Source organism: Tepidimonas sp. (genome assembly GCF_046292505.1).
Classification (GTDB): Bacteria; Pseudomonadota; Gammaproteobacteria; order Burkholderiales; family Burkholderiaceae_C; genus Tepidimonas.
The window spans coordinates 54,002-107,854 of sequence record NZ_JBKBQX010000003.1; the positions used below are offsets into that span (position 1 = coordinate 54,002).

Genomic DNA, 53,853 nt, shown 5'->3' on the forward strand with positions numbered 1-53,853 from the left:
CGTCCGGCATCAGGTCGATGTAGTGCACCGCCTCGTCCTTGGTGGCCCACTTCTGGTCGCCCACCTCGATGCGACGCAGGTACTTGACCCAGCTCACGCCCTGCACGCCCGGGACCACCAGGCGCAGCGGATAGCCGTTTTCCGGCCGCAGCATCTCGCCGTTCATGCCCCAGGCAACGATCACGTCGTCCAACGCACGCTCCAAGTCGATGGTGCGGGTCATGGACGACCCGTCGGCGCCTTCGGCCAGCACGTACTTGGCCTTCTTGCGGTCGATGCCGCACATGTCCAGCAGGGTGGACAGCAGCACGCCGGTGAACTCCGAGCAGCTGATCATGCCGTGGGTGTACTGCACGGTCGGCACGGCCACGTTGCCCCACTCCATGGCGGTGTTGGCGCCGCACTCGATGAAGTGGATGCGCGAAACACTCGGCAGGCGCATCAGGTCGTCCATCGTGAAGACGCGCGGACGCTTGACGAGGCCATGCACCATCAGCCGGTGCTGGGACGGATCGATGTCCCACCAGCCCTGGTGGTGGCGTTCGAAGTGCAGACCGCTGGGCGTGATGATGCCGAACAGCCCCTGCAGCGGGCAGAAGCTGACCGAGGCTTGCGAGACCCGGGTCAGGCCCGGGCTTTCACGGCGCTGCAGGTTGCTCTCCCACTTGCTGGGCATACCGTAGCCACGCGCGGCGACGGGTTGTCCCAGGCCGGTCGTGTGCTCGGGCAGCTTGAGGATGGCGTCCTCGCCGTCGCCGGCGGCCAGGGCTTTGCCACCGACCACCGCAGAAGCGGCGCCGGCCCCCATGGCCAAGGCCTTGCCCATGAAGCTGCGTCGGGCCTTGCGGGCTTTCTCAAGCAGCTCCGAGCTCAGATGGTTCTCGGGCGCGGGCAGGACCCGGCCGATGACTTCGCGGAGGTTCTCAGACACTGGTTTCTTCCTTTGACTCAACGGGGAACACCGACGTCGGCCGACCGATCCCGCACCCCTGCCCCCGCCCCGGGTGCGCCTGGCCGGCCACCACCTGTTGGGTGATGAGTCGGCACAGGTCCAGGTGCGACGACGGGGCCACCCGGTAAAACACCCGGGAGCCCTCGCGCCGGCGCACCAGCAAGCCCGCCTGATGCAGACGCGCCAGATGGCGCGAGACGTTTGCCTGCGCCATTCCGGTGACCTGCATGATGTCGTTGACGCAGCGCTCTGACTGGCACACGGCATGCAGGATGCGCAACCGGGCGGGCTCACCCAACACGCTGAAGTGTCGCGCCACCGACTCGAAGTCCGGCGACGAGGCATGCAACGGCGGGTCAGACAGAGATCGGCTCACGCCAAAACTATATGATTGATTGCGAATATCTTTATTAGTGTAAACCCTGAAGCCAACGGAAAACTGACAGGGGCACGAAAAGCCCGCCCCGCGCGGCGGCGAGGGCGGATACGCCGGCAGGGATCAGCCGCTCAAGCTGCCGTGAGCCAAGCGCAGTATGCGGTCGCAGCGCGAGGCCAGCTCCGGATCGTGGGTCACCAGGACGAACGCCGTCCCCTGCGAACGGGCCAAGTCCAGCATCAGCTCGAAAACGCTGCCGGCGGTCTCACGGTCCAGGTTGCCCGTGGGCTCGTCCGCCAGCACACAGGCCGGCTGCGTGACGAGGGCACGGGCGATCGCCACGCGCTGGCGCTCCCCCCCGGACAACTCGGCGGGGCGGTGCAGCAGCCGCTCGCCCAGACCCACCCGCCGCAGCCAATCGGCGGCCTGATTGGCCGCCACTGGCCGCCGCTCGCGCCGAATCCACAGCGGCATGGCGACGTTGTCCTGCGCAGTGAACTCCGGCAGCAGGTGGTGAAATTGATAGACGAAACCCAGATGCCGGTTGCGGGCGATCCCCTGGCGGGCCGGGGGCAGGCGGTGCAAGTCCTCGCCCATCAGCCGCACCTCGCCCGCGGTCGGCGCCTCCAGCGCACCCAGCAGGTGCAGCAAGGTGCTCTTGCCCGAGCCGGACGCCCCGACGATGGCCACCGTTTCGCCAGCGCGCACGGTCAAATCCACGCCGCGCAGGACGGTCACATCCAGCCGCCCCTCGCGAAAGCGCTTGACCAGTCCGCGCGCTTGCAGCACCACGTCGGCCGAATCATTCATAGCGCAGCGCCTCCGCAGGGTTGAGCCGGCTGGCCCGCCAACTGGGGTAGAGCGTCGCCACGAAGGCCAATACCAGCGAGATGAGCGCGATCGGCACGATGTCCCCGGCCTGCGGATCGCTGGGCATGCGGTTGATCAGGTAAATGTCCTGGGGCAAAAAGTGCACACCCAGCAGCCGCTCGAGCGCCGGCACCAGCGTATCGATGTGCAACGCCACCCCCAGGCCCAGCGCCAGCCCCAGCGCCGTCCCCACCACGCCAACGGCCGCCCCCTGTACGACGAAGATCGCCATGACGCTGCGCGGGCTGGCCCCCAGCGTGCGCAGAATGGCGATGTCGGCGCGCTTGTCGGTCACGGTCATGACCAGCGTGGACACCAGGTTGAACGCCGCCACCGCGACGATGAGCGTGAGGATGATGAACATCATGCGTTTTTCCACCTGCACCGCGGCAAACCAGGTGCGATTGGCGCGCGTCCAGTCGCGCACCAGACCCCCCGGGCCCAGCGCCGGCTCGAGCCGCGCCGCCAGCTCGATGGCGACCTCGCGCGCGGCATGCAGGTCATCCAGCCGCACGCGGATGCCAGTCGGCCCCGCCAGCCGGAACAGCCGCTGCGCGTCTTCCAGGTGCACCAGCGCCAGCGTCGCGTCGTACTCGTAGTGGCCGGAATCGAACAGCCCCACCACGGTCATCTGGCGCATGCGGGGCACGACCCCTGCGGGCGTGAGTTGGCCGCTGGGCACCACCAGCGTCACCGGGTCCCCCGTCGTCACCCCCAGCGAACGCGCCAGCGCCGCCCCGAGCACGATGCCGAAGCGCCCGGGCTGCAAGGCTCCGAAAGCCTGCGCCGCCAAATCCGCCCCCAGGGCGGTGACGGCCGGCTCCTGCGCGGGGTCGATGCCGCGGATGACCGCCCCTTTCATATCCTGCCCGCGTGCGAGCAGGCCCTGCTCGGCGATGAAGGGCGCCACCGCGCGCACGCGCGGATGCTCGCGCACCCGCGCCATCGTGCCCGCTGGGTCGGCCAAGGCGTCACCGGAGACGGCGAGCACCTCGATGTGCGACAGCACGCCCAGCATGCGATCGCGCACCTCTTTCTGAAACCCGTTCATCACCGACAGCACGATGATGAGCGCCGCAACCCCGAGCGCGATCCCCACCATGGAGACCGCGCTGATGAAGGAAATGAAGCCGTTGCGGCGGGTGGCCCGGCCGGCGCGCGTGTAGCGCCAGCCGATCACGAATTCGTAGGGCAAAGACATGGGTGTGTCGAAAGGCTGCCCCGATTGTGCCGCAGGGATTGCGCAACAATCGCGCCATGCCCGAGGCCCACCACCTGATCATTGCCTACGCTGCCCCGCCGCCCACCGACGCCGCGGCGGAGCCGGGCACCCTCCCCTTCCCGCCTCTTCCCCCATTGCCTGCCCTTCAGCGCTGGCTGGCACGCGCCACCCCGCACGACCAGCACGACGGCAGCCCCTGGAGCCTGACGCCGCCCCACGAACACGCCTTGGCACGCGCCTTGGGGTGGACGGTGACCGATGGACAACTGCCGTGGGCCGCCTGGCATGCGGGAGTGGTGGATGTGGGCTGCGCCTGGCTGTGGCCATGTGCCTGGCAGGCCGGCATCGACCAGATCACCATCGTGCCCCCGCACGCGCTCGATCTGCGCGCGGAGGAATCCGCGGCGCTGCGCGACGCCTTTGCGCCCTACGCGGCCGGCGACGGCATCGAGTTGCATGGCGACGACCCGCTGCGCTGGCTGGCGCGTGGGGCGCTGTTCGAGGGCTGGGTGGGCGCCAGTCTGGACCGCGTGGCGCACCGACGCGCCGACGGCTGGTGGCGGGATGCGGGTCACCACCCCGCCGCCCGCACGCTGCTGCGCCTGCTGAACGAGGCCCAGATGCTCTTCCACGACCACCCCGTCAACGCGGCCCGCGCCGCGCGCGGTGCGCTGCCGGTCAACGGCCTGTGGATTGCGGGCGCCGGCCGCTGGGACGGTCACGGCCCTACCGCGGCGCAAGCCGGCGTGCGGCTGGTGGACGACCTGGCGGCGCCGGCCACCCAGGGCGACGGCGCGGCCTGGGCCGCCGCCTGGGCGCGGCTGGACGAGACGCTGCTGACCCCCTGGCTGGCCGCTGCCGACGCGGACGGCCAGCCGCGCTGGCTGACCCTGTGCGGCGAGCGCGGCTGGCGCTCGTGGCGGCTGGACCCCGGGGCCGCCCCACCGCCCCCGCCCCGGCGGCAGTGGCGCGATCTGTGGCACCGGCTGCGGGGGCAACCTCGCCCCGCCACGTCGCCCGCTTTGGACTGGTGGAGCGGCCTGTGAACATCACCCCGCGCGACGTGCCCCCGCGGGCCGCCTGGACGCTGGAACAGGCGGGTGTGCACCCACTGCTGGCGCGGTTGTTTGCCGCGCGCGGCGTCCAGCAAGCGGACGAGCTGGACGACGCTCTGACCCACCTGCCCCCGCCCGAGCGCCTGCGCGGCGCACGCGAGGCGGCCGAACTGCTGGCCGATGCGCTGCAGCGCGGCCACACCGCCTGCATCGTGGCCGACTACGACTGCGACGGTGCCACGGCTTGCGCGACGGCGTGGCGCGGCCTGCGGCTGCTCGGGGCACCGTTGGGCTGGGACCGGGTGCGCTACCTGGTACCCGACCGGGTGCGCGACGGCTACGGCCTGACCCCTGCGCTGGCCGATCGTGTGCACGCCTTGGGTGCCGATGTGCTGATCACCGTGGACAACGGGATCGCCGGCCTGGAAGGGGTGGAGCGGGCCCGGGCACTGGGCCTGCAGGTGCTGATCACCGACCACCATCTGCCGCTGGTTCAAGGGGGCGAAGTCCGCTTGCCGCGGGACTGCATCATCGTCAATCCCAACCAGCCCGGGTGCGACTTCCCCGCCAAGGCGATGGCCGGGGTGGGCGTGATGTTTTACGTGCTGCTGGCGTTGCGCGCCGAGCTGCGGCGCCGCGGCGTCTTCGACGGCGCGAGTCAGCCTCGCCTGGACAGCCTGCTGCCGCTGGTGGCCCTGGGCACGGTGGCCGACGTGGTGCGGCTGGACGCGCACAACCGGCGTTTGGTGGCCCAGGGGCTGCGGCGCATCCGCGCGGGGGCCATGCCGGCGGGCATGGCGGCGTTACTCGCCATGGCCAAACGGCCGGCCGCACGCGCATCGACCTTCGACCTCGGGTTCGCCTTGGGGCCTCGGCTCAATGCCGCAGGGCGCCTCAGCGACATGGGGCTGGGCATCGAGTGCTTGATCACCGACGATCCGGCACGCGCGCAGGAACTGGCCCATCTGCTCGACGACATCAACCGCCAGCGGCGGGCCGTGGAATCGGCCATGCGCGAGCAGGCCCTGCTGGCCGTGGCCGATCGCCACGGCGACAGCATGGACCCCGACACGGCGCCCCCGGCGCTGACCGTATTCGACCCCACGTTTCACGAGGGGGTGGTGGGCATCGTCGCCTCGCGGCTCAAGGATCGGCTGCACCGGCCCGTGTTCGTGTTCGCCCCGGCGCGGCTGGACGATGGCGCGCCGTGCCTGAAGGGCTCGGGGCGCTCGATCGCCGGCTTTCACCTGCGCGATGCGCTGGACGCCATCGCCAAGCGCCACCCGGGGCTGCTGCTGCGCTTCGGCGGCCACGCGATGGCGGCTGGCTGCACGATCGGACCCGACGCCTGGCCGACGTTCGACGCCGCGCTGCAGGCGGTGGCCGCCGCGTGGCTCGACGAGGCCACGCTGCAGCGGCGGCTGCCGACCGACGGGGCGCTGGAGCCGCAGCGGCTGCACCCGGACACCGCCGAGCTGATCGACGCCCAGGTCTGGGGCCAGGGCTTTGCCGCGCCGGTGTTCAGCGACGAGGTCGAGGTGCTGGGCCAGCGGCTGGTCGGCGAGCGGCATCTGGCGCTGCGCCTGCGCGTGCAGGGTCAGCCACTGGAGGGCATCTGGTTCGGCCACACCGAGGCACTGCCGGCGCGCGTGACGCTGGCGTGGCGGCTCGACGCCGACGACTGGCAGGGCCAGCGGCGCTTGCGCCTGATCGTCGAGGGCGCGCAGACGTGACGCCGCCGCGGGCGGTGTGGGATGGCATCCCCGTCCTGCACCTGGACGACGCGCTGATCGTGGTGGACAAGCCCGCCGGCCTGCTTGCCGTGCCGGGCCGCGGCGCCGACAAGGCCGACTGCGTCGCCGCGCGCGTGCAGCGCCACGTGCCAGACGCGCGGATCGTGCACCGGCTGGACATGGACACTTCCGGCCTGATGGTGCTGGCGCGCGGCGCGGCGGCGCAGCGGGCGCTGTCGATCGCCTTTGCCGAGCGCCGCGTGCACAAGACCTACGTGGCCATCGTGGCCGGCGTGCCGCTGCCGCCCGAGGCCCCCGACGGCTGTGGCGACGTGCGCCTGCCGCTGATCGTCGATTGGCCGCGTCGCCCGCGCAGCAAGGTCGATTTCCGCCACGGCAAACCGAGCCACACGCGCTGGCGCCCCTTGGCACTGGAACGCTGGGGGCCGCTGTGGGCCACGCGGCTGGAGCTGCAGCCGCTCACCGGCCGTTCCCACCAGCTGCGCGTGCATCTGGCGGCGCTCGGCCACCCGATCCTGGGTGACCCGCTCTACGCCGAAGGCGCCGCTCGGAAGGCCGCCCCACGCCTGCTGCTGCACGCGGCGGAGCTGGCGCTCACGCATCCGGTCAACGGTCAGCCGTGCCGCTGGGTCTGCCCGGCGACGTTCTCGGCCACCTCCGGGTAAAGCAGCGCCAGCGCATCGCGCAGCACCGCCGCGACCCCGACAGCCAAACGCTGCACATGCTGGAAACCTGTCTTCTGGCGCGCGACGAACCGATCGAGTTCGTCGTCCTGGCCAGTCCGGCCATGGCGGTGCGCGCCCAGCATGGCGTGATGGCTCCGCAACGCACCTTGCGGGAAGCGCAGCCGCTGCAATCGACGCGGCAAGGCCAGCTGGCAGCTTCCCATGCCACGTGACCGGTGTTCGGCCAGCAAGGACGGTGGCAGCGCAACCCTTGCGACGCTGACCGACACGCGGCGCGCGCTGCTCGACCCCGCTCTTCACCCGCAGATTGGCTACGACCTCGACACCTGGGACGGTTACCCTGCCGCGTGCCAACGCCCGCTGGCCATCGCCACGCAACTGCGCCGGCTCCTCCAAGGAGCTGGCCGGCGACACCCAGAAGACCTGGGCCAGCCGCCTGACGCTGTGCGCTGGCGCGGGTGGTCATGGAACCGTCAAGGACGTACGGCACCATGCTAGCGGTCTCCGGCGCCATAGCCATGATCAACGCTTGGTGTGGGTCGAGCTCTTTGCCAAAGCGAAGGAAAGAGATGTTCAAGAAGAAGCTCACGGTAAGCCAGCGAGGGCTTGCTTTCTGCCGCGCGCTGCGCGGTGCAGCCGCCGTTGCTTTGATCACTGCCTTGGCAGGCTGCTTGGGCTCCTCGGATGGAGCCCCGCTTGAATTGACCATCCTGCACGTCAACGATCATCATTCACGGCTGGATGCGGAAACCCTCACCCTACGGCTGAAGAATGCAGCCGGCACGCGCGAGGCCGTCACCGTCGATCTGGGCGGCTTTGCGCGCGTGGCTGGCGCCATCGAAGCGCTGCGCAGCAGCCAACCCCATGTGTTGACGCTGCACGCGGGCGATGCCATCACCGGCGACCTTTATTACACGCTGACCGAAGGCCGCGCCGATGCGACCTTGATGAACACTGTCTGCTTTGATGCGCTGACCTTGGGCAATCACGAATTCGACAACGGCGATGCCGGCGCCGCCAAGTTCATCGACGAACTGGCCAAGGGAAGCTGCCGCCCTGCGGTGCTGTCGGCCAACCTGAAGCCGCGCAGCGGCAGCCCGTTGACCGGGAAAGTGCGCGCCAGCACCATCGTGCAGCGCGGCGGGCAGCCGATCGGCATCGTCGGCCTGACGGTGGCAGCCAAGACACGCGACAGCTCGCGCCCGGACGCTGGCACCACGTTCGAAGACGAGGCCAGCGCCGCCCAGCGTGAGATCGACGCGCTGCGCGCGCAGGGCGTCAACAAAATCGTCCTGCTAACCCACCTTGGCTACCAGGCCGACCAGCAGCTGGCTGCACGCCTGAGCGGAGTCGATGTCATCGTCGGCGGTGACTCGCACACGCTGATTGGTCCAGCCAGCCTGGCGGACGTCGGCTTGACCCCTAGTGGCCCCTACCCCACCGGGGCGCGCAACAAGGACGGCGAGCCGGTCTGCATCGTGCAAGCGTGGCAGTACGCCTACGCAGTCGGTGAGCTGCGCATCCGCTTCGACAGCTCGGGCGTGGTAAACGAGTGCGCCGGCCAGCCGCACATTCTCGTCAGCGACAACGTGCGCCGCACGTCCCCCGCGCTTGGCGAGGTCGACCGCGCCGCGATGGTGTCCGACTTGCGTGCCCAGCCGGGCCTGCGTGTGCAGGCGCCGCTGGCGAAAGCCGAGCAGGTATTGGCACCATTGGCCGCCGAAAAGATGGCCTTCGGTCAGACCAAGGCCGGCACCGCCACCGAGGAACTTTGCCTGCGCCGCGTACCCGGTACCAAGCGGGACGTGACGCGTTCGGCGCTGGGCGATGTCTGCAACAAGAGCGAGCGCGTTAACGCCCACGGTGGCGACGCCCAGCAGCTGGTCGCGCAGGCGTTTCTGGAACAGGGTCAGCGCTTTGGCGGAGCTGACATCGCGTTGCAGAATGCCGGCGGCGTGCGCGTCGACATCGCGCCGGGCGACATCACGGTAGGACGGATCTACACGCTGCTGCCATTCAAGAATACGTTGGTGCGGTTGCGCATGACCGGCTCGCAGGTCAAGGCTGCGTTGGAGGATGGGATCGGCTTCGTGCTGGCCGCTGCCGGCAACACCGGAGCTTACCCCTACGCCGCAGGTTTGCGCTTTGAAGTGGATCTCAACCAACCCGCCGGTCAGCGCGTGAGCAACCTCCAATGGCGCAACCCTGCCGGCAACTGGGTGCCGCTGGACCTCAACGCCACCTACCGCGTGATCACCAACGACTTCATGGCCGGCGGCGGCGACGGCTACGCGACGCTCAAGGCCATCACCGGTGCCAACCGCGAGGACACGTTCCTCGACTACGCCGACTCGTTCTTGCAATATGTCCGGGGCCGAGATAGCGTTGCGCGCCTGCCGCTGGAGCTTTACAGCACGCAACGCTTCTCCGACACGCCTTGAGTTCCGTCGTTGCCACGCCGCGCCCCTGGTGGGCTGCCGCCTTAGGGGGTGCGGTTCTGTTTGTCGCATGGCATGCCATGGCGTGGCCTTGGCTCGGGGCGACGCTGCATGTCGATGAAGCGCAGTATTGGACGTGGTCTCGTGACTTGGAGTGGGGTTATTACTCCAAGCCACCGGCGATCGCAGCCCTGATCGCGGCCTCGACGACGCTGTTTGGTGACGGCGAATGGGGTGTGAAGGCGCTGACGCTGGCGCTGACGGCGCTGACCGCGCTGTCGTTGGGCGGATGGGTGGCGGCGATGAGTCGCGAGGCACGCCGCGGAGCGCTGGCAGCGCTGCTGGCGTTGGCCTCTCCGCTGTTGTTGCTGCTCGGCTTCGCCGCCACCACCGACGTGCCGCTGCTGCTGATGTGGACGTGGGCGGCCTGGGCGCTGTGGCAGGCGCTGCAACGGCCGGCGTCGGCTTGGCGATGGGGTCTGCTGGGCTTGGCAGCAGGTCTGGGCATGCTGTCCAAGTACACGATGCTGGCGTTCGGTCCCGGTGCGCTGCTGGCCGTGGCACTGGTCCGGCCGATGCGCGCGCGCTGGCCGCAGGTGTTACGTGGCGGTCTGTTGGCCGCCGGTATCGCCGCGTTGATCGTGGCCCCTCACATCGCTTGGAACGTGCAGGCGGGCTGGCCAACTTGGCGTCACACCGCCGACATCACGCTGCAGCGCAGCGACGAGGCAGCCACGCTCGGCCTGCTCGCGTTTGCGCTGGGGCAGTTGTTGCTGCTCGGGCCGATGGCGCTGGCGCTGCTGACGTGGCAATCGAGCCGAACGCCCCTCACTGAGCGGACGCCGGACGGGGATGATGGGCGGCGACGGGCTGCTCGCTTTGCGCTGGCCTTGTCCACACCGCTGCTGCTGCTCGGACTGATGCAGGCCGCCCGTGGCGGCGCCAACGTGAATTGGGCAGCCCCGGCGCTGCTCGGCGGGTTGGCGTGGCTGGCGCTGCGCGCGCCGCTGCGTGCGAGGCCGGTGGCGGTGTTGCTCGGCGCGCAGGTGCTGCTGGTCGCGGGTCTGGTGCACGCGCCGGGGGCAGCCGCCGCCGCTGGACAGCCGTGGCCGCGCGCGCTGGACCTTTGGGCGCGCATGCGCGGCTGGGACGCGGTATGGGCGAACCTCGGGCAGCAGCTGCCACCGGATCCCGCAGTGGTCATCGGCAGCTCGCGTGCGGTGCTGGCGCATGGCCAATACCACTGGCGTGACCGGAAGGTGCAGTGGCTGGCTTGGGATCCCGCGCGGCAAGCTCGCCACCATTTCGCGTGGCGGCTCGGCATTGACGACCAAGGGCTGGCGAGACACCTGCGTGCCAACGGCAACCGACCGGTTTGGCTGATCACCGACAGCCCGGACGCGGTACGGCCACTGGTCGCCAATGGAATGGCACAGGACAAACCGGCGGCCGTGGCCCACTGGGTGGACGCCGGCGGGCGCCGCCTCACACTCTGGGCTTGGCGGCTGCGGACCCCCTTGGGGGATGAACCGTGAAACGGCTGCGGCGGAACATAGGGGTATGGGTGTGGCTCGGTCTGGCCCTTGCGCTGGGGCTGGTGCAGCTGAGTGGCCTGGATCTGGCGCTGTCCAAGCTGGGCTACGACCCGGCGCGCCGCGTCTTCATCGGACACGACCTCGCCTGGGCACAGGCGTTGTACCGTGGTGTGCCGCCCACCGGCTGGCTGATGCTGCTTGCGGCCTTGCTGGTGTTGGCGCTGCCGCCTTGGCGCCGACGGCCGCAGTGGCGGCGGGCAGCACTGAGCGTGTGGCTGGTGGCGCTGGTGGCCAACGGCCTTGTGATCGACTTGTTGTTCAAGGAACACTGGGGTCGGCCGCGCCCGCGATCGGTGGAGGCGTTCGGCGGCCCACACCCTTACCACGCCGTGTGGCAACCCGCGCAGACCTGTGCGAGCAACTGCAGCCTGCCGAGTGGTCACGCCGCAGCGGGCTTCACGCTAATGGCGATCGGCGCGCTGGCCAGGCGCCGGCGCTGGCATCGCATGCTGGTGATCGGCATGGCGGCGGGACTCGGGATCGGGGCCGCGCGCGCGCTGCAGGGCGCGCACTTTCCAACCGACATCCTGGCCTCGGGCTTGGTGGTGCTGGGGACATGCTTGCTGCTACGTCGCGGCTGGGTGTGGACGCGGCGGCAGCGCTTGCAGCGACACGCCGCCCATCAGGCGGCCGGGTCGGCGAGCGCAACCGTCCTCGGATCGAGCAGCGCCAGCGCATCGCGCAGCACCGGCAGCGCCTGCTCGGCCGCGCGGCGACCAGCGGCGATGGCCGGCGCGGCGCGGTGAAAGTCCATCGCCGCCACGTCCGCCAAGGCCGGGCGGATGACGACGTCGGCCGGCTCACCGGCCAGGCGGCTTTGCGTGATGCGCCACTGCACGATGGCCATGCTGGTGGTCAGCACGTCCAGCAGCGACGGCAGGGCGGCCTCGCTCGCGGCTTCCGCGGCCTGCGCCGACCCGTCGGCATCCTCCGACGCCCCGCCGCGCAGGCGCTTGAGCACCCCCTCCAGCAGCCCACGGCGCGGCCCGCGCGCGCGGCTGGCCACGCGCTGGCGCCGGCGCATCAGGTCCCAGTTCAGGTCCACCGCGATGACGAACTCCGCCCCCATCGCCCGCGCCAGTGACACCGGTACCGGGTTGACCAGCCCGCCGTCCACCAGCAGCCGCCCGTCCTGCCGCGCCGGGGTGAAAACGCCCGGGATGGCGATCGAGGCGCGCACCGCGTCGATCACCAGCCCCTGGCGCAGCCAGACCTCGCGCCCGGTGGCCAGGTCGGTGGCCACGCAGCCGAACGGCTTGGGCAACGCCTCGATGCCGCCGTCGGCGAAGCGGCTGCGGAAAAACGTCTCCAGCTTGTCACCTTCGATCAGCCCGCCGCCGAAGCGCAGGTCGATCAGGCCGACCACCTGCCGCCAGTCCAGCGAGCGCACCCACGGCTCGAGCCGATCCAGCTCGCCCGCGGCGTAGGCCGCCCCGACCAGCGCGCCGATCGAGGTGCCGCAGACGATGTCGGGCTCCAGCCCCGCCTCCTGCAGCACGCGCAGCACGCCGATGTGCGCCCAGCCGCGCGCGGCGCCGCTGCCCAGCGCCAGGCCGATGCGGGGGCGGGTGGGGATCGCGCTCATCGGGCCGGCCAGGGCGGCGTCACAGCAGCGGCACGCCGGTCTTGCTCTGGATGAACTCGCGCGTCACGCCGGGGGCCAGCTCCACGAGCTTGAGCCCCTCGGGCGTGACGTCCATCACGCCGAGATCGGTGATGATGCGGTCCACCACGCCCTTGCCGGTCAGCGGCAGCGTGCACTCAGGGATGATCTTCAGGTCCTCGGTGCCGTCCTTCTTGCGCGCGACGTGTTCCATCAGCACGATCACGCGCGGCACGCCGGCCACCAGGTCCATCGCGCCGCCCATGCCCTTGACCATCTTGCCGGGGATCATCCAGTTGGCCAAGTCGCCCTTGTGCGTGACCTGCATCGCGCCCAGGATCGACAGGTTGATCTTGCCGCCGCGGATCATGGCGAACGACTGGTCCGAACCGAAGATGGACGAGCCCTTGATGGTGGTGACGGTCTGCTTGCCGGCGTTGATCAGGTCGGGGTCCACCTCGTCCTCATAGGGGAAGGGGCCGATGCCCAGCATGCCGTTTTCGCTTTGCAGCCAGACCTCGATGTGGTCGGGCACGTGGTTGGCCACCAGCGTCGGGATGCCGATGCCCAGGTTGACGTAGAAGCCGTCCTGCAGTTCCTGGGCCGCGCGCGCGGCCATTTGGTCTTGGGTCCAAGGCATGATCGGGCTCCTCAAACTTTGCGGTCGCGGGTGGTGCGCTTCTCGATGCGCTTTTCGGGCGAGGGGTTGTGCACGATGCGGTGCACATAGATGCCGGGCAGGTGCACATCGTCCGGGTCGATGGCCCCGGTGGGCACGATGCGCTCGACCTCGACGATGCACAGCTTGCCCGCGGTCGCGGCGGCCGGGTTGAAGTTGCGCGCCGTGCGGCGAAAGCGCAGGTTGCCCGACAGGTCGGCGACGTCGGCCTTGACCAGCGCCACATCCGGAAACAGGGCATGCTCCAGGATGTAGGTCTCGCCGTTGAACTCGCGGTGTTCCTTGCCCTCGGCCACGATGGTGCCCACGCCCGTCTTGGTGAAGAACGCGGGAATGCCGGCGCCACCGGCACGCAGTTTCTCGGCCAGCGTGCCCTGCGGGGTGAATTCCAGCTCCAGCTCGCCGGCCAGGTACTGGCGCTCGAACTCCTTGTTCTCGCCGACGTAGCTGGAGATCATTTTTTTGATCTGGCGCGTCTCCAGCAGCTTGCCCAGCCCGAAGCCGTCCACGCCGGCGTTGTTGGAAATGACCGTGAGGTTCTTCACGCCGCTGTCGCGCAGCGCGTCGATCAGCGCTTCGGGGATGCCGCACAGGCCAAAGCCGCCGACCGCGATGAGCTGCCCATCGGCGACCACGCCCTCGAGGGCCGCGGCCGCGCTGGGGTAGACCTTGTTCATGCTCGCACGCTCCTGTCCAAAGGTGGGGGAAAGCCGTACGATACTACGTAACCGCATACGTAGTATTGCCTACTGTCCAACCCTAGGTCGTGATCGCTGCGCCTGCTCTGGACGACTATCGGCTGGCCTTCGAACTGGCGCCGGTGGGCTTGGTGTTGTCGCGCCACCGCACCATGGTCGATTGCAACCAGGCGGTGTGCGAGATGTTTGGCGCCAGCCGTGACCAGCTCATCGGCCAGAGCTTTCGCATCCTCTACCCCAGCGCGGACGAATTCGAGCGCATCGGCGAGCGCATCGCACCCATCCTCAATGCCCACGGGCACTACAGCGACGAGCGCATCATGCGCCGGGTGGGCGGCCGCTTCGCCGGCCAGACATTCTGGTGCCATGTGACCGGGCGCGCACTCGACCGCGCCGATCCGCACGCCGCGGGCATCTGGAGCTTCGAGGACCTCTCCTCGCGGCGCCCCGTCAAGGCCGAGCTGACCGCGCGCGAGCGCGAGGTGGCCGGCCTGGTGATGAAAGGCCTGACCGCCAAGCAGACGGCCAAGGCGCTGGGCATCAGTCCGCGCACGGTGGAGGTGTACCGCGCACGGTTGATGCGCAAATACGGCGCCAGCAGCTCGGTGGACTTGGTGCAGCGGCTGTTGACGGGGTGATGGCGCCGCGTGGTGCCCGGCCGGTGCCGCACGACGCCGGATCAGCCCTTGGGCCCGTCCACCACCTCGGCCGCGGCGCGGAAGGCCTCCACCGCGGCCGGCAGACCGCAGTAGATGCTGGCGTGCAGCAGCACCTCCTGGATCTCCTGCGGGGTGGCGCCGTTGTTGAGCGCCCCGCGCACATGGCCCTTGAGCTCGTGCTGCTTGCCCAAGGCGGTCAGCATCGCCACCGTGATCAGGCTGCGGGTCTTGAGGTCCAAACCCGGGCGCTGCCAGACGTCGCCCCAGGCGTTGCGCGTGATGTAGTGCTGCAGCGGCTCGGTGAACGGCGTGAGGTGGGCAAAGGCGCGGTCGACGAAATCGTCGCCCATGACGCGGCGGCGCATGGCCAGGCCGGCTTCGAAATCTTTGTTCGGGGGGGTGTCCATGGCGGCTCTCCTGTGAAATGGGGATCGGCGGGCGGCAGCATAGCGCGACCGTCCCTTGTCCCCGGCCCCTGTGGGCGATGCTGTGGACAAGCTGCGGGAGAATTCGGGAAAGCCCGTACCCCCAAGCCCTGGAACAGACTGCCCATTTTTTCAGCAACCATGGATCGCCCGCCGCGCCGCATCGCGCACCTGGACATGGATGCTTTCTATGCGTCCGTCGAGGGGCTGCGCTACCCGCAACTGCGCGACGTGCCGCTGGTCATCGGCGGGCGGCAGTCCCGCTGGCGCGAGCCCGTGCCCGACGACCTGCCGCGCGATCGCATCCCGCTGTCGGCCTTCGCCCGGCTGCGCGACTACCGCGGGCGCGGCGTCATCACCACCGCCAACTACGCCGCCCGGCAACACGGCGTCGGCTCGGCCATGGGCTTGATGAAAGCCGCGCGGCTGTGCCCGGACGGCATTCTGCTGCCGGTGGACTTCGACGCCTACCGCGCTGCCTCGCGCGCTTTCAAGGCGGTGATCCTGCGCCATGCGCCGGTGATGGAGGACCGCGGCATCGACGAGGTCTACATCGACTTCACCCACGCCCCTGACGGACAGCTCGAAGGCGGGCGTGTGCTCGCCGAGCGGCTGCAGCGCGCCATCCGCGCCGCCACGGGGCTGAGCTGCTCGATCGGCGTGGCACCCAACAAGCTGCTGGCCAAAATCGCCAGCGACCTGGACAAACCCGGTGGCATCACCCTGCTGGACGCGGCGGACGTGCCTTCCCGCTTGTGGCCCCTACCCTGCCGCAAGATCCACGGCATCGGCCCGCGCACCGACGAGCGCCTGCAGGCCATGGGTCTGCGCACCATCGGCGAGCTGGCCGCCTGCCCGCGCGAGACGCTGATCGAGCGCTTTGGCGCCAGCCACGGCGCCTGGCTGCACGACGCCGCCTGGGGTCGGGACGAACGCCCGCTGGTCACGGCCAGCGAGCCGGTCAGCCTGAGCCGGGAAACCACCTTCGAGCGCGACCTGCACGCGGTGCACGACCGCGTGGAGCTGGGGCGTCTGTTCACCCGCCTGTGCGAGCAGGTGGCCGCCGACCTGCAGCGCAAGGGCTACGTCGGACGCACGATCGGCATCAAGCTGCGCTACGAGGACTTTCGCATCGTCACCCGCGACCAGACCGTGCCCATGCACACGGCCGATGCCGCGGTGATCCGCCGCACCGCCGGGCTGTGCCTGAAGCGGGTGGACCTGACGCGGCCCATCCGCCTGCTGGGGGTTCGGGTGGGCAATCTGGCCCGGCCGGACCGCGCAAGCCCGGCGGCCGCAGCCCGCCCGCGCATCCCGGACTTGTTCGACGCCCTGGACTGATACTCACGCCCCGTCGCCGCACCGTTACTGCCGCGCCGTGCGCGCGTTGACCGGCGGCTGCTGGGGATGGCTGGTGCGCCAGGGGTTGATGTCCAGCCCGCCGCGGCGCGTGTAGCGCGCATACACGCTCAGGCGCACCGGCCGGCAGCGTGTCCAGATGTCCATGAAGATGCGCTCCACGCACTGCTCGTGGAACTCCTGGTGCTGGCGAAAACTGACCAGATAGCGCAACAGGCCCTCCTGGTCGATCGGGGGACCACTGTAGGCGATCTGCACGCTGCCCCAGTCCGGCTGCCCCGTCACCAGGCAATTGCTTTTGAGCAGGTCGCTGGTCAGCACCTCCTCCACCGGCGGCTGCTCGGGGTCGGCGCGCAGCAGCTCGGGCGCGGGCTGGTAGTGGGTGCACTCCACGTCCAGACGGTCCAGGCTCAGACCGGGCAGCGGCCGCACGGCCTCCGCCGCCCACTCGTTTGGCAACCGCAGGCGCACGCCGACGCTGCCGGCGCGCTCGCTGCCGCGCCACAGGGCCTCGGCCAGATCGGCGCGCAGCCGCTCGCGCACCTGCTCGGCGTCGGCGAAGCGCGTCTGGTTGAAGCTGTTCAGGTAGAGCTTGAACGACTTGCTTTCGATCAGGTGGGGCGTCTCGGCCGGGATGGTGACGTGCGCCAGCGCCACCTGCGGCTTGCCGCGGTCGTTGAGCCAGCTCAGCTCGAACGCTGTCCAAAGATCGGCCCCGGTGAACGGCAGGGTGCCGGTGATGCCGATCTCGGCGCGCTTCGGGGCGCGCGGCAGCGGGCACAACAGCGTGGGGTCGTAGGTGTCGGTGTAGGCGCTCGCGCGGCCCAGGGGGGCATCGGCCAAGCCGGGTACGGCAGCGGCCTGAGCAGGATCGACGGTGGAGACGGAAGCGGTGGAATCGGCAGCCATGGACAGGTGAAAAAGCCAGCGCGGCACGCCAGCGATCAAACGGCGATCAAACGGTGAACTCGCCTTCGCGCAGCCACTTGGTGGCCACCCACTTCTCGCCTTCCAGCACGGGGGCGCCGCCGTGCAGCGTCTGGGTGGCGGGCTCCGGCCGGTCGTAGGCAAAGAACACCGCATGCCCGCGCTGCGGCATGACTTCCAGCCCCACGTCGGGGAAGGTGGTCCCGCCGCCGCGCAGCGGCTCGTTGAGATACATAACGACAGTGGCCACGCGCTGCCCACCGCGCTCGCAGATGCGGGCGGTGCCGGCAGCGTTGGGGTCGAAGTAATCGTAGTGCGGCTTGTACTCGGCCCCCGGACCGTAGCGCAGCACTTGCAGGCCCTCGCCGTTTTCCACCGGCCAGTGCACCAGCCGGCTCAGGCGCGCCTCGATGCGCTGGATCAGCGGCGTCTCGCCCCGGCGGAAGAACATGCCGTCGCTGGTGCGATCGGCGTTGAGCTCCTCACCGCCGGTGCGGGTCTGGACCGTGCGGGAGCGCTTGAGCCGCGGCTGCGCGGCCTGGATCAGGGCATCGCACTCCTCGGCCGACAGCAGGTTGCCCAGCACCGCCAGGCGCGGTCGGCGCAGGCTGACGTGCACCGTCACCACCCGGTCCCCCAGATCGATGGCGCGCGGCGACCCGGACAGGTCCAGATACGGCCGCGCCACGCCCCGACCGGTCACGGCCCGCTCAGCCGCCTGGGCGCCGGCCGCGGCATGGGCCACGGTGCGGGCCGCCGCCGCGCGCGCCGTGGCGTCCTGCGCGGCCACGGCCCCCAGGTGCGTCTCCAGCACCGTCTCCATCGCGTCCAGCGCGACGGACGCTTGCCAGCCCGCTTGCAGCATGGCCTGCAGCACCGACTCCGGCGTGCAGCCGGCCTGCGCCTGCTGCACGATCCAGGCGCGCAACTCCGGGGTGATGGTCTGGCTCATCGCGCCGCAGTGTAGCGCGGGGCGCGCCGCTTTCAACCGCGCTCGTCGCGCCGGAACACCAGCCGCTCTGGCGTGGAGACCTCCGGCGCGTAGCGGTAACCCTCGCTGTCGAAGCCTTGCAGTATCTCGACGTCGGCGGCGCGGTGCAGCGCGGCCCAGCGCGTCATCAGGCCACGCGCACGCTTGGCCAGGAAGCTGATCACCTTGTAGCCGCTGCCGCGCCGCTCCTCGAACACGCAGGTGACGACGCGCGCGCGCAGCGCCTTCGGGTCGACCGCCTTGAAGTACTCCTCGCTGGCGAGGTTGACGAGCAGGCCATCGTCTTCTGCCGCCCGCTGCGAGAGGTAGTCGGCGATGCGCGGGCCCCAGAACTGGTACAGGTTGCGCCCGCGCGGCGTGCTCAACCGCGTGCCCATCTCCAGCCGGTACGGCTGCATCCAGTCCAGCGGGCGCAGCACGCCGTACAGGCCGCTCAGGATGCAGACGTGGCGCTGCAGCCAGTCGAGGTCGTCCGACCCCAGGCTGCGCGCGTCCAACCCCTCGTAGACGTCGCCGTTGAACGCCAGGATCGCCTGCTTGCTGTTGTGCGGGCCGAACTGGGGCTGCCACGCCTGGTAGCGCGCCACGTTGAGCTGCGCCAGCGCGTCGCTCAGGTCCATCAGCTCGGCCACCTCCTGCGGCGACTTCTGCCGCAGGATGGCGATCAGCTCGGCGGCCTGCTCGACGAACAGCGGCTGGGTGGCCACCGTCGTGGTGGGCGGTGTCTCGTAATCGAGCGCCTTGGCGGGGGACAGGATGAACAGCATCGGTGCGGGGCCTCCGGGCCGCGATGATAGCGGCGCCGGATCAGTCCGCCAGATCGCCCGCCAGGCTGGCCAGCGTCTCCGGCGCGATCGTCACGTGCGCCGGGTACTGGGTGTGGTCACAGCCGAGCTTGACCGCGGCACCGGCCTGGATCGCCGCGCGCATCGCCGGGGTGAACTCGAAGCGCAGGAAGTGTACCGCCGAGGTCTTCTCGGGCGTCTCGCGGTCCAGGTCCTCGTCGGCGATGGCGTAGACGCGGCCGTGCCCCTCGACCTCGACGAACATGCGGTCCTCGATGCCGATCAGACGCGCCAGCTCGCGCCGGCGCTCGTGGATGTCGGGGTACTCGATCATCATCGTCGCCTTCCAGTTGGAGCCGTCCGGCACCAGCGGGGCATAGGCGTCGATCTCGTCCTGGATACCCTCTTCCTCGAAGATTTTCTCGATGCGCAGCATCTCCTGGATCTGGTAGCGCATCGACAGCTCGCTTTCGAACTGCACGGTGACGTGCTCGCCCAGGTGCACGGTGCGCAGCTTGCGGTGCGCGATCACCTCGCCCTTGTGCGCCTTGCGCCACTTGGCGTAGGCCTCCAGCGGCATCAGCGTCTCGCGCGTGATCTTGCCGGTCAGTTGCATCGTGGTGATCATGGTGACTCGCGAAGCAGAGAGGGGGTCAGGGGTTCTTCAGGCCGTAGGCGGTGGCCAGCATGGTCAACGGGTGCATCAGCTTCGGGGCGCCGAGCTGGTTGACCTCGAAGCCCTGCGCGATGTGGTGGCCGCCGAGCGGGCAGTCCGAGCCGATCACGTCCGGCGTGCCGCCGCCCTTGTGCTGCGCCATGTTCTTGAACACCGGCTTGCCGATCTTCATCGCCACCGGGTGGGTGGCCTTCTTGACGCCGTAGGTGCCGGCGTGGCCACTGCAGCGCTCCAACGTCTGCACCTCGGTGTCGGGAATGAGCTTGAGGATCTCCTCGGTCTTGCGCCCCATGTTCTGCACGCGGCTGTGGCACGGCACCTGGTAGCTAACCTTGCCCAGCCCGCGCTGGAAGTCGGTGCGCAGCAGCCCGTCGCGCCGGCGGGCGCTGAAGTACTCGAACGGATCCCACATCGCCTCCTTGACGAGCTGCACGTCCGGGTCGTCCGGAAACATCAGCGGGATCTCCTGCTTGAACATCAGCGTGCAGCTGGGCACCGCCGACAGGATGGCGAAGCCGTCGCGCGCGTAGCGCGCCAGCACCGGGATGTTGGCTTCCTTGGCCGCCGCCACCGACTCGAGGTCACCCAGCTCCAGCTTGGGCATGCCACAGCAGCGCTCCTTCTCCACCAGCGTGTACGGAATGCCGTTGTGCTCCAGGATCGCCAGCAGGTCCAGCCCGATGCCGGGTTCGTTGCAGTTCACGTAACAGGTGGCGAAGATCGCCACCTTGCCCGGCGTGCGCTCGCCGTCGACCACCTGCGCGGCGCGAGACTCGGGCGCGGCGCGGCGCAGCGTCCTCGTGGCCAGCTCCGGCATCCAGGCGTCGCGGTGCACGCCCAGCACGTTTTCCATCAGCGCGCGCGCCGGCTGGGTGCGGTTGACGGCGTTGACCGTCTGCACCACCACCGGGATGCCGGCCAGGCTGCCGTGCACGTCGGTGGAGGCGAGCAACTTTTCCGCCGCCTTGACCTCGCCCTTGCGGAACTTGATCGCCTTGGCGCGCAGCATCGTGTGCGGAAAGTCCAGGTTCCACTCGTGCGGCGGCGTGTACGGGCATTTGGTCATGTAGCAGAGGTCGCACATGTAGCACTGGTCGACCACCTTCCAGTAGTCGGCCTTGGCCACGCCGTCGAGCTCGCCGGTCTTGCCCTCGTCGATCAGGTCGAACAGGGTCGGAAACGCCTGGCACAGGCTGACGCAGCGGCGGCAGCCGTGACAGATCTCGAAGATGCGCTCCAGCTCCGCGAAGCACTTGGCCTCGTCGTAGAAGTCGGGGTTGCGCCAGTCCAGCGGGTGGCGCGTGGGGGCTTCCAGGTTGCCTTCGCGGGCCATCGTCGGTCTCCTCACCTCTGTTCGGGCGGCGGGGGGCGGCCCCGCGCGGGGCCGCCGGTGGACAACCGAATCGGGTCGGGTCAGTCGACCAACTCGGCCAGCGCCTTGGCGTAGCGGTTGGCGTGCGAGCGCTCGGCCTTGGCCAGCGTCTCAAACCAGTCGGCGATCTCGTCGAAGCCTTCCTCGCGCGCCGTCTTGGCCATGCCCGGGTACATGTCGGTGTACTCGTGCGTCTCGCCGGCGATCGCGGACTCCAGGTTCTGGCGCGTGGAGCCGATCGGCATGCCGGTGGCCGGGTCGCCGGCCTGCTCCAGGAACTCCAGGTGGCCGTGCGCGTGGCCGGTCTCGCCCTCGGCAGTGGAGCGGAACAGCGCCGCCACGTCGTTTTGGCCCTCGACGTCGGCCTTGTTGGCGAAGTACAGGTAGCGACGGTTGGCCATCGATTCGCCCGCGAAGGCATCCTTCAGGCACTGCTCGGTCTTCGAACCCTTGAGTTGCGGCATGGTCATCTCCTGGTCAGGTGGTTCACGAAAACGCCACCGTGTCCGCCAACCTGCAGGCTCGGTCGGCACGGCAGACCCGTCAACCTTAGAGCCGTTTGCCCGTGCCGTCCAGTCAGCGTGTTCAATGCATCGCATTGAATCCGTCAATGTTTCGGGTAAACCCCTGGTCGGAGGGACCCACGCCTACAATTCCACGCTTATTGCCGGGGCCCGGCCGCGTCCCGCGGGGTCCCCTTTCCGCACCCGAGAATCATCCATGTCTGAACCCGTCCAGCAACCGGGCCTGCAGAGCCTGTCCAAATCGTTCGAGCCCGCCGCCGTCGAGCGGCGCTGGGGCCCCGAGTGGGAAGCGCGCGGCTACGGCCGCGCCGGCTGGCGCGGCACCGGCCAGCCCCGGGCGGATGCGCCATCGTTTGCCATCCAGTTGCCGCCCCCCAACGTCACGGGCACGCTCCACATGGGGCACGCCTTCAACCAGACCATCATGGACTCGCTGACGCGCTACCACCGCATGCGCGGCTTCAACACGGTCTGGATTCCGGGCACCGACCACGCCGGCATCGCCACGCAGATCGTGGTGGAGCGGCAACTGCAGGCCCAGGGCATCAGCCGGCACGCCATGGGCCCCACCCCCGAGGAAGCGCGCAAGAACTTCGTCGCCAAGGTGTGGGAGTGGAAGGAGAAAAGCGGCAACACCATCACCCAGCAAATGCGCCGCATGGGCGACAGCGTGGACTGGAGCCGCGAATACTTCACGATGGACGAGCGGCTCTCCAGGGTCGTCACCGAAACTTTCGTGCGGCTGTACGAGCAGGGCCTGATCTACCGCGGCAAGCGGCTGGTCAACTGGGATCCGGTGCTGATGAGCGCGGTGTCGGACCTGGAGGTGGAGAGCGAGGAAGAGGACGGCTTCCTGTGGCTGATCGCCTATCCGCTGGCCAGCGGCGAGGGGCAGCTGGTGGTGGCCACCACCCGGCCGGAGACGATGCTGGGCGACGTGGCGGTGATGGTGCACCCCGAGGACGAGCGCTACCGCCACCTGGTCGGCCAGCGCGTGCGGCTGCCGCTGTGCGAGCGCGAGATCCCCGTCATCGCCGACGCCTACGTCGATCCGGCCTTCGGCACCGGGGTGGTCAAGGTCACGCCGGCGCACGACCCCAACGACTACGCGGTCGGCCAGCGCCACCAGCTGCCGCTGATCAACATCTTCCACCTCGATGCCACCGTCAACGACAACGCGCCGGCCGCCTACCGCGGGCTGGACCGCTTCGAGGCGCGCCGCCGCGTCGTCGAGGACCTGCGCGCCGCCGGGCTGTTGGTCGAGGTGAAGAAGCACCGCCTGATGGTGCCGCGCTGCGCGCGCACCGGCCAGATCGTCGAGCCGATGCTGACCGACCAGTGGTTCGTCGCCATGACCCGGGTCAGCCCGCAAGACCCCACCGGCAAGAGCATCGCGCAGAAGGCCATCGACGCCGTGGCCAGCGGCCAGGTGCGCTTCGTGCCGGAGAACTGGGTCAACACCTACAACCAGTGGATGGCCAACATCCAGGACTGGTGCATCAGCCGCCAGCTCTGGTGGGGCCACCAGATCCCGGCCTGGTACGACGCCGAGGGCAACGTCTACGTCGCGCGCAGCGAGGCCGAGGCGCGTGCGCAGTTCGAGGCCTACGTCGCCCGTCTGGGGCCGGAACAGCGCGCGCCGCTGTTGGCCGCGGGCCTGACCCGCGACCCGGACGTGCTGGACACCTGGTACTCCAGTGCGCTGGTGCCGTTCTCGACGCTGGGCTGGCCCGAGGCCGCTGGCGGTGCCGGATCGGGCCCGGGCGATTTCCCGGCCGCAGGACGGATGAGCCCGGACGGATCCGGCCCCGCCAGCGAAAAAAACACCGCCGCCCTCAGCGACTACGACCTGTACCTGCCCAGCACCGTGCTGGTGACGGGCTACGACATCATCTTCTTTTGGGTGGCGCGCATGATCATGATGACCACCCATTTCACCGGCCGGGTGCCGTTCCGCCACGTCTACATCCACGGCCTGGTGCGCGACGCGCAGGGCCGCAAGATGAGCAAGTCCGAAGGCAACGTGCTCGACCCGGTGGACCTGATCGACGGCATCGACCTGCCGGCGCTGCTGGACAAGCGCACCACCGGCCTGCGCAAGCCCGAGACCGCCCCCGCGGTGCGCAAGGCCACCGAAAAGGAATTCCCCAATGGCATCCCGGCCTATGGGGCGGATGCGCTGCGCTTCACCTTCGCGGCGCTGGCCAGCCTCGGGCGCAGCATCAACTTCGACAGCAAGCGCTGCGAGGGCTACCGCAACTTCTGCAACAAGCTCTGGAACGCCACGCGCTTCGTGCTCATGAACTGCGAGGGCCACGACTGCGGGCTGGCGGAACACACCAAGGAGCAGTGCGCGCCCGGCGGACCATTCCAGGGCTACCTGAGCTTCTCGGCCGCGGACCGTTGGATCGTTTCGGCGCTGCAGCGCGTCGAAGCCGAGGTGGCGCAGGGCTTTGCCGAGTATCGCCTGGACAACGTCGCCAACGCCATCTACGCCTTCGTGTGGGACGAGTTCTGCGACTGGTATCTGGAGATCGCCAAGGTTCAACTGCAAACGGGCGACGCCGCCCAACAGCGCGGCACCCGCCGCACCCTCATCCGCACGCTGGAGACGATCCTGCGCCTGGCGCACCCGATCGTCCCCTTCATCACCGAGGAACTGTGGCAGAAGGTGGCCCCGGTAGCCGGGCGGGCCGGCCCCTCGGTCAGCGTCGCCGCCTACCCCGAGGCGCAGCCGGAGCGCATCGACCCCGCAGCCGAGGCCGAGGTCGCCCAGCTCAAGGCCATGGTCGAGGCGTGCCGCCGCCTGCGCGGCGAGATGGGCGTCTCCCCCGCGCAACGGTTGCCGTTGTATGCCGTGGGGGCGGGTGATTTTCTGGGTCGCTGGGGAGCGGTGCTGCAGGCGCTGGCCAAACTGAGCGAGGTCAAGGTTTTTGCCGACGAAGCCGACTGGGCCGCCGCCGCGCAGGCCGCCCCAGTGGCCGTGGTGGGCGAAGCCCGGCTGTGCCTGTTCATGGAAATCGACATCGCCGCCGAAAAGGCCCGCCTGGGCAAGGAGGTGGCCCGCCTGCAGGGCGAGATCGCCAAGGCACAGGGCAAGCTGGCCAACGAGGCCTTCGTCGCCAAGGCCCCGCCGGCCGTCATCGAGCAGGAACGCCAGCGGCTGGCAGATTTTTCCGCCACGCTGGCTAAGGTGCAGGCGCAGTTACAGCGGCTGGGCGGCTGACCCTGCGGATGGCGCGGGCGGGCACCCCTGCCCCGCGCCCCAAACGACGACGGCCCCGCAAGGGGCCGTCTGGCTTGGGCACGCCGATCCGACAGGCGCCCAAGCGGCCGCAACCGCTCTTCCCTGCCCTCAGCGGCGCTTGAGCACGGACACGTAGTCCGGACCGGCGGTTTCCTGGTGCAGCAGCTCGTTGCCCGTCTGCTTGGCGAATGCCTGAAAGTCCCGCACCGATCCGGCGTCGGTGGCAATCACCTTGAGCACCTGGCCGCTGGTCATTTCGGCCAGGGCTTTTTTGGCTTTCAAGATGGGCAGCGGGCAGTTCAGCCCGCGCGCGTCCAGTTCACGGTCGATTTGCATGGTCGTGGCTAGCCTTCAGGGAAGCGCGATTGTACGGCCGCCTTCGCGCCCCGTACCCCTGTATCCGGCAAAACCCCAAGGCGATACCCGGTGGCCGGGGACCGGGGACCGGCGCCCCCGTCAGGCCGGAAACACCCCGGTGGACAAATAGCGGTCGCCGCGGTCGCAGACGACGAAGACGATCGTGGCATTCTCCACCTGCGCCGCGATCTGCTGCGCCACCCAGCACGCCCCGGCGGCCGAGATGCCGGCAAAGATCCCCTCCTCGCGTGCCAGACGGCGGCACATCGCCTCGGCGTCGGCCTGGCTGACGTAGACCAGCTCATCCACGCCGGAGGGGTCGTAGATCTTCGGCAGGTACTCCGGCGGCCACTTGCGGATGCCCGGAATGCGCGAGCCTTCGCTCGGCTGCGCGCCGATCACCCGGATCGCCGGGTTCCTTTCCTTCAGGAAGCGGCTCACCCCGGTGATGGTGCCGGTGGTGCCCATCGCGCTGACGAAGTGCGTGATGCGCCCGCCGGTCTGCTTCCAGATCTCCGGGCCGGTGGTCTCGTAATGGATGCGCGGGTTGTCGGGGTTGGCGAACTGGTCCAGCACCTTGCCCTTGCCCTCGCGCTGCATCTTTTCCGCCAAGTCGCGCGCGTACTCCATGCCGCCGCTCTTGGGCGTGAGGATCAGCTCGGCACCGAACGCCTTCATCGTCTGCGCGCGCTCGATCGAGAGGTCCTCCGGCATGATCAGCACCATGCGGTAGCCGCGGATGGCCGCGGCCATCGCCAGCGCGATGCCGGTGTTGCCGCTGGTGGCCTCGATCAGCGTGTCGCCGGGGCGGATCTCGCCGCGCTCCTCGGCGCGGCGGATCATCGACAGCGCCGGGCGGTCCTTGACCGAGCCGGCCGGGTTGTTGCCCTCCAGCTTGCCCAGCACGACGTTGCCGCGCGCGCGGTTGTCTGGCTCGCCGATGCGCTGCAACGCCACCAGCGGCGTGTGGCCGATGGCATCCTCGATGGTGGGGTAGCGGCGCGGGGCGCGGCGGCGGGTGCCCGCGGCGCGGGCGGGGGAGCGGGGGGATTCGGACGGCGGGATCATGAACGGAAGGGGCGTGCGCAAAGCCCAGTGGGGGCGAAACAGACCGCTGACTGTGCCATAATTTTCGTCTCGCGCGCCGGAGTGGCGAAATTGGTAGACGCAGCAGATTCAAAATCTGCCGGTGGAGACACCGTGCCGGTTCGAGTCCGGCCCCCGGCACCACAACGCGCGATCCCCGACTTCCCCCGCAAACCCCAGCCCAGCCGCTGGGGCAGCGCCGAGGATCACGCCGTCGGCCTGCTGGGCGCCATAGCGCGCGCCCCAGCCAGCAACCCCTCCCGGACCGTCGGATAGCGCAAGCGCAGGCGCAACTCCCGATGCAGGCGGCGGTTTACGAGGCGGCGGGATTCGCTCATGAACGACAGCACCATCAGCGGCAGTTGCCGCTCGGCCCCCTCGCGGGCAATGCGCGGCGGGCGCGGCAGCCCCAACAGATCGGCCGCCAAATCGAAGTAGTCGCCCATCTTCAGGTGGCTGTCGTCGCACACATGGACCGTGCGCTGCGGCCGCCCCAGCCACAGCGCACGCACACAGGCCCGCGCCAGATCGTCCGCGTGGATGTGGTTGGTGTAGACGTCGTCCTCGGAACGCAGCACGGGCATGCCCCGATGCAGGCGTTCGGCCGGACCGCCAGCGCGGTCATGGGCATAGATGCCGGGAATGCGCAACACGCTCACCCGCGCCCCCGTGCGCAGCGCCCACCATCGCCACTGTTGTTCGGCGTCCAGCCGTCGCCAGGCGCGCGGCGTCTCGGGGGCGGGGGGGCGTGTCTCGTCCACCCACGCACCCCCGCAATCGCCATACACCCCGCTGGTCGAGCCATACACCAACGCCGCCGGCGCGCGTCGGCGGGCCAGCGTCGCCGCCAAAGCGCGCGAGCGCGGGTCGCGCCGCCAGTCGCTCAGCCCCTCGCTGGGCGGCGGGGCCAGGTGCAGGACGCGGTCGGCCAGTCCCGCCAGCCGCTGCAGCGAGCACGGCTGGTCCAAATCGCCCACCAGGGGGGTGATGCCGGCCGCTCGCAGCGCCTCTACGCGCTCGGGGCTGGATGTCAAGGCCAGCACACGCACCCGCTGCCCGAGCACGCGCGCTGCGCGCAGCCCCACGTCACCGCAGCCCACGATCAGCACCCGCTGCCGCCGAAACCGCGCCGGCAGCGCCCCACCCGTTCCATTCAACATCGGTTCACATCCTGCGCGGCACACTGGCCATGCGCGCCTTATGCGCGCCACGGCACGGCATTTGCGACAATCCTGCTCTGCCTTTGATGCAGGCCTTTGGCCCGCCCCGCAAGTATGACATTCACCATCACCGTCGAACCCAGCGGCCGCACCTACACGGCCACCGAGAACGAAACCCTGCTCGCCGCGGCCATCCGGCAAGGCATCGGCCTGCCCTACGGCTGCAAGGACGGCGCCTGCGGCTCGTGCAAGTGCCGCAAGCTCTCCGGCACCGTCACGCACGGCCCGCACCAGTCCAAGGCGCTCTCCGACGAAGAAGAGGCTGCCGGCCTGATCCTCACCTGCTGCGCCACCGCGCACAGCGATATCGTGATCGAATCGCGACAGGTGACCGAGGCCGGCGCCTTTCCCGTCAAAAAGCTGCCCGTTCGCGTGCTGCAGCTCGAACGCGCCGCGCCCGATGTCATGATCGTGCGCCTGCAGCTGCCGGCCAATGACACTTTCCAATACCACGCCGGGCAGTACGTCGAATTCCTGCTGCGCGACGGCGCACGCCGCGCCTACTCCATGGCGATCGCACCGCACGTCAAAACCGACGTGCCCATGCTGGAGCTGCACATTCGTCACATGCCGGGTGGCAAGTTCACCGACCACGTCTTCGGCGCCATGAAGGAGAAGGAGATCCTGCGCATCGAAGGGCCGTACGGCAGCTTCTATCTGCGCGAAGGCTCGGACAAGCCGATCATCCTGCTGGCCTCGGGCACCGGCTTCGCGCCCATCAAAGCGATCGTGCAACACCTGCAGCACAAGGGCATCACCCGCCCCGTCTGGCTGTATTGGGGCGGCCGACGCCCACAGGACCTCTACCAGGACGCCTGGATCCGCGAGACGGCCGCGAGCCTGCCCCATCTGACCTATGTCCCTGTGGTGTCGGATGCCCTGCCCGAAGACCACTGGACGGGTCGCACCGGCTTCGTTCACCAGGCCGTCCTGGCCGATCATCCGGACCTCTCCGGTTTCGAGGTCTATGCCTGTGGCGCCCCGGTGGTGGTCGAGTCCGCCAGGCGCGATTACGCGGCCGCCGGTCTGCCGGCCGAGGCGTTCTACGCCGACGCCTTCACCTCGGAAGCCGACAAAATGCAGGGCTGATGCCCCACCCGGCTGCGCCCAAGTCGACTGAACGGCCGGCTCGTGACGCCCTGGGCGGTCAGCCTTGCGCGAGCAGCCGGCGCACGTCGTCCGCCAAGGCCTGCGCCCCGCTGCCGTAGCGGTGATACAGGCGCACGCGCCCCTGGGTGTCGTACACATAGCTGCCCGCCGAGTGGTCCATGGTGTAGCTGGTCGGCGTCTGGCCTTCGACTTTTTTGTAATAGACCTTGAAGGCCTTGGCGAGCGCCGGCAGCTCCTCGGGCGTGGCCCGCAGCGCCAGAAAGCTCGGGTCGAAGCTGGCCATGTAGGCCCGCATGACGTCCGGGGTATCCCGCTGCGGGTCCACACTGATGAAGATGCCCTGCAGGCGCTCGCCATCGGCGCCGAGCAGCCGCTTGGCTTCGGCCAGCTCGCCCAGCGACGTGGGACACACATCGGGGCACTGCGTGTAGCCAAAGAACACCACCACCACCTTGCCGCGAAAATCCGCCAGCGTGCGGCGCTGCCCGTTTTGATCCGGCAGGTCGAAGCCTTGCGCGTAGTCGGCCCCGGTGATGTCGATGCCACTGAAGGCGGCGGGCCGCTCGCCACACCCCCCGAGCCACCCGACCCCCAGGGTCAAGACCGCAGCGCCGGCGCCACCCAACAGACGGGCGAGGGCTCCGCGGCGGGCGGTGGGCGACGAATCGGACGGCACGGATTCGGAGCGACGACGGGTCATGGCGTCATGATCAGATAGTGGTCCACCAGCATGGCCGCAAACAGCGCCGACAGATGGATCAGCGAAAAACGGAAGGTCTTGCGCGCCAGGGCATCGGAGTACGACCGCCACAGACGCCACGCATAGACCACGAAGCCCGCATTCAACCCCAGCGCCGCCAGCAGGTACAGCCAGCCGTTCATGCGCAGCAGATACGGCAACAGGCAGGCCGCCAGCAGGATCAGCGTGTAGAGCAGGATCTGCAACCGCGTGAAGTCCGATCCATGCGTGACGGGCAGCATGGGCAAGCCCGATTTGCGGTAGTCCTCCACCCGGTACAGCGCCAAGGCCCAGAAGTGCGGTGGCGTCCACAGGAAGATGATCAGAAACAGCACCAGCGCTTCGGCGGTAACGGCGTTGGTCATCGCCGCCCAGCCCAGCACCGGGGGCATGGCGCCGGACGCCCCGCCGATGACGATGTTCTGGGGCGTCAGCGGCTTGAGGATCACCGTGTAAATCACCGCATAGCCGACGAAGGTGGCCAGCGTCAGCCACATGGTGAGCGGATTGACCGCCGCATACAGCAGGGCCGAGCCCGCCGTGCACAGCAGCGCCGAAAACACCAGCGCCTGGCGCTGGCTGAGTTCGCCCCGAGCCGTCGGGCGCCAGGCGGTGCGGCGCATGCGGGCGTCGATCTGCTGCTCGATCAGGCAATTGAACGCCGCCGCCGCACCGGACACCATCCAGATACCCAGGCACGCGACGGCCATGGTCAACCACTGGGCGGGGCTGGGCCACCCCGGCACCGCGAGGACCATGCCGATCAGCGCGCAAAAGACGATGAGCTGGATGACGCGCGGCTTCATCAGCACGTAGTACTGCCGCCACGTCGGCGGCAGCGGCGACGCCGCAGCAGAGGAGGGGGTGCTCATGCGCGGCGCTCCCGCCAAACCGGTGTCGCCACCGAAGACCCCGGCGTCAGGACCCCGCTCACCGGGACCGACGCCGTCGCGGCCAACCAACCCGCCAGCAGCGCAACCAGCACCGCCGCCCCCCCGGTGTGGGACACCGCCGCCACCAGCGGCCACTCCAGCACCACATTGCTCAGCCCCGTCAGCAACTGCCAGCCGGCCAGCGCCAGCAGCCAGCGGCCGTGGCCTGCCATACCGGCGCGGCGCAGCGCCAAGCCGACGCCCACCAGGGCAGCCAGCACGACATAGGCAAACAATCGGTGCACATAGTGGATCGCCGTCAGCGCTGCAAACGGCAGCGCCTCACCGCTGCCCTGCGCACCCAGCTCGCGCCACAGCTCGAAGCCACGCGCAAAGTCCATCGGCGGCCACCAACTGCCCTGACAGGTGGGGAAGTCGCGGCACGCCAGCACGGCGTAGTTGGTGCTGACCCAGCCACCGAGCGCCACCTGCAGCCAGACGGCGATGAACAGCACCCACAGCGCAGCGCGCAGCCCGGGATGGAGCCGGGCCGCCTGCCAGGTCAGCGCGTCCGCCTGGCCATAGCGCACCGCTTGCAGGCGCAACAGCGCCAGCAGCGCCAGCCCCCCCAGCAAATGCAGGGTAACGATGGCGGGGAACAGCTTCATGGTCACCGTCAAGGCGCCAAAAGCCCCCTGCAGACACACCCACACCAGCGACAGCCACGGCCAAAGCAGCGGCGTGGCGGGGTTGCGGCGACGCTCGATGGTGCTGACCACCGCCATCACCAGGATCAGCGCGCCCACCGCGGTGGCCAGATAGCGGTGGATCATCTCGATCCATGCCTTGGAAAACGTCACCGGCCCGGTGGGCATCGCCGCCTGCGCCGCAGCGATGTCGGCGTGGGCGCCGATCGGGCTGGCCGCGCCATAGCAGCCCGGCCAGTCCGGGCAGCCCAGGCCGGAGTCGGTCAGGCGCGTGAAGGCGCCGAACAGCACCAGATCGAAGGTCAAAAACAACGTCAACCCCGCCAGCACCCGCAGCCGCTGCACCGGGCTGGCCCCGCGGCTGCGCAACCACACCCACATCAGCGGCCCGGCCGCCAGCAGCAGCCCCACGATCATCAGCCGGAAGACCGGCGTCCAGTCATACGACGGTTGCATGGTCACCTCACGGACGCCCGGGCCGGTCCCACGAACTCGACGCCCGCATCAGCCGCTCGAGGTCGCGCCGCATCTTCGCGGGATCGGCGTCTTTCGGAAAGCGCATCATCCAGTTGCCGATGGGGTCCACCACATACAGATGGTCGGCCAGCCGGCCCCCAGGCGCCGGCTGCAACCAGGTGGCCAGCTGCGCCTCGTCCACCCAGAGCACGGTGGCGGTCTGCAGCGCCGGCTGCAGCCGCTGCGGGAACTCCCGCGCCCCCGTGCGCAGCCACACCCAATCCATACGGTCCTTGTCCTTGCCCAGCCCCTCGCGCAACTGGTGCTGCAGATACAGATGCCGCTCGCACTGCGCATCGCACGCGCTGTCCGCCACGCTGATGAACAGCCACTGGTGAGCCAACGACGTCAGAGGCACCTGCCGGCCTTGCGCATCCCAGCCGCTGAAGGCCGGCAACGGGCGCTGCGGCTCGATCAGCTCGCCGTAATTGCGCCGCCCTTCGGGGCGGATCACGTAATAGGTGAAGTACGACGCGATGACGGGCGAGGCGCTGATCAAAAACAGCAGCAGCATCTTCCAGCGCCCTCGGCGCGTGGCGGCCGCATCCCGCGCCAACCCCTGATCCGGCGTGGGCAGGCTGTGCACGGTCATCGTCAGCGGTTCGTCCACCCGGGCCAAAGCCTGAGCATCAGCGGGCACGTCGCCTGGGAGAGAGGATTTGGAACCAGACATAAAGGGCGGAGATGAGGGCGGCGAGCCCGAACCACTGGACCGCATACCCAACGTGCTTGGCCGGCTCGACCGCCACCGTCGCCCAGGCACGCTGCAGCGGCGTTCCGTCCACCGCGGTTTCGGGTGGCGCCGTCTGCTGCACCGACACCGGCAGCAGCGTCAGACGCCATTCGGTGGCAAACGCATCCAACTGGATATTTTGCCGGATCGGCCCCGGCGCGTCGGGCCCCAACTGGAATAGCTGCGAGGGCGGCGGGGCCAGGCGCCCTTCCACGATCACCGGCTCCGCAGGCGTCGACAGCGCGGGGAGGGCCTGACGGTCATCGGGGCGGCGCGGCAGCCACCCCCGTTGGACCAGCACCGCCGGCCCACCGCCGTCCGGCACCAACGGGGTCACCACCACGAAGCCGACCCGGCCCCCCATGGGCCGGTTGTCCAGCCACACCGTGGCATCCGCCACCCAGCGGCCCTGCAGCCGCACCGCGCGCCCCGCCCACGCGGTCAACTGGCTACGCGCCTGGGCATCGCGCAGCGCCTCCCAGTCGGCGGCGGGCAATGCGGCCTGTGCCTCCCGTTCGGCCAGCCAGGCGCGCTTGCTCGCCGCCCGCCCCAACTGCCAGACGCCCAGGGACGCCGTCACCAACACCCCCACCGCGGCCGCCAGGGTCACCAGCCAAAACCGCCGCGCGCGTTGCGCCTTCATCCGATAATGTCCCGCATGAAATACCTCGTCGTGGTCGCCTTCGTCGGCATCGTGGGCAGTCTGGCAGCGGCGCTGGTCGCGATGATGAAGGGCGACTCCAGCAGCGGCGACGCGCAGCGCTCGCGCCGCATGGCCCGAGCGCTGACCGTGCGCATCGGGCTGTCCATTCTGCTGTTCCTGTTCATCATTCTCAGCCATTGGATGGGCTGGATTCAGCCGACCGGGCTGCCGGTGCACTGACCCCCGCCTGCCCTGCCGCCCAAACGAAGAAAGCGCCCGCAGGCGCTTTCCGGGATCCGACCGTGTCGGTTACATCCAGTAGACCAGCACGTACAGGAACAGCCAGACCACGTCCACGAAGTGCCAATACCAGGCAGCCCCCTCGAACCCGAAGTGGCGGTCCTTGGTGAAGTGCCCTTTTTGCAGGCGCAGGGTGATCACCAGCAGCATCAGCATGCCGACGAACACGTGGAAGCCGTGGAAGCCGGTCAGCATGAAGAACGTCGAGCCGAAGATGCCAGAGCTGAGCTTGAGGTTGAGGTCGGTGTAGGCGTGGAAGTATTCGTAGCCCTGCACCAGCAGGAACACGAAGCCCAGCAGCACCGTCAGCCACATGAAGGCAATGGTCTTGGTGCGGTTGCCGTCCTGAATCGCATGGTGCGCGATGGTCAGGGTCAGACCCGACGTCAGCAGCAGCGCAGTGTTGATGGTCGGCAGCCAGAACGGCCCGACGGTCTGGAAGGGCTCGACGATGCCCGCAGGCGACGCCGTGGCACCGGCCTGCACCGACGGCCAAATGGCCTGGAAGTTCGGCCAGATCAGGCTGTTTTCCAAGTTACCCAGGGCGGGGACGGAGTGGCTGCGGGCCCACCACAGCGCGGTGAAGAACGCGCCGAAGAACATCACCTCCGAGAAGATGAACCAGCTCATGCTCCAGCGGTAGGAGATGTCGATCTTGCGCCCGTAGAGGCCGCCTTCGCTCTCGGTTACGGCGTCTCGGAACCACTGGTACAGCACCACCAGCCACCACACCAGCCCGAAGGCCAGCGAATACATGCCCCAGTCGGTGCCATTGATCCATTGGCCAGCGCCCAGGATGACGAAGAACAGCCCGAAGGCCGCCATGAACGGGTGCCGCGACAGACCGGGCACGTAGTAGTACGGCGTGCTGCCGTGTGTGGTTGCGGACATACTCACTCCTCGTTGAATCTTATGGACGGGGCCGGGACCAGCGCCGTCCATCAGGACGACACCACCCAGCGCACGATCAGCATCAGGACACCGATGAACACGAAGGCCATCACCACCCCAGTCGCCAACACGGCCACCGGGTTGAGTTTCTGGACGTCGTGCTCGAAGTCGGCGCGGCGGCGCAAACCAATGAAACTCCACAGCACCGCTTTGACGGTATCGAGCACCGCCACCGGCCGCCGGTGGGGGGAAGGGGTCATGAGGCGTCTCCGGATCGAGCCAGCGCGGCGGTCGGCGCTGCGGGTGTGGGCGCGCCGACCTCAAAGAACGTGTAGGACAGCGTGATGGTCTTGACGTCTTTGGGCAGCTTGGGATCGATGACGAACGCCACCGGCCACTCCTTTCGCTCGCCCGGCGCCAGCGTGTACTGATTGAAGCAGAAACACTCCAGTTTGTTGAAGTGGTTGGCCGCCTGCCGCGGCGCGTAGCTGGGGATGGCCTGTGCCGCCATGGTGCGGCCCTGCACGTTCTGGAACTCGTACATCACGGTCGTGAGTTCGCCGGGATGCACCTGCACGGAACGCACCGCGGGCTTGAAGTGCCACGGACCCCGCACATTGGTGTCGAATTCCACCGTGATCGTGCGCGAGGTGTCGACCTGGGTGTTGGCCGGATCGACCCGCGACTTGCCCGGCACTTGGCGCTCACCGAGGGCCAGGATGTTGATCCCGGTGACCTCGCAAATGGCGCGGTAGATGGGCACCAGCGCATAGCCGAAGGCAAACATGCCCACGGCGATGACGACCAGCTTTCCGGTCATGCGCAGGTTGTCGAGACGGCGTGACGACATGGCGTTCGGCATGCGATGGCCGATCAGGGCCCGAGCAGAATGTGCTTGACCACGAACCCCAGGGCAAACGCCAGGGCCACCGACGCCAGGATCCAACCCAGGCGCACATTCTGGCGACGCTGCTCAGGGGTCATGGTGCATTCTCCCGGTCGCCATCAACCCACGATGCGGGTTGCGGTGGCGTCCAGCTTGGGCGGGGTCTCGAAGGTGTGGTGCGGCGCCGGCGACGGCACTTCCCACTCCAGGCCTTCGGCGCCTTCCCAGGGCTTTTGCGGGGCCTTTTCGCCCTGGCCACGCATGGCCGGCAGGATCACGGCCAGGAAGAAGTACACCTGCGCCAGACCGAAGGCAAACGCCCCCACCGACGCGATCGCGTTGAAGTCGGCAAACTGCATCGGGTAGTCGGCGTAGCGGCGCGGCATGCCCGCCAGGCCGAGGAAGTGCATCGGGAAGAAGGTGACGTTGAACGAGATCATCGACCACCAGAAGTGGATCTTGCCGCGCGTCTCGGAATACATGACCCCTGTCCACTTGGGCAGCCAGTAGTAGGCACCCGCGAACATCGCGAACAGCGAGCCGGCCACCAGCACATAGTGGAAGTGCGCCACCACGTAGTAGGTGTCCTGGAAGTTGATGTCGATCGGCGCCATCGAGAGCATCAGCCCGGTGAATCCGCCCATGGTGAACACGAAGATGAAGCCCACGGCCCACAGCATCGGGGTCTCGAAGGTCATCGAGCCCTTCCACATGGTCGCGATCCAGTTGAAGATCTTCACGCCCGTGGGCACGGCGATCAGCATGGTCGCGTACATGAAGAAGAGTTGACCCGTCACCGGCATGCCGGTGGTGAACATGTGGTGCGCCCAGACGATGAACGACAGGATCGCGATCGAGGCGGTGGCGTACACCATCGAGGTGTAGCCGAACAGCTTTTTGCGGGCGAACGCCGGCACGACCTGGCTGATGATGCCGAAGGCCGGCAGGATCATGATGTACACCTCGGGGTGACCGAAGAACCAGAAAATGTGCTGATACATCACCGGGTCACCGCCGCCGGCCGGGTTGAAGAAGCTGGTGCCCAAGTGGCGGTCGGTCAGCGTCATGGTGATGGCACCGGCCAGCACCGGCATCACCGCGATCAGCAGATAGGCCGTGATCAGCCAGGTCCACGCGAACATCGGCATCTTCATCAGCGTCATGCCGGGCGCGCGCATGTTCAGGATGGTCACGATGATGTTGATCGAGCCCATGATGGAACTGGCACCCAGGATGTGCATCGCGAAGATCGCGGCGTCCATGGACGGGCCCATCTGCAGCGTCAGCGGCGCATACAGCGTCCAGCCGGCCGCCGGCGCCCCGCCGGGCATGAAGAACGACAGCACGATGATGATCGCCGCCGGCACCATCAGCCAGAAGCTGAAGTTGTTCATGCGGGCAAAGGCCATGTCGGATGCACCGATCTGCAGCGGCAGCATCCAGTTGGCGAAGCCCACGAAGGCCGGCATGATGGCCCCGAACACCATGATGATGCCGTGCATGGTGGTGAGCTGGTTGAACAGCTCGGGGTTGACCAGTTGCAGGCCGGGCTGAAACAGCTCGGCCCGAATGCCCAGCGCCAGCACCCCGCCGACCATCAGCATGGTGAAGCTGAACAGCAGGTACAGGGTACCGATGTCTTTGTGGTTGGTGGCGAACACCCAGCGCCGCCAACCGGCCGGCGCATGGTGCTCATGATCGTGCGCGTGCGCGCCGTGATGGTCCAGTACTGCACTCATGGCGATTTCCTCGTGGCTTCAATCCTTGTCACTGACGCGCTGCCAGCACTTCCTTGGGCTGCACGACCTGGCCCGTATTGTTGGACCAGCTGTTCTTCGCGTAGGTCATGACGGCAGCCAGCTCGACGTCGGAGAGCTGCTTCCAAGCCGGCATCTGGGCCGCCGCGCCATTGACGCCGTTGAGCATGATTTGGATCATCTTGCCGTGGTCGGCGGCCGTGACGATGGCGGAGCCGTCCAGCGGTTTGATCGGGCCTGCGCCTTTGCCGCTGGCCTGGTGGCAGGCCGCGCAATTGGCGGCGTACACCGACTCGCCGCGCTTGACCAGCTCGGCCAGGGTCCATTCCTTGTTCGGATCGTCGGCCAGCGCAGCCATCGCCTTCTTGCGCTGCTCCACCCACTGGGTGTACTCCTCCTGCGTTACCACCCTGACGTGGATCGGCATGTAGGCATGCTCCTTGCCGCACAGCTCGGCACACTGGCCATAAAAGTCACCGGTCTTTTCGGCGCGGAACCAGGTGTCGCGCACGAAGCCGGGGATGGCGTCCTGCTTGACGCCGAAGGCCGGCACCATCCAGGCGTGGATGACGTCGTTGGCGGTGGTGATGATGCGGATCTTCTTGCCGACCGGCACGACCAGCGGGTTATCCACCTTGAGCAGGTAGTCGTCCACCGCTTCGGGCTTGCCGCTGTCCGACATCACACGGTGTTTGGGGTCCAGGGTGGACAGAAACTGAATCCCCTCCCCTTCGCCCTTGAGGTATTCGTACCCCCACTTCCACTGCATGCCGACCGCCTTGATGGTGAGGTCGCTGTTGGTGGTGTCCTTCTGAGCGACCAGCACCTTGGTGGCGGGCAGCGCCATGCCAATGACGATCAGCAGCGGAACGATGGTCCAGCCCAGCTCGACCCAGATCGGCTCGGGCAGCTCTTGCGACTGGTGCCCGACCGACTTGCGGTGCTTGGCGATCGAATAGAACATGATGCCGAAGACGACGACAAAAATCGTCGCGCAGATGGCGAGCATGAACCAATGCAGCCAGTGCTGCTCTTCGGCAATGCGGGTGGCGGGGGGATGGAAGTTGAGTTGATTGACCGCCGGGCCACCCGGCAGGTCGTTGACCGCGGCATGGGCCGCATTCGAGACCCACACGCCAAGGCCCAACAGGGCAGCGCCCATGGCGTCCTTGGCGCCCCTCCAGGCGCCGACCCCGTGCCTGCGCCACGTTTGACCTGAATGCTTCATCATGCTCACGTCGTTTGCCTCGAATATAAGCGTTGATTTATGTCAACACCGATTACACCAAACTTCTGCACTCTTGGCGGTGCGGGCAATCCCGGGGGTGGGCGACACGGGCGCGGCGCTCATCCCGTCGGAGCGGCCGGCGCTGTCGCCAGTGCCCAGCGCAGCTCGCGCGCCAACTGGCGCCGCTGCTCCGGACGGGCATAACGCCCCACATGCACCCGCGCCGTTCCGGCGCGCAGCTCCACCAACCCGGCCCCATGGCCGGCGTCCTCCACCCGCAGCCAGTGCCGGGACAGCTCGCGCCGCCTCACCGCACCCGCTTGCTCCCACTCCACCACCAGGCGCTGTCCATCGAGCACCAGGGTCTCCCGATCGGTCGCGTGGCGCGCATACCACAGAAAGGCCAGCGCGACGGCGGTCGACTCGAGCACTGCAAAGGGCAGCACCAACCTCGCCCCCATCGCCCAGAACGCCGCCGCCACCGACAGCGCGGCCGCGCACGCCAGCAAGGACGCCCACAGACACTGCCGCGGCGTCAAGGCGCAGTTGCGCTTGAGCAGCCACCGCAAGCCGTCCGGTCCCCGCTGGGCCAGTTGGAACGCGACGCCGCCAGGAGATGCATCCATCGGTGCCACCGTCAACTCCGGAGCCGTGGCCCGGCCACTTCACCACACGAACAGTCGGCGGACCCAGGCCCGCCCGCGCTTTTGACTTAGATCAATTGTAGTGCGGTTTCAGACGCCGTCGGTCGCCTGGGGTCGGCCTGGACCCGACCCGCCCCGCAGCGACTCGCGCAGCCGCTCCAGCGGCACCGTGGTCACACCCGACACCGCCACCCGCGGCCGCGGGCGGAAGGCGTGGCCATACACCACTTCCACGGTGAGGCAAAGCTGGCCGTCTGGGCTGCGCGGCAGCCCGTGCTCGACGGCGCGCAGCCAACGCTCGCGCCAGCCGCGCCCGCGCAGGGCGGCAAACCGCCCCACATGCCAGTTGCGCCCGGTCTCGCGCAGGTCGGCCAGCAGACGCTCGGCGTTGGGATAGGTCAATGTCAGCCGCTCCATATCCATCACCGGCTCGGCAAAGCCCAGCTCGACGAGTTGATCGCCCCAGTCGTGCATGTCCACATAGGCCGGCGCGGGAGGCGGCCAACCGTGAGCCGCATGCACCGCGCGCAGTTCGCGGGCCGTGTCCGGACCCAGACACGAAAACATCACAAACCCGTCGACGGCCAGCCACTCGTACCATCGCCGCAACAGCGCGCGGGGCTGCGCGGCGGCGTGCAGCGCCATGTTGGCCCACACCAGCCCGACGGACTCCGGCACCGCCTCCCCAGCCTCCACCGCGCCGACCAGCGGGGAAGCCGCCTCGCCGGACGCCCGAGGGCGCGCCATCCAGCGCCGCCACCACGGCGGGGCCGGGGTCCGCCAGCGCGCCAGTGTTGCCTGGGCCAACTCCCCCGCCAGCCAAACCCGCGCTTGCGGGTAGCGCTGCGCCACCGCCCGATGCGCCTGCTCGCCAGCCAGCAGCGGGGACCAGCTCATCCAGGCATCGGGGCGGGCCTTGATCCAGTCCAAACGCTCGGCCATGCGCGCGCCGATCGTCTCGTGCAGCCACGGACTGCCTGGGGGCACACGGGTGCGCCAACGGGCCGCCGCGACCGGATCGAGATCCGGCACGCCATCGTCGTCGGGGCGCGAGGGAGGAGCCATGGGCCGCGCAGTATAGTGGTGGGCCAGGGCAGACAGGCCGTGAGTGCCGATGCCCGCGTGGAGGGGGAGGACATGCCATCGAAGCCGACGACAGGGTGGAGGAACGGCCTGCGGCGCGCGCTCGACGCCCTGTGCCCCGCAGTCTGCGAGGCCTGCGGTCGCTGGCCGGACGGGCCGCTGTGCCCCGACTGCCGACACGATCTGGCCCCACGAGTTGCGCGCTGTCCCGGCTGCGCCCTACCGCACGCCAACGCGCAGGCGCGCTGCGAAGCCTGCCAGCACGACCCGCCGCCGTGGCGATCGGTGGTGGCGCGGGTCGATTTCGACCACCCCTGGGACGCCTGGATCCGGGCACTCAAATCCACCGGTCGCCCCGGCCTGTCGGACGCGCTGGCGCGCTTGTGGCTCGACGACCCCGCCGTGCCGGCGCTGCTGGCCGATGCCGATACGTGGCTGCCCATCCCCCTGACGGCCGCGCGGCTGGCGGAGCGCGGCTACAACCAGGCATGGTCACTGATGCGGGCGCTGGCCCGCCACCTCGACACCCCGCCAGCGCTGCCGCAGGGCTTGCAGCGGGCCCCGGATGCGCCGGTGCTGCATCACCTGGACCGCCGCGAACGGCTGGCGCAGGCGCAGGGGCTGTTCCACGTATCGCCCGCTGCGCGGGCCCGGGTGCGCGCACGGCGCGTGCTGGTGGTCGATGACGTGATGACGACGGGTGCAACCTTGCGCGCGGCCACCCATGCCCTGCTCGAGGCGGGCGCCGCCGCTGTCGATGCGCTCGTGGTGGCCCGCACGCCACCCCCCATGGAATAATCGGCGCCCCATGTTCCGCATCGTCCTGGTCACCCCCGAAATTCCGCCCAACACGGGCAACGTGATCCGGCTGTGCGCCAACACGGGCTGCGCGCTGCATCTGGTGGAGCCGCTCGGCTTCTCCATGGACGACAAGCTGCTGCGCCGTGCGGGGCTGGACTACCACGAGTACGCGACGGTGCGCCGCCATGCCTCGTGGTCGGCGTTTCTGGCGGCCGAGCACCCCGCCCCCCAGCGCTGCTTTGCCTTCACGACGCACGGGACCGCGTCGGCATTCGCCACCGCTTACCAGCCCGGGGATTGGTTCGTCTTTGGCGCCGAGTCGCGGGGTCTGCCAGCCGACGTGTTGCAAGACTTCGACGCGCCCCGCCGCCTGCGCTTGCCCATGCGGCCCGGACAGCGCAGCCTCAACCTGTCCAACGCTGTCGCCATCGTCGCCTTCGAGGCGTGGCGCCAGCACGGCTTTGCCGGCGCCGCGGTGCCGGGCAACGACACCGTTCAGGCGTAGTGGCGCACCAGCATTTCCGCCACGCAGGCGGGCTTGGACTGCCCTTCGATCTCGACCGTCGCGTGCCAGCACAGATGCACGCCGTTGGGCGCGATGCGCTCGAGCGACTGCAGTTGCAGCCGCGCGCGGACCCGGCTGCCGACAGGAACCGGCGCGGTGAAGCGAACGCGGTTGGTGCCGTAGTTGACCGACATGCGCACGCCGGCGATGTGCACCGACTCGCCCAACCACTTGGACAGCAGCGACAGGGTCAGAAAGCCGTGTGCGATCGGCGCGCCGAAGGGGCCGTGCGCCGCCCGCTCGGCATCGACGTGGATCCACTGGTGATCGTCGGTGGCATCGGCAAAGCGATCGACCCGCTCCTGGGTGATCTGCAACCAGTCGGTGATGGCGACCTCGGTGCCGACGGCGGCCTCGAGCGCGTCGAAAGAGTCGAACGTCTTCATGGGGCGTGACTGTAGCGGCGCGGACGGGATGGGCGTGTCCGCCAGCGGACAGGCTGCACCTCAACCATCGACCCACGCCAGCACGGACTGCCACGGGGCCAGTTCGCGCTCCACCTGCCGCGGCCGCACGTCGAAGAGGGTCAGGCCGTGCGCTGCCAGATGCCGGTACACCTGCGCCTCGCGCACGAAGCCGGCCACCGGCAGACCCAGCGCGGCAAAAAAATCCTGCAGCTGCCGCGCCGCCAAGGTGCGGTCATCGACGCGCATCCCCACGACCGCCACGCGCAGCCCGTCGCGCCCGCGCTCGCGCACGTGTTGCAAAAAATCGTGCGTGGCGAACATGTCGAACACCCCCGGCTGCACGGGCACGAGCAGGCGATCGGCGCGCCGCAGCACCTCGCGCAGGCGCTGGCCGTGCAAGCCGGCCGGCGTGTCCAGCACCACGTGCGTCGTGCCGCGCGGCGGCTTGAGCACATCGTCGCGGCTGGCGTCCCACCCCGCGATTGGGCGCGCGGCGGCAGGCCGCAGCGCCAGCCACCGGGCACAGCTCTGCTGCCGGTCCACATCGCCCAGCATGACGGCGTGTCCGCACCGCGCCCAATGGCCGGCGATGTGGGTGGCGAGCGTCGTTTTTCCGACGCCGCCTTTGGGGTTGACGATGGCAAGCACGGGCATGGGCAAACTCCGGCCGGGGTGTGATCATGGTAGCCCAGCGGCGGCGACAATGCGGGCATGTTTACCCCTTCGCAAGCCGATGTGCGCCGTTTCTTTTGCGGCGCATTCGACAAAGGCCGCCGCGGCCTGCCGCTCGAGCCCCTGGAAACCTTGGCCTACGAGTGGATGCTGCGCCACCCCGAGTACCATGCCGAGCTGGGCGACCTGGACGCCGCATTGCGCGCCATGGCAACGGTCGACCCCGCGCGGGACAACCCTTTCCTGCATCTGTCGATGCACCTGAGCATCAGCGAGCAGTGCTCGATCGATCAGCCGCCCGGCATCCGCCAGGCCGTGGAGTTGCTCGCCGCCCGGCGCGGCTCGCTGCACGACGCGCACCACGAGGTCATGGACTGCCTGGGCCGGATGCTGTGGGAAAGCCAGGTCCACGGACGCCCACCGGATGGACAGGCCTACTTGGCCGAGGTGCGGCGCCGGGCGACCGCCGATTGACCCCACGGGCCAACCCAATCCCAACGACCCAACGAAAAGGCCCCGACGGGCTGCACCCGTCGAGGCCTTGGCACGGGGTTCACCGTGCCAGCCGAGGCAGCGTGGAGGGTCTTGTCACACACTGCCGGAAGCAACGGATTGCTTCCATTGGGGGTTGCCGGGCCAAGGCGTTTGCCGCCAAGGCGGGCCTGTCGGACCGGATGGGCAACATGGCCGCCGTGTTTCCGATCGCGACGGTTCCACTGTACGCCAGGCTGAGGCCCTGTGGACTGAATTTTTTCGATGACGGCCGCCCCGCCATTGGACAAAAAATATGGCCCGACTCGCCTCAGGGGAACCGCCCCGAGGATGCCATATTCATGCTCAAACGTTATAAAAACTTTGATCTAAAGTATTGACTCGTCATTACGAGCCCCCTACCATCGCGGCCGTTTCGTTCATCGCAACCCCGTGAAAGGCCGGCTCCATCCGCCGCGCAGTGCGCGGCAGTCTGGCATCCCGCCAGTCGGCACCGCCGATGGCCCCTGGATGCCACCGACCTTTCCGCAAGCCGCCAGAGCCGGCGCGCCGCTGCCTTCGTGACAGCCGTGCCGCGGAGCGTGCCCCAAGGGGCGCCTCCGGCTCGATCCCCGCTGCCCGCCGCGGCACGGCCGATCGACCGCCCGACGCAACCCGCCCCGAGAGCGGGACCGCCGAACGGCTTGTTCAGCAACAGAAAGGAGTGTGTGCATGATCACGACGTGCATCGACACCCAGAATCGCGCACCGGCCTGCGCCCCAGGCCGGGCTGTGCGCGTCGTACCCTCCGAGAGGCTGGTGCAGATCGCGGCACGCGCCTGGGCGGCTGCTCGCCACGGCATGGCGCTGTTTGGCGTCGCGACCCTGGCCACCGTTGTGCTGCTGGCCACCCAGCCGCAGTTGCGCGCCGAGCTGGAGCGCGGCGCGACCGACTGGTTGTTGGGCCGACAGGCCGTCACGGTCGAGGACGACGAGCTGACCGCGCCCGAGCGCGTGCTGGCCGCCAATCTGAAGGATCTGCCGCCCGAACAGGTGCGCGTGGCGCACTGGCTGGCGCGCAAATACCGCGTAGCCAGCGAACCGATCGGGGCGCTGGTCGCCGAGGCCTACCAACTCGGCCCGCAGTTGCGGCTGGATCCCGCGCTGATTCTGGCCGTCATGGCGATCGAATCCCGCTTCAACCCGTTTGCGGCCAGCCCCGTAGGCGCGCACGGACTGATGCAGGTGGACACCCGCGTGCACGCCGACAAGTTCGAAGGTTTTGGCGGCACGCTGGCGGCCTTCGACCCTTTGAGCAACCTGCGCGTCGGCGCCGAAATTCTGCAGGACGCCGTGCGGCGCGCCGGCTCGGTCCCGGGCGGTCTGCGCCTGTACGTCGGCGCGGTCACCCACGACGGTCGGGACTACATCGTCAAGGTGCTGTCCGAGTACGAGCGGCTCAAGCGCGTCTCGGGCGGGCAGCAGGTGGGTTTTCAGGCTGCCATGCCGTTGCCAGCATCGATCGGCCCGGCGGCACCGGTGCCGCCGGGCGAGGCCGCCAGCCCCCCGCAGATCGAAGCGGACGCCGCGCCGCGCGCCACGGACACGCCGGTGGCCGCTCGGGCGTCCTGATAAAATCGAATTGCGCGCGACTGGCGATAGGCCACGGGGCTGGCTGCGGCTCCGACACGATACATGGGCCGACGTGGACCACCACGGGGGAGCGCGCAGCACACCGTCACCTGCGGTATGCCGCCTCGCCGTTCGCCTGGGCAGCCCGTGAGGCGTGACCGCCGCCGCGGGTCCACCGACCACGTCAGGACTGCCATGTTCAGCCGCAACATCCTCATCGAACAGACCGACCCCGAGGTGTGGGCCGCCATCCAGGCCGAAAATGCCCGCCAGGAAGCCCACATCGAGCTGATCGCGAGCGAAAACTACGCCTCGCCCGCGGTGATGGCCGCGCAGGGCACGCAGCTGACCAACAAGTACGCCGAGGGCTATCCGGGCAAGCGCTACTACGGCGGCTGCGAGCACGTGGACGTGGCCGAGCAGCTGGCGATCGACCGGCTCAAGGAGCTCTTCGGCGCCGAGGCGGCCAACGTGCAGCCGCACTGCGGCGCCAGCGCCAACGAGGCGGTGTTCCTCGCGTTCCTCAAGCCCGGCGACACCATCATGGGCATGAGCTTGGCCGAAGGCGGGCACCTGACGCACGGCATGGCGCTGAACATGTCGGGCAAGTGGTTCAACGTCATCTCCTACGGCCTGAACGAGCGCGAAGAGATCGACTACGAGGCGCTCGAGGCCAAGGCGCGCCAGCACCGGCCCAAGCTGATCATCGCCGGTGCCAGCGCCTACAGCCTGCGCATCGACTTCGAGCGCATCGGGCGCGTGGCGCGCGAGGTCGGCGCGATCTTCATGGTCGACATGGCGCACTACGCCGGGCTGATCGCCGCCGGGGTCTACCCGAACCCGGTGCCGCACGCCGACGTGGTCACCTCCACCACGCACAAGAGCCTGCGCGGGCCGCGCGGCGGCATCATCCTGATGAAGGCCGAGCACGAAAAGGCGATCAACAGCGCCGTCTTCCCCGGCCTGCAGGGCGGCCCGCTGATGCACGTGATCGCAGCCAAGGCGGTGGCGTTCAAGGAGGCGCTCAGCCCCGAGTTCAAGGCCTATCAGCAGCAGGTCGTCCGCAACGCCCAGGCGATGGCCGAGACGCTGCAGCAGCGCGGCTTGCGCATCGTCAGCGGCCGCACCGAAAGCCACGTGATGCTGGTGGATCTGCGCGCCAAGGGCATCACCGGCAAGGAGGCCGAGGCGGTGCTGGGCCAGGCGCACATCACGGTCAACAAGAACGCGATCCCCAACGACCCCGAAAAGCCGATGGTCACGAGTGGCATCCGCCTGGGCACGCCCGCCATGACCACGCGCGGCTTCACCGAGGCCGAGGCGCGCCAGACCGCCCACCTGATCGCCGACGTGCTGGACGATCCGCGCAACCCGGCCACCATCGAGCGCGTGCGCGCGCAGGTCGCGGAGCTGACGCGGCGCTTCCCCGTCTACGGGTGATGCGATGAAGTGCCCCTTCTGCGGACACGCCGACACCCAGGTGGTGGAGACGCGCGAGTCCGACGACGGGGTGTTCGTGCGTCGGCGCCGCCGCTGCGGCGCGTGCGACCGGCGCTTCACCACCTATGAGCGCGCCGAGGTGACGTTCCCGCAGGTGGTCAAGAAGGACGGCCGGCGGGTCGATTACGACGCCGCCAAGCTGCGCGCGAGCCTGGCGCTGGCGCTGCGCAAGCGCCCGGTGAGCACCGAGCGGCTGGATGCCGCCATCGCCCGCATCGAGGAGAGGCTGCTGGCCGAGGGCGCGCGCGAGGTGCCGTCGCAGCGCCTGGGCGAATGGGTGATGCAGGAGCTGCGCGAGCTCGACCAGGTGGCCTACGTGCGCTTTGCCAGCGTCTACCGCAGCTTCGAGGACGTGGACGCCTTCAGATCGCTGATCGACGAGGTGCGGGGCTGACCGCGGTGTCGGCGCCGGCGCGGATCGGCAGACGCACCTGGGCGACGAACTCGCCCTCCGACTCGTACACGCGCAAACGGGCCTGCGTGTCGTAGTGCAGATCGAGCCGCTCGCGCAGGTTGGCCAGCGCCAGACCGTGTCCGTGGGTGTCCGCATCGGCGGGCGGCAGCGGGTTGCGCACGAACAGCACCAGGTGGTCGTCGTCGCGGAACGCCTCCACCGTGACACACGCCCCCTCGGGGCGGGGCTCGACCCCGTGGCGAACGGCGTTTTCCACCAGCGGCTGCAGGGTGAGCGGTGGCAGCAGCGCATCGGCCGGCGCCGTGTCCACATGCCACGCCACCCGCAGCCGCTCGCCCAGGCGCACCTGCTCCACGGCCAGATAGGACTGCGCCAGGGCCAGCTCCTCGCGCCAGGGTACCAGCGTGCGTGGCTCGGCCAGCAGGGCGCGGTAAAGCTCTGCCAGATCCTCCAGCATGGCTTCGGCACGCGCCGGATCGCGGCGGATCAACGCCAGCACGCCATTGAGGCTGTTGAACAAAAAGTGCGGGCGCATACGCGACTGCAGCGCCTGCAACCGCGCCTCCGACAAGGCAGGGGACAGGCGGTGGTGGCGCCAGTCGAAGTAGCCCGCGATGCCGCCCCAAACGGCCAGCGTGGCCACGACGACGGTGGGCGGGGCGGGCACTGCCAAACCCCAGCCCTGCAGCAGCGCGCGCCAAGCCAGCGCCGCCAGGACCGCGATCAGCGCGGTGATCAGCAGCGCCCGCCAGGGAGGGCAGCGCCGCAACCACGGCGACAGCAGCGCCAGCGCGGCGGCCACCGACAACAGCGTCGGCTCGAACAGCACGCCGGCAGTCAGCCAGCCCTGGAGGGTGGCGTCGGTGGGCGATGCCTCCAGCACCCACCACAGAGCACGCAGCCCCTCGGCCAGCAGCAGCAAGCGCCACTGTGCCCCGAGGTTGCGGAAGTCGGGGATGACAAACCGCGCGGCGGCCATACGATGGATGGGGTGCGGATTCCGGGGTCGGCAATGGCAAAGGGGCAGCGGGAAGGGCCGTGACGGCGGCGCGCCATTCGTGCCCGGCCGACCCGATGGTAACGCCCACCACCCGCGCCGACCACCCCCAGGCGAAACTGCGACAATCCGGTCATGTTCACCGGCATCATCACCCGCGTCGGGCGCATCGAGCGACACCAGCCCCTCGGCACCGGCGCCGACCACGGCCTGCGGCTGCACGTGGCCGCCGGGGCCGACTATCTGGCCGACGTGGCATTGGGCGACAGCATTGCCATCAACGGCGCCTGCATGACCGTCACGTCGCTGGATCCGTCGCAGGGGCTCTTTACCGTGGACGTGTCGGCCGAATCGCTGGCCCGCACCACGGGGCTCGATCGCCCCGGGGCGGTCAATCTGGAAAAGGCCATGCGCCCCGCCGACCGTCTGGGGGGGCACATCGTCAGCGGGCACGTCGACGGCGTGGGCACGGTCACCCGGCTGGCCGCCGTGGGCGAGTCCTGGAACCTGTGCGTGCTGGCCCCACCCGCCCTGGCCAAGTATCTGGCCTACAAGGGGTCGATCACTGTCAACGGGGTCAGCCTGACGGTCAACCACGTCACGGACCGGGCGGATGGCTGCGAGGTCAGCATCAACCTGATCCCGCACACGATGCAGCACACGGCGTTGGGCACGTTGACGGTCGGTGCACAGGTCAATCTGGAGGTCGATATGATTGCGCGCTATGTCGAGCGGATGCTGTCCCTCGCCACCGTGCCACCGCCCCTCTGACAGTGTCCGCGCGTCGCCTGCCGACCCCGCGGCCTGCTGCGCCGCCTCCCCGCAAACCCCCACCATGAGCACTGACCCAAGCGCTGCCGATGCGGTGGCCCCCATCGCCTCCGTGGAAGAGATCGTGGCCGAGCTGCGCGCCGGCCGGCTGGTCATCCTGGTCGATGAGGAGGACCGCGAAAACGAGGGCGACCTCGTCCTGGCCGCCGACCATGTGACCCCGGAGGCGATCAACTTCATGGCCAAGTACGGCCGTGGCCTGATCTGCCTGACCTTGACGCGCGAGCGCTGCGAGCAACTGCGCCTGCCGCCGATGGTGCCGCGCAATGGCACCAAGATGGGTACGGCCTTCACCGTATCGATCGAAGCGGCCGAGGGCGTGACCACGGGCATCTCGGCCGCGGATCGGGCCCACACCATCCGTGTCGCCGTCGCCGCCGGCGCCCGCCCGGACGATCTGGTGCAGCCAGGCCATGTGTTCCCGTTGCAGGCGGTGGACGGCGGCGTGCTGATGCGCGCCGGTCATACCGAGGCCGGTTGCGACCTCGCGGCGATGGCGGGCTGCACGCCGGCCGCCGTGATCTGCGAGATCATGAACGACGACGGCACCATGGCCCGGCTGCCGGATCTGCAGCGCTTCGCTGCGCAGCATGGCCTGAAGATCGGCACCATCGCCGATTTGATCGAACACCGCAGCCGCACCGAAAGCCTGGTGCGACGGGTCAGCAGCCGACCGTTGGCCACCGCCTTTGGCGAATTCAGCGCCCACGCCTACCGCGACCAGACCAGCGGTGGGGTGCATCTGGCGCTGGTCAAAGGCCAGTGGGGCCCCGACGAGGCGGTGCCCGTGCGTGTGCACGAGCCGCTGTCGGTGCTGGATGCGCTGGAGACCGGCCGCCGCATGCACTCCTGGAGCCTGGAGGCCAGCTTGCGCCATCTGCAACAGGCCGGCCGCGGGGTGGCGGTGCTGCTCAACTGCGGCGAATCGGCAGACCAGTTGCTGGCCCAGTTCGAGGGCACGGCCCGCTCGGCCCAGGCGCCGGAGCGTGGCCGCATGGACCTGCGCACCTACGGCGTGGGCGCCCAAATCCTGCGGGACTGCGGCATCCATCGCATGCAGTTGCTCGGCCACCCCCGCCGCATGCCCAGCATGACCGGCTATGGGCTGGAGGTGGTGGGCTTTTTGCACCCCCCAACCACGGAAGGAAACCCGACATGATGGGAGCCCACAAGGGCGATGGCCCGGCGCTGGACGGCCGCGGCCTGCGCATCGGCATGGTGCAAGCCCGCTTCAACCAGGGCATCACGGACGCGCTGGCGGCCGCCTGCCGCGACGAGTTGCGGACGCTGGGCGTGGCCGAGGCCGACATCGCAATCGAGCAAGTGCCCGGCGCGCTGGAAGTGCCCCTGGCCCTGCAGGCGATGGCCCAGAGCGATCGCTTCGATGCGCTGGTGGCGCTGGGCTGCGTGATCCGCGGCGAGACCTACCACTTCGAGCTGGTGTGCAACGAGTCGGCCGCCGGCATCACGCGCGTGGCGCTGGACCACCACATTCCGATCGCCAACGCCATCCTGACGACCGAGAACCTGTCCCAGGCCGTGGCCCGGCAGGACGAGAAGGCGCGCGACGCCGCCCGCGTGGCGGTGGAGATGGCGGCCCTGCTGCGGCGCTACCCGGCGGACTGACGCGCACGGCGCCCGCGCGGTCTGGGACAATACGGCCCATGACCAAAGCATCCGAAAAATCCGCCCGCACCCGCGCGCGGGAGTTCGCCCTGCAGGGGCTGTATCAGCACCTGGTGGGCCGCAACGACGCGCAGGACATCGACCTGTTCACGCGCGACCTCAGCGGTTTTCACAAAGCCGACAGCGCCCACTACGACGCGCTGCTGCACGGTTGCATCGCCGAAGGGGCCGAGCTGGATGCTCGGCTCGCCCCGCTGCTGGACCGCCCTGTGGCGGAGCTGTCGCCCATCGAACACGCGGTGCTGTGGATCGGCGCGTACGAATTCCTGCACTGCGTGGACGTGCCCTGGCGCGTCGTCATCAACGAATGCATCGAACTGGCCAAGTCGTTCGGCGGCACCGATGGGCACAAATTCGTCAACGGTGTGCTCAACCGGCTGGCGCCGCAAATCCGCGGCGACGAGGTGGCCCGTGACCCTGCCCGCCGCGGCTGAGGCGATGGATACCGCATCGGTACACTCCTGGCCCATTCGGGTCTATTGGGAAGACACCGACGCCGGCGGCATCGTCTACTACGCCAACTACCTGAAGTTCTTCGAGCGGGCGCGCACCGAGTGGCTGCGCGGGCTGGGCCTGGGGCAGCAGGCGCTGCGCGAGCGCACGGGGGGCATGTTCGTCGTCAGCGCCGCCGAGGCCCGCTATCTGCGCCCCGCGCGGCTGGACGACCGGCTGGACATCCGCACCCGCATCCGGGAACTCGGACGGGCCTCGCTGACACTGCAACAGCAGGCGTGGCGCACCGACCCGACGCCCGTGCTGCTGTGCGAGGGGACGGTGCGCATCGGCTGGGTGGAGGCCGAGGCGATGCGCCCGGGCCGCCTGCCCGCCGAGGTGACCGCGGCCCTGGCCCCGGCCTGGGCATCGAGCCGGCAGGCCGCCTCCGACAAGGACCTTTGCGCATGACGCATGACTTTTCCGTCATCGAGCTGATGCTCAACGCCTCCTGGGTGGTCCAGGCGGTGGTACTGCTGCTGATCGGCGTCTCGGTCACGAGCTGGGCGGCGATTTTCCGCAAGGTGTTCGCCCTCAAGCGGGTGCGGCGCCTGACGGATGACTTCGAGCGCGAGTTCTGGTCCGGCGGCAATCTGCAGGATCTGTACGCCGCCGCGGCGCGCAACGCGCGCGAGGGCAGCCCGATGGAGCGCATCTTCGCCAGCGGCATGCGCGAATTCCAAAAGCTGCGCGAGCGGCGCATCACCCAGCCCGACGCGCTGCTCGACGGCGCTCGCCGCGCCATGCGCGCCGCTTATCAGCGCGAGCTCGACGCCCTCGAAGTCAATCTGTCCTTCCTGGGTTCGGTGGGGTCCGTGTCGCCCTACGTCGGCCTGTTTGGCACGGTCTGGGGCATCATGCACGCCTTCACCGGGCTGGCGGCGCTGACCCAGGTGACGCTCGCCACCGTGGCCCCCGCCATCGCCGAGGCGCTGGTGGCCACCGCGATCGGGCTGTTCGCGGCCATTCCGGCCGTGCTGGCCTACAACCGGTTCGCGCACGACATCGACCGCCTGGCCAACCGGCTCGAGACTTTCATCGAAGAGTTCTCGAACATCTTGCACCGCCACGCCGGCGCGGCATCGGCCGGCCACTGATACGGGCACCGCTTTCCCGACTGGAGGACCGCTCGCATGCCCGCCATCGCCCCTCGCGGACAAGGCCGCCGCGCGATCACCGAGATCAACATGGTGCCCTTCATCGACGTGATGCTGGTGCTGTTGATCATCTTCATGGTGACCGCCCCGCTGATCGTGCCCAGCCAGGTCGAGCTGCCCAGCGTCGGTCAGGCAGCACGCCAGCCAGACCGTTTCGTGCAGGTGATCGTGGAGCGCGACGGCCGCCTGCGGCTGCGCGACAGCGCCCGCAGCAGCGGCGAGGCCGACGTGGTCACTCTCAAGGACCTGCCCGCCCGTGTGCAGGCCATTCAGGGCGCGCCGGGGGCTGACGGGTCGGTGAGCGTGCCGGTCATCATCAGCGGCGACAAGCGCGTCGCCTACGAACAGGTGATGCAGGTCATGGATGCCCTGCAGCGCGCAGGCGTGGCCCGCATCGGGCTGTCGGTGCAGACCGACGCCGCGCTCCGTTGACCCGATCCTTGCCATGCAGGCCACCGTCGACGAGTTGGACCTGAGCCCGCCGCCCACCCCGGGCGGCTGGGCGCCCTGGGCGCTGGCACTGCTGGCCCACGGGCTGCTGGCGCTGGCGCTGGCCTGGGGCTTGGCGTGGCAGCGCGAGACGACCACCGTCGCCTCGGCCGAACTCTGGTCGGCGCTGCCGCAGGTGGCCGCCCCGCGTGCGCAGGAGCCGCCCCCCGAGCCCCCAGCCCCACCCGCGCCTGTCCCCCCCGCCCGCCCCGCGCCGCCGCCCCCGCCGGCGGCAGAGCCGGCCCGCCGCGACGCCGACATCGCCGTGCAGCGCCAGCGCGAGGAGCAGCGGCGCCGCGACGAAGCCCGCCGCCTGGCGGAGCAACGCGCCGCGCAGGAGAAAGCCGAGCGGCTGGCCCAGGAGAAAGCCGCCCAGGAAAAAGCCCGGCGGGAGAAAGCCGAACGCGACAAGGCCGAACGCGAAAAAGCGCAACGCGAACAGGCTGCGAAGGCCAAAGCGGCGCAGGAGAAGGCCGCCCGTGAGCGCGCCGAGCGCGAGCAGGCGCAACTGGAGGCTGAGCGCCAGCGCAATCTGGAGCGCATGTTGGGCCAGGCCAACGCCACCGGTGGCGCGCAGGCCCGAGGCACGGCGGAGCGCGACGCGGGCCCGTCGGCCAGCTACGCCGGGCGGCTGGTGGCGCACATCCGCCCCAACATCGTGTTTGCCGACACCGTACCGGGCAATCCGCGCGCCGAGGTGGAAGTCCGCACCCTGCCCGACGGCACGATTCTGAGCAGCCGGCTCCTCAAGTCCAGCGGGCACCGCGCCTGGGACGACGCCGTGCTGCGCGCGATCGAACGCACCGCGCGGCTGCCGCGCGATGAAAACGGCCGCGTGCCCCCGACGCTGATCCTGGGTTTTCGGCCCAACGAGTGATCAGTCGTACACGACTTCGGCCCGCTGCTCGTGCGCCTGGGCCATCCAGCGCGCCAGGGCAGCGTCGCTCGGGTAGAAGCTGGCACGGTCATCCAGTTGCAGCTCGCAGCGCGCCGTCTCGCGCCAGATGGCCAGCCGCACCGGCAGCGCGCGCAGCAGCTCGCCGTGCTCGGTCATTTCGCGCTGCGGCGGAAAGTCCCGCACCAACGCGGCGATGTCCGGCGCCCGGCCATTGACCGCCACGCGCAGGTATTTGCCGAAACGGCAGCGGGCCGTCGGCAGATCCCACAATTGCTGCACCTTCAGCCGCAACCCGCCCGAGAATCGGTCCGGCTGCGCCTGCACCTGCGCGACGACCAGTTCGTCGTCTTTGAGCAGGTTGCGGTGGGCCTGGATCAGCCCCTCGTCGGCGGTGGCCTCCAGCACGGCGCTCTTATCGTCCAGTTTGAAGATGGCCACTTTGCCCCGCTGACCGTTGATGATCCGCAGATCGCCCACGATACCGGCGACCAGGAACGGCTCGCGGCCATCCACGACATCCGCCAGACGCACCTTGGCGAAGCGGCGCACCTCGGCCTCCACCTCGTCGAACAGGTGGCCGGAGAAGTAAAAACCCAGCGCAGCCTTTTCGTGCGCCAGGCGTTCCTTGACCCCCCAGGGCAGCGCATCGACCAGCGGCGGCGCCTCGGCGGCGCAGCCGTGCCCCCCGTCGCCCAGCGCATCGAACAACCCGCCCTGCTGGGCGTTGGCCTCCTGGGCAGCGGCCCACTCGAAGGCGCGGTCCAGCGAGGCCAGCAGCGCGGCGCGGTTGAGGTGCAGGCGGTCGAAGGCGCCGGCCTTGATCAGCGCCTCGACCGTGCGCTTGTTGACGCGGGAGCGGTCCACGCGCGAGCAAAAATCGAACAGGCTGGTGAACGGCCCCGCGACCTGCCCGCTGGGCCCCACGCCGCGGCCCTCGCGCGCCGCCACGATGGCGTCGATCGCCTGCTGGCCCGTGCCCTTGACTGCGCCCAGCCCGTATCGGATCTCGCGGTCGCTGACCGGCTCGAACCGGTAGGTCCCGCGATTGATGTCCGGCCCTTCGAAGCGGATGCCAAAGCCCTGCGCGTCCTCGACGAGCACCTTGAGCTTGTCGGTGTCGTCGAGCTCGATGGTCATGTTGGCGCAGAAGAACTCGGCCGTGTAATGGACCTTCA

At 69.2% G+C, this 53,853-nt stretch carries 59 protein-coding genes, 1 tRNA gene, 1 pseudogene and 1 riboswitch (2 of these 62 only partly in view); of the genes and pseudogenes, 26 read left to right on the forward strand and 35 right to left on the reverse strand.

The genetic code is table 11. The features are described 5' to 3' along the window. The 4 genes from soxC to ACK4TH_RS02630 all read right to left on the reverse strand — a co-directional run. Positions 1-931, reverse strand: partial view of a sulfite dehydrogenase gene (gene soxC, locus ACK4TH_RS02615; protein WP_409622275.1) — the 5' portion only. The gene continues 413 nt to the left of window position 1, outside the view; the window shows 931 of its 1,344 coding nt (coding positions 1-931); its start codon is at positions 929-931; the stop codon falls past the left edge of the window. Next, positions 924-1,328, reverse strand: coding sequence for an ArsR/SmtB family transcription factor (locus ACK4TH_RS02620; protein ID WP_409622278.1), 405 nt, complete (start codon positions 1,326-1,328; stop codon positions 924-926). Before ACK4TH_RS02620 ends, soxC begins: the two co-directional genes overlap by 8 nt. A 123-nt stretch (positions 1,329-1,451) precedes the next feature. Next, the gene (locus ACK4TH_RS02625) at positions 1,452-2,138 is read right to left on the reverse strand and encodes an ABC transporter ATP-binding protein (protein ID WP_409622281.1); all 687 of its coding nucleotides are present in this window, start codon (positions 2,136-2,138) and stop codon (positions 1,452-1,454) included. Further along, positions 2,131-3,399 (reverse strand): lipoprotein-releasing ABC transporter permease subunit, encoded by a 1,269-nt coding sequence (locus ACK4TH_RS02630; protein ID WP_409622284.1) that lies wholly within the window; start codon positions 3,397-3,399, stop codon positions 2,131-2,133. The genes ACK4TH_RS02625 and ACK4TH_RS02630 overlap by 8 nt, the downstream gene beginning before the upstream one ends. Before the next feature lie 56 nt (positions 3,400-3,455). Here ACK4TH_RS02630 and ACK4TH_RS02635 point away from each other — a divergent pair, with 56 nt between their 5' ends. From ACK4TH_RS02635 to ACK4TH_RS02645, 3 genes are read left to right on the forward strand one after another with little or no spacing between them, the layout of a single operon-like run. Beyond that, a complete protein-coding gene (locus tag ACK4TH_RS02635; RefSeq protein ID WP_409622287.1) occupies positions 3,456-4,466 on the forward strand; it encodes a phosphoglycerate mutase in 1,011 nt (336 codons plus the stop codon). Beyond that, complete coding sequence (gene recJ / locus ACK4TH_RS02640) at positions 4,463-6,208, forward strand: single-stranded-DNA-specific exonuclease RecJ (protein ID WP_409622290.1); 1,746 nt, start codon at positions 4,463-4,465, stop codon at positions 6,206-6,208. The genes ACK4TH_RS02635 and recJ overlap by 4 nt, the downstream gene beginning before the upstream one ends. Continuing rightward, positions 6,205-6,894 carry a pseudouridine synthase gene (locus ACK4TH_RS02645; protein WP_409622293.1) on the forward strand — a complete coding sequence of 230 codons (690 nt, stop codon included), beginning with the start codon at positions 6,205-6,207 and terminating at the stop codon, positions 6,892-6,894. Before recJ ends, ACK4TH_RS02645 begins: the two co-directional genes overlap by 4 nt. Here ACK4TH_RS02645 and ACK4TH_RS02650 read toward each other — a convergent pair. Continuing rightward, positions 6,843-7,184, reverse strand: coding sequence for a hypothetical protein (locus ACK4TH_RS02650; RefSeq protein ID WP_409622296.1), 342 nt, complete (start codon positions 7,182-7,184; stop codon positions 6,843-6,845). The two genes, ACK4TH_RS02645 and ACK4TH_RS02650, sit on opposite strands and share 52 nt — an antisense overlap. A 300-nt stretch (positions 7,185-7,484) precedes the next feature. On the opposite strand from ACK4TH_RS02650, the gene ACK4TH_RS02655 reads away from it, so the two are divergent. The 3 genes and pseudogenes from ACK4TH_RS02655 to ACK4TH_RS02665 form a co-directional block, all read left to right on the forward strand. Next, positions 7,485-9,356: a bifunctional metallophosphatase/5'-nucleotidase gene (locus tag ACK4TH_RS02655; RefSeq protein ID WP_409622299.1), complete on the forward strand. Its 1,872-nt coding sequence runs from the start codon at positions 7,485-7,487 to the stop codon at positions 9,354-9,356. Between the two features lie 77 nt (positions 9,357-9,433). Beyond that, positions 9,434-10,888: a glycosyltransferase family 39 protein gene (locus ACK4TH_RS02660; RefSeq protein ID WP_409622302.1), complete on the forward strand. Its 1,455-nt coding sequence runs from the start codon at positions 9,434-9,436 to the stop codon at positions 10,886-10,888. A gap of 191 nt (positions 10,889-11,079) precedes the next feature. After that, positions 11,080-11,505, forward strand: a pseudogene (locus ACK4TH_RS02665) (phosphatase PAP2 family protein); the annotation flags it as partial. Between the two features lie 65 nt (positions 11,506-11,570). Here the strand turns inward: ACK4TH_RS02665 and ACK4TH_RS02670 are convergent. The 3 genes from ACK4TH_RS02670 to ACK4TH_RS02680 are packed head-to-tail and all read right to left on the reverse strand — an operon-like array spanning position 11,571 to position 13,907. Continuing rightward, a complete protein-coding gene (locus ACK4TH_RS02670) occupies positions 11,571-12,533 on the reverse strand; it encodes a patatin-like phospholipase family protein (RefSeq protein ID WP_409622305.1) in 963 nt (320 codons plus the stop codon). A 19-nt stretch (positions 12,534-12,552) separates the two neighbouring features. Beyond that, complete coding sequence (locus tag ACK4TH_RS02675; RefSeq protein ID WP_334155057.1) at positions 12,553-13,191, reverse strand: CoA transferase subunit B; 639 nt, start codon at positions 13,189-13,191, stop codon at positions 12,553-12,555. Between the two features lie 11 nt (positions 13,192-13,202). Next, on the reverse strand, positions 13,203-13,907 hold the full coding sequence (locus tag ACK4TH_RS02680) for a CoA transferase subunit A (RefSeq protein WP_409622308.1): 705 nt from the start codon (positions 13,905-13,907) through the stop codon (positions 13,203-13,205). 89 nt (positions 13,908-13,996) lie between these two features. Between ACK4TH_RS02680 and ACK4TH_RS02685 the strand changes: the two genes are divergently transcribed. Then, the gene (locus ACK4TH_RS02685) at positions 13,997-14,566 is read left to right on the forward strand and encodes a LuxR C-terminal-related transcriptional regulator (protein ID WP_409622311.1); all 570 of its coding nucleotides are present in this window, start codon (positions 13,997-13,999) and stop codon (positions 14,564-14,566) included. Positions 14,567-14,607: 41 nt separating this feature from the next. Here ACK4TH_RS02685 and pcaC read toward each other — a convergent pair whose 3' ends face one another. Then, positions 14,608-14,994, reverse strand: a complete 387-nt coding sequence (pcaC, locus tag ACK4TH_RS02690; RefSeq protein ID WP_409622314.1) for a 4-carboxymuconolactone decarboxylase — start codon at positions 14,992-14,994, stop codon at positions 14,608-14,610. A 159-nt stretch (positions 14,995-15,153) separates the two neighbouring features. Between pcaC and ACK4TH_RS02695 the strand changes: the two genes are divergently transcribed. Then, positions 15,154-16,353 (forward strand): DNA polymerase thumb domain-containing protein, encoded by a 1,200-nt coding sequence (locus tag ACK4TH_RS02695; RefSeq protein WP_409622317.1) that lies wholly within the window; start codon positions 15,154-15,156, stop codon positions 16,351-16,353. Positions 16,354-16,377: 24 nt separating this feature from the next. Here the strand turns inward: ACK4TH_RS02695 and queF are convergent, their stop codons facing one another. The 6 genes from queF to ACK4TH_RS02725 all read right to left on the reverse strand — a co-directional run bounded on the left by queF (position 16,378) and on the right by ACK4TH_RS02725 (position 21,586). Further along, entirely contained in the window at positions 16,378-17,280 is a 903-nt protein-coding gene (gene queF, locus ACK4TH_RS02700; protein WP_409622320.1) for an NADPH-dependent 7-cyano-7-deazaguanine reductase QueF, read from the reverse strand. A gap of 46 nt (positions 17,281-17,326) precedes the next feature. Further along, positions 17,327-18,250 (reverse strand): 2OG-Fe(II) oxygenase, encoded by a 924-nt coding sequence (locus ACK4TH_RS02705; RefSeq protein WP_409622323.1) that lies wholly within the window; start codon positions 18,248-18,250, stop codon positions 17,327-17,329. A gap of 32 nt (positions 18,251-18,282) precedes the next feature. Next, entirely contained in the window at positions 18,283-19,056 is a 774-nt protein-coding gene (gene yaaA / locus ACK4TH_RS02710; RefSeq protein ID WP_409622326.1) for a peroxide stress protein YaaA, read from the reverse strand. A 40-nt stretch (positions 19,057-19,096) separates the two neighbouring features. Further along, positions 19,097-19,690, reverse strand: coding sequence for a DUF3501 family protein (locus ACK4TH_RS02715; RefSeq protein WP_409622543.1), 594 nt, complete (start codon positions 19,688-19,690; stop codon positions 19,097-19,099). A gap of 37 nt (positions 19,691-19,727) precedes the next feature. Continuing rightward, positions 19,728-21,083, reverse strand: coding sequence for a (Fe-S)-binding protein (locus ACK4TH_RS02720; RefSeq protein ID WP_409622329.1), 1,356 nt, complete (start codon positions 21,081-21,083; stop codon positions 19,728-19,730). An 80-nt stretch (positions 21,084-21,163) separates the two neighbouring features. After that, positions 21,164-21,586 carry a rubrerythrin family protein gene (locus ACK4TH_RS02725; protein ID WP_143969202.1) on the reverse strand — a complete coding sequence of 141 codons (423 nt, stop codon included), beginning with the start codon at positions 21,584-21,586 and terminating at the stop codon, positions 21,164-21,166. 256 nt (positions 21,587-21,842) lie between these two features. Between ACK4TH_RS02725 and ACK4TH_RS02730 the strand changes: the two genes are divergently transcribed. Then, positions 21,843-24,872: a valine--tRNA ligase gene (locus ACK4TH_RS02730; RefSeq protein ID WP_409622333.1), complete on the forward strand. Its 3,030-nt coding sequence runs from the start codon at positions 21,843-21,845 to the stop codon at positions 24,870-24,872. 129 nt (positions 24,873-25,001) lie between these two features. Here the strand turns inward: ACK4TH_RS02730 and ACK4TH_RS02735 are convergent, their stop codons facing one another. Together ACK4TH_RS02735 and cysM are read right to left on the reverse strand one after the other, a co-directional pair. Next, on the reverse strand, positions 25,002-25,229 hold the full coding sequence (locus ACK4TH_RS02735) for a sulfurtransferase TusA family protein (protein WP_068610481.1): 228 nt from the start codon (positions 25,227-25,229) through the stop codon (positions 25,002-25,004). Positions 25,230-25,349: 120 nt separating this feature from the next. After that, on the reverse strand, positions 25,350-26,318 hold the full coding sequence (gene cysM / locus ACK4TH_RS02740) for a cysteine synthase CysM (protein WP_409622337.1): 969 nt from the start codon (positions 26,316-26,318) through the stop codon (positions 25,350-25,352). A gap of 75 nt (positions 26,319-26,393) precedes the next feature. Between cysM and ACK4TH_RS02745 the strand changes: the two genes are divergently transcribed. Next, positions 26,394-26,480: transfer RNA gene (locus ACK4TH_RS02745), tRNA-Leu, on the forward strand. Between the two features lie 62 nt (positions 26,481-26,542). Here ACK4TH_RS02745 and ACK4TH_RS02750 read toward each other — a convergent pair. After that, complete coding sequence (locus ACK4TH_RS02750; RefSeq protein ID WP_409622340.1) at positions 26,543-27,496, reverse strand: SDR family oxidoreductase; 954 nt, start codon at positions 27,494-27,496, stop codon at positions 26,543-26,545. A gap of 114 nt (positions 27,497-27,610) precedes the next feature. Here ACK4TH_RS02750 and ACK4TH_RS02755 point away from each other — a divergent pair, with 114 nt between their 5' ends. Beyond that, on the forward strand, positions 27,611-28,645 hold the full coding sequence (locus ACK4TH_RS02755; protein ID WP_409622343.1) for a CDP-6-deoxy-delta-3,4-glucoseen reductase: 1,035 nt from the start codon (positions 27,611-27,613) through the stop codon (positions 28,643-28,645). Positions 28,646-28,703: 58 nt separating this feature from the next. Here the strand turns inward: ACK4TH_RS02755 and ACK4TH_RS02760 are convergent, their stop codons facing one another. From ACK4TH_RS02760 to ACK4TH_RS02780, 5 genes are read right to left on the reverse strand one after another with little or no spacing between them, the layout of a single operon-like run. Further along, positions 28,704-29,366 (reverse strand): SCO family protein, encoded by a 663-nt coding sequence (locus tag ACK4TH_RS02760; RefSeq protein ID WP_409622346.1) that lies wholly within the window; start codon positions 29,364-29,366, stop codon positions 28,704-28,706. Next, positions 29,363-30,295, reverse strand: a complete 933-nt coding sequence (cyoE, locus tag ACK4TH_RS02765; protein ID WP_409622348.1) for a heme o synthase — start codon at positions 30,293-30,295, stop codon at positions 29,363-29,365. Before cyoE ends, ACK4TH_RS02760 begins: the two co-directional genes overlap by 4 nt. Next, the gene (locus ACK4TH_RS02770; protein ID WP_409622351.1) at positions 30,274-31,440 is read right to left on the reverse strand and encodes a COX15/CtaA family protein; all 1,167 of its coding nucleotides are present in this window, start codon (positions 31,438-31,440) and stop codon (positions 30,274-30,276) included. Before ACK4TH_RS02770 ends, cyoE begins: the two co-directional genes overlap by 22 nt. Positions 31,441-31,447: 7 nt before the next feature. After that, a complete protein-coding gene (locus ACK4TH_RS02775) occupies positions 31,448-32,173 on the reverse strand; it encodes a hypothetical protein (RefSeq protein ID WP_409622354.1) in 726 nt (241 codons plus the stop codon). Then, complete coding sequence (locus ACK4TH_RS02780) at positions 32,130-32,876, reverse strand: SURF1 family protein (protein WP_409622357.1); 747 nt, start codon at positions 32,874-32,876, stop codon at positions 32,130-32,132. The genes ACK4TH_RS02775 and ACK4TH_RS02780 overlap by 44 nt, the downstream gene beginning before the upstream one ends. A 15-nt stretch (positions 32,877-32,891) precedes the next feature. On the opposite strand from ACK4TH_RS02780, the gene ACK4TH_RS02785 reads away from it, so the two are divergent. Then, positions 32,892-33,116: a twin transmembrane helix small protein gene (locus ACK4TH_RS02785; protein ID WP_409622360.1), complete on the forward strand. Its 225-nt coding sequence runs from the start codon at positions 32,892-32,894 to the stop codon at positions 33,114-33,116. Positions 33,117-33,185: 69 nt separating this feature from the next. On the opposite strand, the gene ACK4TH_RS02790 is transcribed toward ACK4TH_RS02785, so the two are convergent. The 8 genes from ACK4TH_RS02790 to ACK4TH_RS02825 form a co-directional block, all read right to left on the reverse strand. Continuing rightward, positions 33,186-34,067, reverse strand: coding sequence for a cytochrome c oxidase subunit 3 (locus ACK4TH_RS02790; RefSeq protein ID WP_409622362.1), 882 nt, complete (start codon positions 34,065-34,067; stop codon positions 33,186-33,188). Between the two features lie 50 nt (positions 34,068-34,117). Then, positions 34,118-34,327, reverse strand: a complete 210-nt coding sequence (locus ACK4TH_RS02795; protein ID WP_409622365.1) for a DUF2970 domain-containing protein — start codon at positions 34,325-34,327, stop codon at positions 34,118-34,120. Beyond that, entirely contained in the window at positions 34,324-34,917 is a 594-nt protein-coding gene (locus tag ACK4TH_RS02800) for a cytochrome c oxidase assembly protein (protein ID WP_409622368.1), read from the reverse strand. The genes ACK4TH_RS02795 and ACK4TH_RS02800 overlap by 4 nt, the downstream gene beginning before the upstream one ends. 23 nt (positions 34,918-34,940) lie before the next feature. Continuing rightward, positions 34,941-35,051, reverse strand: a complete 111-nt coding sequence (locus ACK4TH_RS02805) for a cytochrome oxidase small assembly protein (RefSeq protein WP_409622371.1) — start codon at positions 35,049-35,051, stop codon at positions 34,941-34,943. Positions 35,052-35,072: 21 nt separating this feature from the next. Continuing rightward, positions 35,073-36,692: a cytochrome c oxidase subunit I gene (gene ctaD / locus ACK4TH_RS02810; protein ID WP_409622375.1), complete on the reverse strand. Its 1,620-nt coding sequence runs from the start codon at positions 36,690-36,692 to the stop codon at positions 35,073-35,075. A 28-nt stretch (positions 36,693-36,720) separates the two neighbouring features. Further along, positions 36,721-37,872 (reverse strand): cytochrome c oxidase subunit II, encoded by a 1,152-nt coding sequence (gene coxB / locus ACK4TH_RS02815; RefSeq protein ID WP_409622377.1) that lies wholly within the window; start codon positions 37,870-37,872, stop codon positions 36,721-36,723. 185 nt (positions 37,873-38,057) lie between these two features. Beyond that, positions 38,058-38,564 carry a DUF2244 domain-containing protein gene (locus ACK4TH_RS02820; protein WP_409622380.1) on the reverse strand — a complete coding sequence of 169 codons (507 nt, stop codon included), beginning with the start codon at positions 38,562-38,564 and terminating at the stop codon, positions 38,058-38,060. Positions 38,565-38,672: 108 nt separating this feature from the next. Further along, complete coding sequence (locus ACK4TH_RS02825; protein WP_409622383.1) at positions 38,673-39,647, reverse strand: biotin synthase; 975 nt, start codon at positions 39,645-39,647, stop codon at positions 38,673-38,675. Between the two features lie 72 nt (positions 39,648-39,719). Between ACK4TH_RS02825 and ACK4TH_RS02830 the strand changes: the two genes are divergently transcribed. Together ACK4TH_RS02830 and trmL are read left to right on the forward strand one after the other, a co-directional pair. Next, entirely contained in the window at positions 39,720-40,463 is a 744-nt protein-coding gene (locus ACK4TH_RS02830; RefSeq protein WP_409622386.1) for a ComF family protein, read from the forward strand. Between the two features lie 10 nt (positions 40,464-40,473). Further along, positions 40,474-40,971 carry a tRNA (uridine(34)/cytosine(34)/5-carboxymethylaminomethyluridine(34)-2'-O)-methyltransferase TrmL gene (trmL, locus tag ACK4TH_RS02835; RefSeq protein ID WP_409622389.1) on the forward strand — a complete coding sequence of 166 codons (498 nt, stop codon included), beginning with the start codon at positions 40,474-40,476 and terminating at the stop codon, positions 40,969-40,971. On the opposite strand, the gene ACK4TH_RS02840 is transcribed toward trmL, so the two are convergent. Then, positions 40,962-41,417, reverse strand: coding sequence for a MaoC family dehydratase (locus tag ACK4TH_RS02840; RefSeq protein WP_409622392.1), 456 nt, complete (start codon positions 41,415-41,417; stop codon positions 40,962-40,964). The genes trmL and ACK4TH_RS02840 overlap by 10 nt on opposite strands. 60 nt (positions 41,418-41,477) lie before the next feature. Next, positions 41,478-42,092 (reverse strand): division plane positioning ATPase MipZ, encoded by a 615-nt coding sequence (locus tag ACK4TH_RS02845; protein ID WP_409622395.1) that lies wholly within the window; start codon positions 42,090-42,092, stop codon positions 41,478-41,480. 57 nt (positions 42,093-42,149) lie between these two features. On the opposite strand from ACK4TH_RS02845, the gene ACK4TH_RS02850 reads away from it, so the two are divergent. The 4 genes from ACK4TH_RS02850 (at position 42,150) to nrdR (ending at position 46,107) form a co-directional block, all read left to right on the forward strand. Continuing rightward, the gene (locus ACK4TH_RS02850) at positions 42,150-42,584 is read left to right on the forward strand and encodes a DUF1841 family protein (protein WP_409622397.1); all 435 of its coding nucleotides are present in this window, start codon (positions 42,150-42,152) and stop codon (positions 42,582-42,584) included. A 729-nt stretch (positions 42,585-43,313) separates the two neighbouring features. After that, the gene (locus ACK4TH_RS02855) at positions 43,314-44,213 is read left to right on the forward strand and encodes a transglycosylase SLT domain-containing protein (RefSeq protein ID WP_409622400.1); all 900 of its coding nucleotides are present in this window, start codon (positions 43,314-43,316) and stop codon (positions 44,211-44,213) included. A 6-nt stretch (positions 44,214-44,219) separates the two neighbouring features. Then, positions 44,220-44,362: riboswitch (ZMP/ZTP riboswitch) on the forward strand. Between the two features lie 46 nt (positions 44,363-44,408). Next, positions 44,409-45,653: a serine hydroxymethyltransferase gene (gene glyA / locus ACK4TH_RS02860; RefSeq protein WP_409622403.1), complete on the forward strand. Its 1,245-nt coding sequence runs from the start codon at positions 44,409-44,411 to the stop codon at positions 45,651-45,653. A 4-nt stretch (positions 45,654-45,657) separates the two neighbouring features. Next, a complete protein-coding gene (nrdR, locus tag ACK4TH_RS02865) occupies positions 45,658-46,107 on the forward strand; it encodes a transcriptional regulator NrdR (protein WP_409622406.1) in 450 nt (149 codons plus the stop codon). Here the strand turns inward: nrdR and ACK4TH_RS02870 are convergent. Beyond that, positions 46,076-47,107: a sensor histidine kinase gene (locus ACK4TH_RS02870; protein WP_409622409.1), complete on the reverse strand. Its 1,032-nt coding sequence runs from the start codon at positions 47,105-47,107 to the stop codon at positions 46,076-46,078. The two genes, nrdR and ACK4TH_RS02870, sit on opposite strands and share 32 nt — an antisense overlap. A 153-nt stretch (positions 47,108-47,260) precedes the next feature. On the opposite strand from ACK4TH_RS02870, the gene ACK4TH_RS02875 reads away from it, so the two are divergent. The 8 genes from ACK4TH_RS02875 (at position 47,261) to tolA (ending at position 52,657) form a co-directional block, all read left to right on the forward strand. Continuing rightward, positions 47,261-47,896, forward strand: a complete 636-nt coding sequence (locus ACK4TH_RS02875; protein ID WP_409622412.1) for a riboflavin synthase — start codon at positions 47,261-47,263, stop codon at positions 47,894-47,896. Between the two features lie 64 nt (positions 47,897-47,960). Further along, entirely contained in the window at positions 47,961-49,115 is a 1,155-nt protein-coding gene (ribBA, locus tag ACK4TH_RS02880; RefSeq protein WP_409622415.1) for a bifunctional 3,4-dihydroxy-2-butanone-4-phosphate synthase/GTP cyclohydrolase II, read from the forward strand. Next, positions 49,112-49,582 carry a 6,7-dimethyl-8-ribityllumazine synthase gene (gene ribH / locus ACK4TH_RS02885; RefSeq protein ID WP_409622418.1) on the forward strand — a complete coding sequence of 157 codons (471 nt, stop codon included), beginning with the start codon at positions 49,112-49,114 and terminating at the stop codon, positions 49,580-49,582. Before ribBA ends, ribH begins: the two co-directional genes overlap by 4 nt. Positions 49,583-49,620: 38 nt before the next feature. Continuing rightward, on the forward strand, positions 49,621-50,076 hold the full coding sequence (gene nusB, locus ACK4TH_RS02890) for a transcription antitermination factor NusB (protein ID WP_409622421.1): 456 nt from the start codon (positions 49,621-49,623) through the stop codon (positions 50,074-50,076). Between the two features lie 4 nt (positions 50,077-50,080). Beyond that, complete coding sequence (gene ybgC, locus ACK4TH_RS02895) at positions 50,081-50,545, forward strand: tol-pal system-associated acyl-CoA thioesterase (RefSeq protein ID WP_409622546.1); 465 nt, start codon at positions 50,081-50,083, stop codon at positions 50,543-50,545. Continuing rightward, positions 50,542-51,231 (forward strand): protein TolQ, encoded by a 690-nt coding sequence (gene tolQ, locus ACK4TH_RS02900; protein WP_409622424.1) that lies wholly within the window; start codon positions 50,542-50,544, stop codon positions 51,229-51,231. Before ybgC ends, tolQ begins: the two co-directional genes overlap by 4 nt. Positions 51,232-51,267: 36 nt before the next feature. Then, positions 51,268-51,723: a biopolymer transporter ExbD gene (locus tag ACK4TH_RS02905; protein ID WP_409622427.1), complete on the forward strand. Its 456-nt coding sequence runs from the start codon at positions 51,268-51,270 to the stop codon at positions 51,721-51,723. Positions 51,724-51,736: 13 nt separating this feature from the next. Next, a complete protein-coding gene (tolA, locus tag ACK4TH_RS02910) occupies positions 51,737-52,657 on the forward strand; it encodes a cell envelope integrity protein TolA (RefSeq protein ID WP_409622430.1) in 921 nt (306 codons plus the stop codon). Here the strand turns inward: tolA and dnaE are convergent, their stop codons facing one another. After that, a protein-coding gene (dnaE, locus tag ACK4TH_RS02915) for a DNA polymerase III subunit alpha (RefSeq protein WP_409622433.1) crosses the window boundary here: on the reverse strand, positions 52,658-53,853 show its 3' portion. 2,374 nt of this gene lie beyond the right edge of the window; only the last 1,196 of its 3,570 coding nucleotides appear in the window; its start codon lies beyond the right edge, outside the window — the gene reads right to left on this strand; it ends in the stop codon at positions 52,658-52,660.

Bases quoted from the DNA above. Each gene is read 5' to 3' on its own strand.
- ACK4TH_RS02625 (WP_409622281.1), bottom strand. From the start codon at position 2,138: ATGAATGATTCGGCCGACGTGGTGCTGCAAGCGCGCGGACTGGTCAAG.
- ACK4TH_RS02630 (WP_409622284.1), bottom strand. From the start codon at position 3,399: ATGTCTTTGCCCTACGAATTCGTGATCGGCTGGCGCTACACGCGCGCC.
- ACK4TH_RS02635 (WP_409622287.1), top strand. From the start codon at position 3,456: ATGCCCGAGGCCCACCACCTGATCATTGCCTACGCTGCCCCGCCGCCC.
- ACK4TH_RS02655 (WP_409622299.1), top strand. From the start codon at position 7,485: ATGTTCAAGAAGAAGCTCACGGTAAGCCAGCGAGGGCTTGCTTTCTGC.
- ACK4TH_RS02660 (WP_409622302.1), top strand. From the start codon at position 9,434: ATGGCGTGGCCTTGGCTCGGGGCGACGCTGCATGTCGATGAAGCGCAG.
- ACK4TH_RS02670 (WP_409622305.1), bottom strand. From the start codon at position 12,533: ATGAGCGCGATCCCCACCCGCCCCCGCATCGGCCTGGCGCTGGGCAGC.
- ACK4TH_RS02675 (WP_334155057.1), bottom strand. From the start codon at position 13,191: ATGCCTTGGACCCAAGACCAAATGGCCGCGCGCGCGGCCCAGGAACTG.
- ACK4TH_RS02680 (WP_409622308.1), bottom strand. From the start codon at position 13,907: ATGAACAAGGTCTACCCCAGCGCGGCCGCGGCCCTCGAGGGCGTGGTC.
- pcaC (WP_409622314.1), bottom strand. From the start codon at position 14,994: ATGGACACCCCCCCGAACAAAGATTTCGAAGCCGGCCTGGCCATGCGC.
- ACK4TH_RS02695 (WP_409622317.1), top strand. From the start codon at position 15,154: ATGGATCGCCCGCCGCGCCGCATCGCGCACCTGGACATGGATGCTTTC.
- queF (WP_409622320.1), bottom strand. From the start codon at position 17,280: ATGGCTGCCGATTCCACCGCTTCCGTCTCCACCGTCGATCCTGCTCAG.
- ACK4TH_RS02705 (WP_409622323.1), bottom strand. From the start codon at position 18,250: ATGAGCCAGACCATCACCCCGGAGTTGCGCGCCTGGATCGTGCAGCAG.
- yaaA (WP_409622326.1), bottom strand. From the start codon at position 19,056: ATGCTGTTCATCCTGTCCCCCGCCAAGGCGCTCGATTACGAGACACCG.
- ACK4TH_RS02715 (WP_409622543.1), bottom strand. From the start codon at position 19,690: ATGCAACTGACCGGCAAGATCACGCGCGAGACGCTGATGCCGCTGGAG.
- ACK4TH_RS02720 (WP_409622329.1), bottom strand. From the start codon at position 21,083: ATGGCCCGCGAAGGCAACCTGGAAGCCCCCACGCGCCACCCGCTGGAC.
- ACK4TH_RS02725 (WP_143969202.1), bottom strand. From the start codon at position 21,586: ATGCCGCAACTCAAGGGTTCGAAGACCGAGCAGTGCCTGAAGGATGCC.
- ACK4TH_RS02730 (WP_409622333.1), top strand. From the start codon at position 21,843: ATGTCTGAACCCGTCCAGCAACCGGGCCTGCAGAGCCTGTCCAAATCG.
- ACK4TH_RS02735 (WP_068610481.1), bottom strand. From the start codon at position 25,229: ATGCAAATCGACCGTGAACTGGACGCGCGCGGGCTGAACTGCCCGCTG.
- cysM (WP_409622337.1), bottom strand. From the start codon at position 26,318: ATGATCCCGCCGTCCGAATCCCCCCGCTCCCCCGCCCGCGCCGCGGGC.
- ACK4TH_RS02750 (WP_409622340.1), bottom strand. From the start codon at position 27,496: ATGTTGAATGGAACGGGTGGGGCGCTGCCGGCGCGGTTTCGGCGGCAG.
- ACK4TH_RS02755 (WP_409622343.1), top strand. From the start codon at position 27,611: ATGACATTCACCATCACCGTCGAACCCAGCGGCCGCACCTACACGGCC.
- ACK4TH_RS02760 (WP_409622346.1), bottom strand. From the start codon at position 29,366: ATGACCCGTCGTCGCTCCGAATCCGTGCCGTCCGATTCGTCGCCCACC.
- ACK4TH_RS02770 (WP_409622351.1), bottom strand. From the start codon at position 31,440: ATGCAACCGTCGTATGACTGGACGCCGGTCTTCCGGCTGATGATCGTG.
- ACK4TH_RS02775 (WP_409622354.1), bottom strand. From the start codon at position 32,173: ATGTCTGGTTCCAAATCCTCTCTCCCAGGCGACGTGCCCGCTGATGCT.
- ACK4TH_RS02780 (WP_409622357.1), bottom strand. From the start codon at position 32,876: ATGAAGGCGCAACGCGCGCGGCGGTTTTGGCTGGTGACCCTGGCGGCC.
- ACK4TH_RS02785 (WP_409622360.1), top strand. From the start codon at position 32,892: ATGAAATACCTCGTCGTGGTCGCCTTCGTCGGCATCGTGGGCAGTCTG.
- ACK4TH_RS02790 (WP_409622362.1), bottom strand. From the start codon at position 34,067: ATGTCCGCAACCACACACGGCAGCACGCCGTACTACTACGTGCCCGGT.
- ACK4TH_RS02795 (WP_409622365.1), bottom strand. From the start codon at position 34,327: ATGACCCCTTCCCCCCACCGGCGGCCGGTGGCGGTGCTCGATACCGTC.
- ACK4TH_RS02800 (WP_409622368.1), bottom strand. From the start codon at position 34,917: ATGTCGTCACGCCGTCTCGACAACCTGCGCATGACCGGAAAGCTGGTC.
- ACK4TH_RS02805 (WP_409622371.1), bottom strand. From the start codon at position 35,051: ATGACCCCTGAGCAGCGTCGCCAGAATGTGCGCCTGGGTTGGATCCTG.
- ctaD (WP_409622375.1), bottom strand. From the start codon at position 36,692: ATGAGTGCAGTACTGGACCATCACGGCGCGCACGCGCACGATCATGAG.
- coxB (WP_409622377.1), bottom strand. From the start codon at position 37,872: ATGGGCGCTGCCCTGTTGGGCCTTGGCGTGTGGGTCTCGAATGCGGCC.
- ACK4TH_RS02820 (WP_409622380.1), bottom strand. From the start codon at position 38,564: ATGGATGCATCTCCTGGCGGCGTCGCGTTCCAACTGGCCCAGCGGGGA.
- ACK4TH_RS02825 (WP_409622383.1), bottom strand. From the start codon at position 39,647: ATGGCTCCTCCCTCGCGCCCCGACGACGATGGCGTGCCGGATCTCGAT.
- ACK4TH_RS02830 (WP_409622386.1), top strand. From the start codon at position 39,720: ATGCCATCGAAGCCGACGACAGGGTGGAGGAACGGCCTGCGGCGCGCG.
- trmL (WP_409622389.1), top strand. From the start codon at position 40,474: ATGTTCCGCATCGTCCTGGTCACCCCCGAAATTCCGCCCAACACGGGC.
- ACK4TH_RS02840 (WP_409622392.1), bottom strand. From the start codon at position 41,417: ATGAAGACGTTCGACTCTTTCGACGCGCTCGAGGCCGCCGTCGGCACC.
- ACK4TH_RS02845 (WP_409622395.1), bottom strand. From the start codon at position 42,092: ATGCCCGTGCTTGCCATCGTCAACCCCAAAGGCGGCGTCGGAAAAACG.
- ACK4TH_RS02850 (WP_409622397.1), top strand. From the start codon at position 42,150: ATGTTTACCCCTTCGCAAGCCGATGTGCGCCGTTTCTTTTGCGGCGCA.
- ACK4TH_RS02855 (WP_409622400.1), top strand. From the start codon at position 43,314: ATGATCACGACGTGCATCGACACCCAGAATCGCGCACCGGCCTGCGCC.
- glyA (WP_409622403.1), top strand. From the start codon at position 44,409: ATGTTCAGCCGCAACATCCTCATCGAACAGACCGACCCCGAGGTGTGG.
- nrdR (WP_409622406.1), top strand. From the start codon at position 45,658: ATGAAGTGCCCCTTCTGCGGACACGCCGACACCCAGGTGGTGGAGACG.
- ACK4TH_RS02870 (WP_409622409.1), bottom strand. From the start codon at position 47,107: ATGGCCGCCGCGCGGTTTGTCATCCCCGACTTCCGCAACCTCGGGGCA.
- ACK4TH_RS02875 (WP_409622412.1), top strand. From the start codon at position 47,261: ATGTTCACCGGCATCATCACCCGCGTCGGGCGCATCGAGCGACACCAG.
- ribBA (WP_409622415.1), top strand. From the start codon at position 47,961: ATGAGCACTGACCCAAGCGCTGCCGATGCGGTGGCCCCCATCGCCTCC.
- ribH (WP_409622418.1), top strand. From the start codon at position 49,112: ATGATGGGAGCCCACAAGGGCGATGGCCCGGCGCTGGACGGCCGCGGC.
- nusB (WP_409622421.1), top strand. From the start codon at position 49,621: ATGACCAAAGCATCCGAAAAATCCGCCCGCACCCGCGCGCGGGAGTTC.
- ybgC (WP_409622546.1), top strand. From the start codon at position 50,081: ATGGATACCGCATCGGTACACTCCTGGCCCATTCGGGTCTATTGGGAA.
- tolQ (WP_409622424.1), top strand. From the start codon at position 50,542: ATGACGCATGACTTTTCCGTCATCGAGCTGATGCTCAACGCCTCCTGG.
- ACK4TH_RS02905 (WP_409622427.1), top strand. From the start codon at position 51,268: ATGCCCGCCATCGCCCCTCGCGGACAAGGCCGCCGCGCGATCACCGAG.
- tolA (WP_409622430.1), top strand. From the start codon at position 51,737: ATGCAGGCCACCGTCGACGAGTTGGACCTGAGCCCGCCGCCCACCCCG.